The organism is Sulfitobacter sp. PS-8MA (genome assembly GCF_040933935.1).
GTDB lineage: Bacteria > Pseudomonadota > Alphaproteobacteria > Rhodobacterales > Rhodobacteraceae > Sulfitobacter.
Genome location: NZ_JBFQYJ010000006.1, coordinates 55,774 through 113,444, shown reverse-complemented (window position 1 = coordinate 113,444; position 57,671 = coordinate 55,774). Strand labels below are relative to the sequence as shown.

Annotated in this window: 47 protein-coding genes, 2 tRNA genes and 1 pseudogene (2 of these 50 only partly in view); 12 read left to right on the top strand and 38 right to left on the bottom strand. The window is 56.8% G+C overall.

Annotated elements, in window-relative coordinates:
• From AB4M76_RS04475 to AB4M76_RS04445, 7 genes are all read right to left on the bottom strand, one after another.
• A protein-coding gene (locus AB4M76_RS04475; RefSeq protein ID WP_368442380.1) for a UPF0262 family protein crosses the window boundary here: on the bottom strand, window positions 1-51 show its beginning. It extends 453 nt beyond the left edge of the window; 51 of the gene's 504 nt are visible here — the first part of the coding sequence; it begins with the start codon at window positions 49-51; the stop codon falls past the left edge of the window.
• Between the two features lie 66 nt (window positions 52-117).
• A complete protein-coding gene (locus tag AB4M76_RS04470) occupies window positions 118-1,014 on the bottom strand; it encodes a DUF2189 domain-containing protein (RefSeq protein WP_368440608.1) in 897 nt (298 codons plus the stop codon).
• A 188-nt stretch (window positions 1,015-1,202) separates the two neighbouring features.
• A complete protein-coding gene (gene hisD / locus AB4M76_RS04465) occupies window positions 1,203-2,504 on the bottom strand; it encodes a histidinol dehydrogenase (RefSeq protein ID WP_368440607.1) in 1,302 nt (433 codons plus the stop codon).
• Between the two features lie 21 nt (window positions 2,505-2,525).
• Window positions 2,526-2,855: a hypothetical protein gene (locus tag AB4M76_RS04460; protein ID WP_368440606.1), complete on the bottom strand. Its 330-nt coding sequence runs from the start codon at window positions 2,853-2,855 to the stop codon at window positions 2,526-2,528.
• A 30-nt stretch (window positions 2,856-2,885) separates the two neighbouring features.
• On the bottom strand, window positions 2,886-3,356 hold the full coding sequence (locus AB4M76_RS04455; protein WP_368440605.1) for a DUF2948 family protein: 471 nt from the start codon (window positions 3,354-3,356) through the stop codon (window positions 2,886-2,888).
• A complete protein-coding gene (gene murA, locus AB4M76_RS04450) occupies window positions 3,356-4,624 on the bottom strand; it encodes a UDP-N-acetylglucosamine 1-carboxyvinyltransferase (protein ID WP_368440604.1) in 1,269 nt (422 codons plus the stop codon). The genes AB4M76_RS04455 and murA overlap by 1 nt, the downstream gene beginning before the upstream one ends.
• Before the next feature lie 3 nt (window positions 4,625-4,627).
• Window positions 4,628-4,804, bottom strand: coding sequence for a hypothetical protein (locus AB4M76_RS04445; RefSeq protein WP_368440603.1), 177 nt, complete (start codon window positions 4,802-4,804; stop codon window positions 4,628-4,630).
• 85 nt (window positions 4,805-4,889) lie between these two features.
• On the opposite strand from AB4M76_RS04445, the gene AB4M76_RS04440 reads away from it, so the two are divergent.
• Both AB4M76_RS04440 and AB4M76_RS04435 read left to right on the top strand, forming a co-directional pair.
• Window positions 4,890-4,964, top strand: a tRNA-Thr gene (locus AB4M76_RS04440).
• 377 nt (window positions 4,965-5,341) lie between these two features.
• Entirely contained in the window at window positions 5,342-6,559 is a 1,218-nt protein-coding gene (locus AB4M76_RS04435; RefSeq protein WP_368440602.1) for a cation:proton antiporter, read from the top strand.
• Between the two features lie 59 nt (window positions 6,560-6,618).
• On the opposite strand, the gene AB4M76_RS04430 is transcribed toward AB4M76_RS04435, so the two are convergent.
• On the bottom strand, window positions 6,619-7,134 hold the full coding sequence (locus AB4M76_RS04430) for a superoxide dismutase family protein (RefSeq protein WP_368440601.1): 516 nt from the start codon (window positions 7,132-7,134) through the stop codon (window positions 6,619-6,621).
• Window positions 7,135-7,324: 190 nt separating this feature from the next.
• Here AB4M76_RS04430 and AB4M76_RS04425 point away from each other — a divergent pair.
• Window positions 7,325-7,402 (top strand) — tRNA-Arg (locus AB4M76_RS04425).
• A 436-nt stretch (window positions 7,403-7,838) separates the two neighbouring features.
• Here the strand turns inward: AB4M76_RS04425 and AB4M76_RS04420 are convergent.
• The 11 genes and pseudogenes from AB4M76_RS04420 to AB4M76_RS04370 form a co-directional block, all read right to left on the bottom strand.
• Entirely contained in the window at window positions 7,839-10,829 is a 2,991-nt protein-coding gene (locus tag AB4M76_RS04420) for a DEAD/DEAH box helicase (RefSeq protein ID WP_348409301.1), read from the bottom strand.
• Window positions 10,830-10,944: 115 nt separating this feature from the next.
• A complete protein-coding gene (locus AB4M76_RS04415) occupies window positions 10,945-11,736 on the bottom strand; it encodes a virulence associated protein (RefSeq protein WP_348409302.1) in 792 nt (263 codons plus the stop codon).
• Between the two features lie 773 nt (window positions 11,737-12,509).
• A complete protein-coding gene (locus AB4M76_RS04410; RefSeq protein WP_368440600.1) occupies window positions 12,510-13,550 on the bottom strand; it encodes a hypothetical protein in 1,041 nt (346 codons plus the stop codon).
• Window positions 13,551-13,937: 387 nt separating this feature from the next.
• Window positions 13,938-14,363 carry a response regulator gene (locus AB4M76_RS04405; protein ID WP_368440599.1) on the bottom strand — a complete coding sequence of 142 codons (426 nt, stop codon included), beginning with the start codon at window positions 14,361-14,363 and terminating at the stop codon, window positions 13,938-13,940.
• Window positions 14,329-15,759, bottom strand: coding sequence for a sensor histidine kinase (locus tag AB4M76_RS04400; RefSeq protein WP_368440598.1), 1,431 nt, complete (start codon window positions 15,757-15,759; stop codon window positions 14,329-14,331). The genes AB4M76_RS04405 and AB4M76_RS04400 overlap by 35 nt, the downstream gene beginning before the upstream one ends.
• Before the next feature lie 468 nt (window positions 15,760-16,227).
• The gene (locus AB4M76_RS04395) at window positions 16,228-16,461 is read right to left on the bottom strand and encodes a hypothetical protein (protein ID WP_368440597.1); all 234 of its coding nucleotides are present in this window, start codon (window positions 16,459-16,461) and stop codon (window positions 16,228-16,230) included.
• Window positions 16,458-17,657, bottom strand: a pseudogene (locus AB4M76_RS04390) (IS91 family transposase). Before AB4M76_RS04390 ends, AB4M76_RS04395 begins: the two are co-directional and overlap by 4 nt.
• Window positions 17,658-17,669: 12 nt before the next feature.
• Window positions 17,670-18,557 (bottom strand): tyrosine-type recombinase/integrase, encoded by an 888-nt coding sequence (locus AB4M76_RS04385; protein WP_368440596.1) that lies wholly within the window; start codon window positions 18,555-18,557, stop codon window positions 17,670-17,672.
• Between the two features lie 391 nt (window positions 18,558-18,948).
• Entirely contained in the window at window positions 18,949-19,665 is a 717-nt protein-coding gene (locus AB4M76_RS04380; protein ID WP_368440595.1) for a hypothetical protein, read from the bottom strand.
• On the bottom strand, window positions 19,662-20,438 hold the full coding sequence (locus AB4M76_RS04375; protein WP_368440594.1) for an AbiJ-NTD4 domain-containing protein: 777 nt from the start codon (window positions 20,436-20,438) through the stop codon (window positions 19,662-19,664). Before AB4M76_RS04375 ends, AB4M76_RS04380 begins: the two co-directional genes overlap by 4 nt.
• 197 nt (window positions 20,439-20,635) lie before the next feature.
• Window positions 20,636-21,850: a DUF3644 domain-containing protein gene (locus AB4M76_RS04370; protein ID WP_348410384.1), complete on the bottom strand. Its 1,215-nt coding sequence runs from the start codon at window positions 21,848-21,850 to the stop codon at window positions 20,636-20,638.
• Window positions 21,851-22,159: 309 nt separating this feature from the next.
• Between AB4M76_RS04370 and AB4M76_RS04365 the strand changes: the two genes are divergently transcribed.
• Together AB4M76_RS04365 and AB4M76_RS04360 are read left to right on the top strand one after the other, a co-directional pair.
• Window positions 22,160-22,603 carry a hypothetical protein gene (locus AB4M76_RS04365; RefSeq protein WP_368440593.1) on the top strand — a complete coding sequence of 148 codons (444 nt, stop codon included), beginning with the start codon at window positions 22,160-22,162 and terminating at the stop codon, window positions 22,601-22,603.
• Between the two features lie 324 nt (window positions 22,604-22,927).
• Window positions 22,928-23,242: an antitoxin Xre/MbcA/ParS toxin-binding domain-containing protein gene (locus AB4M76_RS04360; protein ID WP_368440592.1), complete on the top strand. Its 315-nt coding sequence runs from the start codon at window positions 22,928-22,930 to the stop codon at window positions 23,240-23,242.
• A 389-nt stretch (window positions 23,243-23,631) separates the two neighbouring features.
• On the opposite strand, the gene AB4M76_RS04355 is transcribed toward AB4M76_RS04360, so the two are convergent.
• The 9 genes from AB4M76_RS04355 to AB4M76_RS04315 form a co-directional block, all read right to left on the bottom strand.
• Window positions 23,632-25,485 (bottom strand): TniQ family protein, encoded by a 1,854-nt coding sequence (locus tag AB4M76_RS04355; protein WP_368440591.1) that lies wholly within the window; start codon window positions 25,483-25,485, stop codon window positions 23,632-23,634.
• A gap of 159 nt (window positions 25,486-25,644) precedes the next feature.
• A complete protein-coding gene (locus tag AB4M76_RS04350; protein ID WP_368440590.1) occupies window positions 25,645-27,828 on the bottom strand; it encodes a hypothetical protein in 2,184 nt (727 codons plus the stop codon).
• A gap of 17 nt (window positions 27,829-27,845) precedes the next feature.
• On the bottom strand, window positions 27,846-28,283 hold the full coding sequence (locus AB4M76_RS04345) for an EcoRII N-terminal effector-binding domain-containing protein (protein ID WP_368440589.1): 438 nt from the start codon (window positions 28,281-28,283) through the stop codon (window positions 27,846-27,848).
• Window positions 28,280-30,097, bottom strand: a complete 1,818-nt coding sequence (locus AB4M76_RS04340; RefSeq protein ID WP_368440588.1) for a DEAD/DEAH box helicase — start codon at window positions 30,095-30,097, stop codon at window positions 28,280-28,282. The genes AB4M76_RS04345 and AB4M76_RS04340 overlap by 4 nt, the downstream gene beginning before the upstream one ends.
• Window positions 30,090-30,917: an HNH endonuclease gene (locus AB4M76_RS04335; RefSeq protein WP_348410781.1), complete on the bottom strand. Its 828-nt coding sequence runs from the start codon at window positions 30,915-30,917 to the stop codon at window positions 30,090-30,092. Before AB4M76_RS04335 ends, AB4M76_RS04340 begins: the two co-directional genes overlap by 8 nt.
• A gap of 1 nt (window position 30,918) precedes the next feature.
• Window positions 30,919-32,571 (bottom strand): ATP-binding protein, encoded by a 1,653-nt coding sequence (locus AB4M76_RS04330; RefSeq protein ID WP_368440587.1) that lies wholly within the window; start codon window positions 32,569-32,571, stop codon window positions 30,919-30,921.
• 65 nt (window positions 32,572-32,636) lie between these two features.
• Entirely contained in the window at window positions 32,637-33,710 is a 1,074-nt protein-coding gene (gene dcm, locus AB4M76_RS04325; RefSeq protein ID WP_368440586.1) for a DNA (cytosine-5-)-methyltransferase, read from the bottom strand.
• A gap of 222 nt (window positions 33,711-33,932) precedes the next feature.
• Window positions 33,933-34,988 carry an AAA family ATPase gene (locus AB4M76_RS04320; protein WP_368440585.1) on the bottom strand — a complete coding sequence of 352 codons (1,056 nt, stop codon included), beginning with the start codon at window positions 34,986-34,988 and terminating at the stop codon, window positions 33,933-33,935.
• Window positions 34,989-35,527: 539 nt separating this feature from the next.
• The gene (locus AB4M76_RS04315) at window positions 35,528-37,279 is read right to left on the bottom strand and encodes a hypothetical protein (protein ID WP_368440584.1); all 1,752 of its coding nucleotides are present in this window, start codon (window positions 37,277-37,279) and stop codon (window positions 35,528-35,530) included.
• Window positions 37,280-38,230: 951 nt separating this feature from the next.
• Between AB4M76_RS04315 and AB4M76_RS04310 the strand changes: the two genes are divergently transcribed.
• The 3 genes from AB4M76_RS04310 to AB4M76_RS04300 are packed head-to-tail and all read left to right on the top strand — an operon-like array spanning window position 38,231 to window position 42,335.
• Window positions 38,231-39,010 (top strand): hypothetical protein, encoded by a 780-nt coding sequence (locus tag AB4M76_RS04310; protein ID WP_368440583.1) that lies wholly within the window; start codon window positions 38,231-38,233, stop codon window positions 39,008-39,010.
• Window positions 39,007-41,349: a hypothetical protein gene (locus AB4M76_RS04305; protein WP_348410770.1), complete on the top strand. Its 2,343-nt coding sequence runs from the start codon at window positions 39,007-39,009 to the stop codon at window positions 41,347-41,349. Before AB4M76_RS04310 ends, AB4M76_RS04305 begins: the two co-directional genes overlap by 4 nt.
• Window positions 41,349-42,335, top strand: coding sequence for an ATP-binding protein (locus tag AB4M76_RS04300; protein WP_348410768.1), 987 nt, complete (start codon window positions 41,349-41,351; stop codon window positions 42,333-42,335). Before AB4M76_RS04305 ends, AB4M76_RS04300 begins: the two co-directional genes overlap by 1 nt.
• A gap of 214 nt (window positions 42,336-42,549) precedes the next feature.
• Here the strand turns inward: AB4M76_RS04300 and AB4M76_RS04295 are convergent, their stop codons facing one another.
• Entirely contained in the window at window positions 42,550-43,011 is a 462-nt protein-coding gene (locus AB4M76_RS04295; protein WP_368440582.1) for a MarR family winged helix-turn-helix transcriptional regulator, read from the bottom strand.
• 165 nt (window positions 43,012-43,176) lie between these two features.
• On the opposite strand from AB4M76_RS04295, the gene AB4M76_RS04290 reads away from it, so the two are divergent.
• Complete coding sequence (locus AB4M76_RS04290; RefSeq protein ID WP_368440580.1) at window positions 43,177-44,367, top strand: hypothetical protein; 1,191 nt, start codon at window positions 43,177-43,179, stop codon at window positions 44,365-44,367.
• 344 nt (window positions 44,368-44,711) lie between these two features.
• Complete coding sequence (locus AB4M76_RS04285; RefSeq protein WP_368440579.1) at window positions 44,712-46,502, top strand: histidine kinase N-terminal 7TM domain-containing protein; 1,791 nt, start codon at window positions 44,712-44,714, stop codon at window positions 46,500-46,502.
• A 30-nt stretch (window positions 46,503-46,532) separates the two neighbouring features.
• Here the strand turns inward: AB4M76_RS04285 and AB4M76_RS04280 are convergent, their stop codons facing one another.
• From AB4M76_RS04280 to AB4M76_RS04270, 3 genes are all read right to left on the bottom strand, one after another.
• Complete coding sequence (locus AB4M76_RS04280) at window positions 46,533-47,240, bottom strand: SDR family oxidoreductase (RefSeq protein ID WP_368440578.1); 708 nt, start codon at window positions 47,238-47,240, stop codon at window positions 46,533-46,535.
• A gap of 75 nt (window positions 47,241-47,315) precedes the next feature.
• A complete protein-coding gene (locus AB4M76_RS04275) occupies window positions 47,316-49,556 on the bottom strand; it encodes a TRAP transporter permease (protein WP_368440576.1) in 2,241 nt (746 codons plus the stop codon).
• An 83-nt stretch (window positions 49,557-49,639) separates the two neighbouring features.
• On the bottom strand, window positions 49,640-50,620 hold the full coding sequence (locus tag AB4M76_RS04270; RefSeq protein ID WP_368440575.1) for a TAXI family TRAP transporter solute-binding subunit: 981 nt from the start codon (window positions 50,618-50,620) through the stop codon (window positions 49,640-49,642).
• Window positions 50,621-50,913: 293 nt separating this feature from the next.
• On the opposite strand from AB4M76_RS04270, the gene AB4M76_RS04265 reads away from it, so the two are divergent.
• A complete protein-coding gene (locus AB4M76_RS04265; RefSeq protein ID WP_368440574.1) occupies window positions 50,914-51,846 on the top strand; it encodes a LysR family transcriptional regulator in 933 nt (310 codons plus the stop codon).
• 53 nt (window positions 51,847-51,899) lie between these two features.
• Here AB4M76_RS04265 and AB4M76_RS04260 read toward each other — a convergent pair whose 3' ends face one another.
• The 6 genes from AB4M76_RS04260 to AB4M76_RS04235 all read right to left on the bottom strand — a co-directional run bounded on the left by AB4M76_RS04260 (window position 51,900) and on the right by AB4M76_RS04235 (window position 57,342).
• Window positions 51,900-53,144 carry a Zn-dependent hydrolase gene (locus tag AB4M76_RS04260; protein WP_368440573.1) on the bottom strand — a complete coding sequence of 415 codons (1,245 nt, stop codon included), beginning with the start codon at window positions 53,142-53,144 and terminating at the stop codon, window positions 51,900-51,902.
• Between the two features lie 29 nt (window positions 53,145-53,173).
• On the bottom strand, window positions 53,174-54,457 hold the full coding sequence (locus AB4M76_RS04255) for a TRAP transporter large permease (protein WP_368440572.1): 1,284 nt from the start codon (window positions 54,455-54,457) through the stop codon (window positions 53,174-53,176).
• The gene (locus AB4M76_RS04250; protein WP_368440571.1) at window positions 54,457-54,927 is read right to left on the bottom strand and encodes a TRAP transporter small permease; all 471 of its coding nucleotides are present in this window, start codon (window positions 54,925-54,927) and stop codon (window positions 54,457-54,459) included. The genes AB4M76_RS04255 and AB4M76_RS04250 overlap by 1 nt, the downstream gene beginning before the upstream one ends.
• Entirely contained in the window at window positions 54,924-55,298 is a 375-nt protein-coding gene (locus tag AB4M76_RS04245; protein ID WP_368440570.1) for a cupin domain-containing protein, read from the bottom strand. The genes AB4M76_RS04250 and AB4M76_RS04245 overlap by 4 nt, the downstream gene beginning before the upstream one ends.
• Complete coding sequence (locus tag AB4M76_RS04240; RefSeq protein ID WP_368440569.1) at window positions 55,295-56,284, bottom strand: DctP family TRAP transporter solute-binding subunit; 990 nt, start codon at window positions 56,282-56,284, stop codon at window positions 55,295-55,297. Before AB4M76_RS04240 ends, AB4M76_RS04245 begins: the two co-directional genes overlap by 4 nt.
• A gap of 149 nt (window positions 56,285-56,433) precedes the next feature.
• Complete coding sequence (locus AB4M76_RS04235; protein WP_368440567.1) at window positions 56,434-57,342, bottom strand: LysR substrate-binding domain-containing protein; 909 nt, start codon at window positions 57,340-57,342, stop codon at window positions 56,434-56,436.
• Between the two features lie 90 nt (window positions 57,343-57,432).
• Here AB4M76_RS04235 and AB4M76_RS04230 point away from each other — a divergent pair, with 90 nt between their 5' ends.
• Window positions 57,433-57,671, top strand: the 5' portion of a protein-coding gene (locus AB4M76_RS04230) for an NAD(P)/FAD-dependent oxidoreductase (RefSeq protein ID WP_368440566.1). 886 nt of this gene lie beyond the right edge of the window; 239 of the gene's 1,125 nt are visible here — the first part of the coding sequence; it begins with the start codon at window positions 57,433-57,435; its stop codon lies off the right edge, out of view.

Below are 57,671 nucleotides of genomic sequence, written 5' to 3'. Positions count from 1 at the left end.
AAGCGCGATATGGGTGATGCGGGTCATCGGCGCATCCTTTTTGCTGGCGATACCGCTTGTGGATAGCGCAGCGCTGCAAAGGGGGCAATGCGGGATGATGACCCTGGGGGCGCGGCGTTACGGTGTTTGCGGCTCCCCGCGGCGCGGCACCACGGCCTCGCGGTAGAGGTGCCAAGTGGCATGGCCCAGCACCGGCAGCACCACGATCAGCCCGATAAAGAGCGTCAGCACCCCCACGGCGAGCAGCGCCACGACGATCGCCCCCCATGCGATGATGACGAGCGGATTGCGTTTGGTCACTTCGATGGAGGTGGCCACCGCCCGCGGCAGGCCGACATGGCGGTCGAGCAGCATCGGAAAGGAGATCACGGTTGAGGCCAGCACGGCGGCGGCAAAGACGCCGCCGATCAGCACGCCCAGGATCAGCATGGTCAGCCCGGCGCTGGTGGTAAAGACTTCGCGGATAAGCGCCGTGAATGAGGCGGGTGCTTCCGGCCCGAGGGTGACATTGTAAAGGCCAAAGGCCACCAGCATCCATGCGGCGAAGAGCATCAGGAGGTAGCCGCCGAGCACCACGATGGGGGTGAAGGAGGGTGATTTCAGCACGTTCAGCGCATCGCCCCAGCCCGCGGGCAGCCCGGCCTCGCGGCGGCGACTGAGTTCGTAAAGACCGATGGAGGCGACCGGACCGAGCAGGGCGAAGCCCGAGATCAGCGGGAACAGCAGCGGCAGCAGATCCCGGTTGATGGCAAAGACGGCGAGCAGCAGGCCGATCACCGGATAGATCAGCACGATGAACATCACATCGCTGCGCATGGCGGCGAAATCATCCAGACCTTTGCGCAGGGATTGGGTCAGGTCCGAGATGGAGAGATCGTAGAACTCGATCGGGGCGTCGTCATGGGTGCCCAGCTCATACATGCCGTCGCCGATGTAGCGCGAGCCGCTCTGCGCGGTATGGGCCGCGAAGGTCAGCGGGTTGCCGATGGTTTTGCGTGGAGCGGTCTTGGCCATGGTGCACACCTCTTTGGTGAAGCCCGGAAACGGGCGTTTGCCCCGCGATAACAGTCGGTTCCCGCCGCGGGGATGAGAGGCATCATAGCATAGTTCAGACGGTTTTGCGCGCCTATCACGCAAAGGTGCGCGGGCGGGTCTAACGCCCCGCCCGCTGGCATAGCGGGCAGCGGCCCTTGCCCCCTGCCCTAGCCGTTCAGCTTGCGCAGGCGGGCGGTGACCGAGAGGCCATGCGCCTCAAGGCTTTCGGATTGCGCCAGCCGCTCTGCGGCGGGGCCGATGGTGCGCAGGGCTTGGGGCGACATCTGCGCCAGCGTGGTGCGTTTCATAAAGTCGAGCACCGACAGCCCCGAGGAGAACCGCGCCGAACGGGCGGTAGGCAGCACGTGGTTCGGGCCGCCGACATAGTCGCCAATGGCTTCGGGCGTCCATTGACCAAGGAAGATCGCGCCGGCGTGGGTGATCTTGGCCGAGAGCGCTTTGGGGTCGGCGACGCAGAGCTCCAGATGCTCCGGCGCGATGCGGTTGCTGAGGGCCGCGGCGGCGTCGAGGTCGGGCACGGTGATCACCGCGCCATTGTCGCGCCAGCTTGCCCCCGCGATGGCGCGGCGCTCCAGGGTCAGCAGGCGTTTCTCGACCGCCTCTTCGACCGCGCGGGCAAAACCGGGGTCGGTGGTGATCAGAATGCTCTGGGCGCTTTCGTCATGTTCGGCCTGGCTCAGCAGGTCGAGGGCAATGAAATCGGGGTCGTTGTCGCCATCCGCGATGACGAGGATTTCCGAGGGGCCCGCGATCATGTCGATGCCGACCTTGCCAAAGACGCGGCGTTTGGCGGCGGCGACGAAAGCGTTGCCGGGGCCGGTGATCTTGTCCACCGGCGGGATCGTCTCGGTGCCATAGGCCAATGCCGCCACCGCCTGCGCGCCGCCAATGCGGTAGATCTCATCCACCCCGGCGATGCGCGCGGCCAAGAGGACCAGCGGGTTCAGCACGCCGTCGGGGGTGGGCACCACCATGGCCAGCCGTTCGACCCCCGCCACTTTGGCCGGGACCGCGTTCATCAGCACCGAGGAGGGGTAGCTCGCCAGCCCGCCCGGCACATAGAGACCCGCGGCAGAGACCGGCGTCCAGCGCCAGCCGAGGGTGGCGCCGTCGGGGTCGGTCCATTCGGCATCATCGGGCAATTGGCGGGCGTGATAGGCGCGGATGCGGTCGGCGGCAAGTTCCAGCGCCTTGCGGTCTTCGGGGGAGACTTCGGCGACGGCGGCGTCGACATCCTCGGCGCTGATGCGCAGGGTCTCGGGGGTGAGGGTCACACGGTCGAATTTCTGCGAGAGGTCGATCACGGCGGCGTCGCCCCGGGCGCGCACGTCGGCGATGATCTCGGCCACCACGGCATCGACATCGGGGCTGTCCTCGCGTTTGGCGTTCAGAAGCTTGTCGAAAGCGGTTTCGAAATCGGCGGCGGTGGCATCGAGCGTGACGGGCATGGGGGTCTTTCGGGAGAAGGGTTAAGAGCCGGGGCGGCGCAGGCTGGGTTCGGCCCGCAGCCCGGAGTTGGTCGGGCCGGCGGCGGCGGGCGGTTTGCGCTGCGCCAGCCGCATGGCGCGGGTGTCCTGGGCGTTGTCGAACACCGCGCGGGCGACATGGGCGGCGAGAATCGCAAAAAGCCCGCCCGCGATGGCAGCGGCGGGGGCCAGCAGCCCCGGCAGGGTGACGGTGCCGAGCAGATGCCGCACCGCCAGCGCCACGCCAAGCAGCAAGAGCGCCCAGCCGGTGGCCTCGGTCAGCAGGGCGGCGACGCGGCCCCGGGTGAAACGGTTTTGTTTAAGTTCAGGCATCGGATCGATCCTTGCGCCCGTAACGGAGGGTCATTCGGGGTGAACGGGCCGTTTCTTGGAAGGCGCGACATAGGGGCGGGTCACGTCCTTGAGGGTGACTTCCAGCGCTTCGACCTCAAGCCGGATCGCGCCATCGCCTGCAAGGGTCAGCGTGACATGGCCCGAGGGGGCGTCGGTCTGCTCAAAGCTGATGTCGAGCAGCGCCAGAATGGTATCGGCATCGCCTTTCGGCACCCCTTGGCTGGCGACGCGTTGCACGTTGTTGAACATCAGCACCGATTGCACACGTTCCGGCGCATGGCGGTCCGCGCCGGTATCCTCATGCCGCAGCCGGTTCAGCAGCAGCGCGAAACGCGCGCCGGTGCGGTGCCAGCGCATTTCAGAGGCGGGAAAGACCGCGTCCTGAGTGAGCGAGGCGATTACCGTGAGATCCTCGCTGTCGAGTGCGCCGAGGTTCAGCGGGGCTTCGCGGCCATCTTCGAAACGTGCATCTTCGGTCATTAGGTGCTGATCCTTTCGATCTCGGCGCCGACACCGCGCAGTTTGGCGACCACATGCTCATAGCCGCGATCAAGGTGATAGACCCGGCTCACCATGGTTTCGCCCTTCGCCGCCAGCCCCGCGAGGATCAGCGAGATCGAGGCCCGCAGATCGGTCGCCATCACCGGCGCGCCTTTAAGCTTTTCGACGCCCTGCACCGTCGCGGTGCCGCCCTGAACGTCGATCCGTGCGCCCATGCGGATGAGCTCCGGGGCATGCATGAAGCGGTTTTCAAAGATTTTCTCTTCCAGCACCGAAGTACCTTCCGCGGTGCAGAGCAGCGCCATCATCTGGGCCTGCAGATCGGTCGGGAAACCGGGGAACGGCTCGGTCGTGACATCGACCGCCGAGATGCGCCCGTTGCGGCGTGCGACCTTGAGCCCCTTGTCGGTCTCAGAGACCGCAATGCCCGCCGCGTCCAGCTTTTCGCAGAAGGCTTCGAGCAGATCGATGCGCCCGCCGAGCAATTCGACTTCGCCATCGCAAAAGGCGGGGGCCAGCATATAGGTGCCAAGCTCGATTCGGTCGGTAACAATCTTATGGGTGGCGCCATGCAGACGGTCGACGCCCTGAATGGTGATGCACGCGCTGCCGTCGCCTTCGATCTGGGCGCCCATGGCGCGCAGGCAATTGGCAAGATCGACGATCTCCGGCTCGCGGGCGGCGTTGTTGATGACGGTGGTGCCTTTCGCCAATGTCGCGGCCATCAGAATGTTTTCCGTGGCCCCGACGGAGGCAAAGGGAAAGTCGATCACCGCGCCCTTGAGCTTGCCGCCCTGCGCCTTGGCATAAAGGTAGCCGTCGCGCAGGTCGATCTCGGCGCCCATTTTGGCCAGCCCGTCGGTGTGAATGTCCATCGGCCGCGCGCCAATGGCACAGCCACCGGGGAGCGAGACTTCGGCATGGCCTTCGCGGGCCAGCAGCGGGCCCAGCACGAGGTTCGAGGCGCGCATCTTGCGCACGATGTCATATTCGGCGCGGGTGTTGATCTCGCCATGGCTCGCCATCGCGATGACCTTGCCATCTTGCAGTGAGGTCACTTCGGCCCCGAGCGAGCGCAGCAGTTCCGTCATGGTGCGGATGTCGCTCAGACGCGGGGCGTTGGTAAGGGTCAGCGGCTCTTCGCTCAGCAGGGTCGCCGGCATCAGCGCGAGACAGGCGTTCTTGGCCCCCGCGATGGGGATTTGCCCGTTAAGCGCGCCGCCGCCTTTTACCAGAATCGAATCCATCGTTCAGCTGTCCTTTTCCGACCCCTGGGGGTCATTGCCTGTATCCTGCGCCACATCCTCGGCCCGCGCCCGCGCCTGCGCCTTGCGCCGCGCCATATTGGCCTTGAGCGCGGCTTTGAGCCGCGCATCACGGGCAGAGGGTGTTTTCGCGGTCTGTTTGGGGCCATTTTGCTTTGTCATGCCGCCTATCTAGCGCAGGGTACCCCAAGCGTCCAGATCAGGGGTTGCGCCCCCTTTCGATTGCGGCTAATCACCCGCCCACGGCGCTGCTGTAGCTCAGAGGTAGAGCACTCCCTTGGTAAGGGAGAGGTCGAGAGTTCAATTCTCTCCAGCAGCACCATTTACCTTCCTCATTGCCGAATAGGTCGCGCCTAGCAGGGATGGTGGTCTCTCGACTTGCGCCCGTCGCTGCGCGTCAGTCTGAGTGCGAGAGTTCAATTCTCTCCAGCAGCACCATTTACCTTTCTCATTGCCGAATATGTTGCGCCTAGCAGGGGTGGCGGTCTCTCGACTTGCGCCCGTCGCTGCGCGTCAGTCTGAGTGCGAGAGTTCAATTCTCTCCAGCAGCACCATTTATCCTCTTACTTCGCTAGATAGGTTGCCCCTAGCATGGGTGGCACTCTCTCGACCTACGCCCGCCGCAGCGCGCCCCCTCCATAACCCCCCGCAGTTGCATCCTCCCGCCCCCCGACTAGCTTTGCCGGTAAGGAGACCCATATGCAGCAGCTTTATCTCACGATTGCTTTGGCCGCGCTGACGGTGATCGGCTTGGGGCTGACCTCGGGCATTCTGGAGCGGCTGCCGCTCTCCGCCCCTCTCTTGGCGCTTGGGGTCGGGGTGGCGGTGGGGCCTATGGGCATGGGCTGGCTGCGGCCAGAGGCTTGGGGCAGCCCCTATGCGATCCTGCAAGAGGCCGCGCGGGTGACCCTGGCCATTTCCGTCATGGGGGTGGCGCTGCGGATTCCGACAGAGCGGCTGCCGGCGCTGGCGCGACCGATTCTGCTGTTGCTGGGGCCGGGGCTGCTCTTGATGTGGGCGATTTCGGCGGGGCTGGCCTGGCTCGCGCTTGGGCTGGCGCCGCTGATGGCGCTGCTTTTGGGCGCCACGCTGGCACCGACCGATCCGGTGGTGGCCGCTTCGATTGTCACCGGGGCTTTGGCGGAAGACAGGTTGCCGCATGACAGCCGAATCATCCTGTCGACAGAATCAGGTGCGAATGATGGGCTGGCCTATCTTTTGGTGATGCTGCCCTTGCTGCTGCTCACCGAGGGACAGGCGGGGCTTGGCCGGCTCTTGACCCATACGGTGCCGATTGGCGTGGGGCTGGCGGTGGCCTTGGGCGCGGCATTGGGGGCGGCAACGGCCTTGGCGCTGCACTATAGCGAACATCTGGGCTGGGTCACACAAAGTTCGATCCTTGGGGTGACGGTGGCGCTGTCGCTGCTGGCACTCGGGGCCGCCCATGCGGTGCAATCCGACGGTATCCTGGCCGCTTTCGCAGCCGGTCTGGCCTTTAACGCGCTGGTCGACCGCCGGGCCGAGATCGAGGACGAGAATGTCCAGGAGGCGATTGCGAAACTGTTCACCCTGCCCGTGCTCGTGCTGACCGGCAGCCTGTTGCCCTGGCAGGATTGGGCCGCCGAGGGCTGGGGGCTGCTGGTCTTTGCGCTGGCCGTGCTGATCTTGCGCAGGCCGCTGACGCTGCTGCTGCTCGCCCCCATGATGCGGCTGGCGCGGCGCGACGCGCTGTTTTTTGGATGGTTCGGCCCGATGGGGGTCGCGGCGATCTACTATGCGCTACACGCGCGGGACGCGCTGCAAGAGCCGCGGATTTGGGTCTTGGCGAGCGCCGTGGTGGCGCTGTCGGTTCTACTGCATGGGATGACCGGCAGCCCGGGTGTTTACCTCTATGGCCGCAGCAGGAAAACGAACTAGACGGCGCGTTGAAGGTAGTCTGTCAGGCTCCCCCAAAGGGCTGAGGGAGCCTGCGGGTCTCAGGAGGGGGTCAGGACGCCACAGGCAATCCGGTCACCTGCATTGCCCGCGGGTTGGGATTTGTAATCATCCGCGCCCGCATGGATGATGAAGGCGGCCCCGTCGTCATCCTTAATCATCTGATCCACGTCGAGCTCATCGAGGAAGACTTCGGCCCGCAGGATGCCATCCTCCCCGACCACCATATTCGGCAGGTCGCCCGGATGAGGCCCGCCCTCGACCATAACGCCATGCTGCTGGCCGCCCGCGATATGGCCGCCGGCGGACTTGTAGTCTTCGGCGCTGCAATCGCCGGTTTCATGCAGATGGACGCCATGGGTGCCCGCCGGCACGCCGGTCACGTCGATCAGCACCAGAATGCGGTCCGATGGGGTGATGTTCAATGTCACCCGCCCGGAAATACCGTCCTTGCCCTGCACCTCGGCGGTAGCCGCCGAGGGCATATGGCTTTCGGCGAGAGCAATGGAGCCGCTGGTAGCCAAGGCCGCCCCCAGTAGGATTGTGCGCAATGTCATGGTGATCCTCCTGTGAATGTTTTTCGCGTAGTGGATCAACCCGTCATGCAACTCAGGGTTCCGCGCATCCCGGGGGCCGGGAAGGATCCCGCCGATCCGCCCGGGCCCACCCCTTCGGGCGCGGCACACCTGCGGCGCAACAACCGGATTGACATCCCAGAGGGTTACGTAAGATATGAGCCCCAAGTGCGGGCCGTTAGCTCAGCTGGATTAGAGCAGGGAACTTCTAATTCTCAGGTCGGGGGTTCGAGTCCTCCACGGCTCGCCATGGAATTCCTGCTGTAGATGTGGCATAAGCATGCACGAAACAGCGTTTTTCCATGCACACCCTGTCAAGTCTTATTTTCTGAATGCGCTCAGATGCGCCATAACTAACTGATAAATATGAACTCAACGATAAGGAGGCGCTTGGTCCGGAATTTCCTTGATTTCCTGTGCCTGAAAGCCGGGGTCGATGCCTCCGATATACTCAGGGCAGATCGACCGCCAAAAGCCCGCAGTGGGCAGTCAATATCCGTTAGGCGTTACAAGCGCGGCTCGCATCTAGTTTGAATCGGTTACGTTCTTTGCGTTTGCGAAAATTACGCCATATGCACCTTCGTCCAAGTAACTATAATCGGTCCCGGCAATGGTAAGTCCGCGATTCCGAAAGATAAGCCCCATTGGTCAGCCTCCATTCCGTCAAAGCTTTGGCGGTCGCACAATCAATGTCTCAGTTCTTCGGCCACACCTTGGAAGTATGCAGGATAGGCATCAAGAACGACGTTCAAGTCTGCCCTCCGCATGCTGCAGACGCGTCGGACTTCCGTGCGATCGGTTACGTCTCCAAAGGCCGCTGCGAGAGCTTGAGCGACGACACGGTCCCTAAATCCGGCTTCGTAGAAAGCAAGCGCTGCGGTGCTGCTAAGGCCATTCTTGATCTCACGCTGGAGTATCAGTAATTTTTCATACAGGCCTTCATCCAAGGGTTCTACAAGATCGACCAGCGACGCCACAATCATTGCAAGTTCGAATCCAAATCCCTCCTCGCAAATGGCGACGGCATAATTTGCGGTAATATGACGATTGCTGGTCCGAACACCGGCTGCTCGGAGACTCTGAGCAATGGCGTCGAATGAGTGACCTGCCAACCACTCCTTCAAAGTTGGTAGAATTTGACTTTGGTCGGTTAACTTGGACAATGCCTTCGAGGCCAAATACTGACGAGCCTCGGCATAGACCGCATCGACGAGTTTCCCTCGCTCTGCAGCATCTACAAGCGTTTGAATGTTGACCTTTGTCCAATCGTTAAGTGCGAACACGTCCGCAGGCGGAAGAGGTGATTTTCTGATTAGAGCGCGCAGTTCATCATCGCCTGCCTCTTTGATCGCCTTCGCAGTCATCCGAAACACTTCGAGAAGGTTTTCACGCGTTGCGTCGTCGGCCAAGTGCCAAGCTAAAGTGTTTCGTGTGAGTTCATCGATTTGCTCACCGGCTTGGTCGCTATTGAAGTCCACGTATGCCGCGAGATAGGCGGCGACTCTCTGTATTGCGCGCGCGCGATCGGTCACAAAAGCCTTAAACTTATCGACTTCGACCCAACCAAAACGCTCTTTGATAGAAGCCGCTGCCTTGTCGATTTCAGAATGCGTGGCGAAGGCAAGGTTAAGCCAACCAATTGGCATAGTTAGTTTGTGCTTGGGTGTCTGCTCGTATTCGTCGAACAGATCGAGAATGGTGCTACGCGATGGTTCGGCGCGGGCTGGATCGAGAAGGTTCTTGGTCGCAGTCCAACGCCAGCCCCCTTCTCGGCTACCTCGCTGATCATAGATGGCGGGAGCCGAGAAAATAACACTGCCTTCTGTATGCATGCCGGCGCGTCCAGCCCTGCCCATCAGGTTGTGGAAGTCGCGCACCTTGATCTTCTCTTTGCCCTGCTGAGTTGCTGTGACAATAAGGTATCGGATCGGAAAATTGACGCCTTGCGCCAGGGTCGACGTGCAGATGACAAATTTTGCGTGGCCTTCTTTCATCGCATGTTCGACGGAAAGACGCAGCCCTTGGGGGGTATTGCCGTGATGAGCGAGAATTCCCAATTCCGAGGCTTTGGTTATGTCTTGGTCCGCTCCGAGGTTTAGCCTCGCCAAGTGCGTTAGGCGGGCAATCTCGGCATCGTTCGAAACTTCAAACGGACGCGGAAGCGAGAGCCCGCGATCAAAGATTTCTGCTACCCGGCCACATAGCGAAATGACACCTTCCTTGGTTCCACGAAACAACGCGACGCTGCCGCGCTCCACCAGTTGAAGTCCGAGATACAGTCCGACTTCCGCGCTCTCGCGGGTGCCACCCCGCTCCGGAAAGATGCGTGCTGCGCGTTCGCCTGGCTTCAGGGCAAGGTTCGTTTTCGTGATTATGCGAGGAACAAAATACTCTTTCTGCTCCGGATCATCTGGGCTCACATACTGTAATAGCCCACGCTCGAATTGCCAGCTGGCAAAGGAGATACTCTTGGTGGTGGGCAGCAATCCTTCCCCGCCAATTACCGCATTCCCGTCTCCGAGCAGCCATTCCGCGATGACCGACGCATTGCCGATAACTGCGGAGATCAGGATGACTTGCGCTTCATGTGCCAAGGTCATACGCAAGGATGAAAGGAGTAGCTCATAGGTTGGGCCCCGCGCGAAGCCTTCGAACTGGTGACCTTCATCGTAGATGACCAGCCCGATCTGCTTCGCGAGTTCGGGCGCGCGCCTTAACATGTAGAGCATCTTCTCTGGGGTCACGATAAGGACCGAGCGCTGCGCCAACACACCTGCTATATCGACGTCCAGCAGGAAGGAGTCCGAAACTTCGTCAAACTCGACATCTTCATCAGCAAAAGCTCCAACCAAGTCGGAACGGATATCGTGACATAGTGAGCGAAATGGCGCCACGATCACGGCAAGATTTGATCGTCCCGAGAGGAAAAGTGACCTAATGATCAACTCAGTAGCGCGTGTCTTTCCCGCGCTCGTCGGCATCTGGACAACACCGGATCGACCCCGCAATAGTCCTGCGGAAGCTATCCTTCTTTGCGCTGGCCACAACTCAGTTGGAAAGCGAGGTTTACGCAAAGCTTCAGCCCAAAAGTTCGGCGATAGATCCGATGATAGCGGCAGGATCGTCCGCGCTGCGTTCCCCAACTTACGAGCGCAAAGCGCGGTTACAATATCGGCATAAACAACCTCGCGAGCCGATCCGTTCTCGTAAATGTCAGCTCGCAACTCTGCGCATATGGCACGAATTTCCTGTTCAGCATTCGCCTGAAGGCTGAAGTGTCGTGTCAGAGCATTCAGAAGCTGATTTCCGAACCGCGTATGCCGCGATGCGCCTTCGATGGGGCCCGCATCGCCCAGGAGGATGTGCCAAGCCACACGTGCCAGCCCATGGCCCAATTCCAGCTGTGGAGCTTCCGACCTGCGGGCGACAACCACTGCACTTCCGACGCTGTCGCACAAGTAGTAGGACACAGCACAAAGCAAAGAGAACTCCATGGTGAGTTCGACCCTGAGTTGCGCCTCAAGAAAAGCATCGAAAAACGATGCGGAGAACCTTACCATCTGCTCAATCGAGCCGTCATCTTCTTCCCAAGCGGCCGGAACGTCAGGACCTTCTTCCCCGTTTACGAAGCGATCTGAAATGGCACCTGCCGCGTCATGCAAAATCCCAACAGCCAATGGAAAGAGAGTCTCAGGCGCTCGCCTGAACGGGACGTAGTCTCCTTCAGCTGCACGATACTCGTGCATCTTTGCACGTGCTTGAACGGCAGCAAGGATGGTTCGTGATTCCCGCTCAGGCCTCATTCGCAGCCCTCGAATAAAGTGCGTGAACCAAATCCATCATAGATGTCCCTGAAATGATAATGAGCCTGAGGTTATCACCGTTTGGGTGCTCTGATGCATCGGCCTCAATAAGCGCCATGTCTTTAAATATATCGGCATCCAGTATCGCGACGGCGGCATTAGTGCGTTTAAATGGTCGGTCTCCCGCATTTTGGAATCGCCCGACTTTTAGCGCCTCGTCTCGGTTTATTTTGAGAAGTCGCTGTTTTATCGTGCTTAATGACATAGCTTCACGGACCAGATCCTTCCCAGAGTCGTCAATCGCCTGCTGTAGCCGATTTTCTTTCGTCGGCCGGAACCCAGCCTTGGCCTCGATCACCAGCAGTTCGTCGTCAAGACTTGGTTCTTCATCCGCAAACATGAACCCGATTACATCAGTGCCATTCGACGGAACATTACGGTTTTCACGATCCTCATACCTGCCATGCCGCGGGCACCAATATCCCAAGACATATTCGATGAAATCTGCTACGAGTATTTCGCCGAAATCACCTGCTCTTGTGCTGGGCCCCGGAGCTTTCGCTGCGTCAGGGAACTTGATTTGCGTCAGGAAATCAGAATTGGATAATCCCGTATCCATGACCAGATCCAGCAGGTCTTCATCACGGCAGTAATGCTGCCGGAAATGGGTCGCCCAAGCTGAGAGGATTGCCGGATTGTCCCAGTGCTTCAAGATCCAGATTTCGGCCTCGCGGCCATCTGCCGTTTCAATGACCTCGCCAGTGCTCTCAAGCCACGCCACGTGAGCCGGTGCTATCAAAACTATAAAGTCCTTCTAAGTAACAGTTTCTACAACGAAAGCTTACAAACTTTTGCGTCCAAAATCAGATCAACATTCTGAATTTATCTCGCTCGATGCAAGCCCTGTCCGGATGCTTTCGCCAATCGACGGATCGTGGTGATGATTTTTCTGCAGTGCAACGTTGTGCTGACCGGTTCGCATTTGCACCGGTAGGCGCATTCAGAGCCGCCAGAGCTTAAATTTGGCTGCCTTGACCGTCTCTAAGCTGACGTTGACCTGAATTTCCTCAAAAGGCCGCTATGGACCGTTCGCGGTGGCCTCGCCCGTGCTGCGAGTGCAAACCTACGCAAGCCGGACGCGGTCAGTTTGGGCTGAAACCCGCTGTTCCCCGCGACGCGATGCAAGGACAACGATGCGGACAAAGCGGACCTCAACAGCAACTCTACAGCCAATTCAATCGCACCTTGCTGGAACCAAGCCGGACAACATCCCTGTTTAGGTTCCAAGGCCGAGCACGGGATAGAGCGCTGCCACAAGCAAAGCCGCCATTGTGATGTTAAAGACCCTGAGTCGGGTGGTGTTCGACAGCCATTGTCGGACCACAGTCCCAAGCCATGCCCAGACCGAGATCGCCGGAGAGCCGACCTTCGCTGCGTATCACCCCAATGTCTGCGATGCGGGACGAAGCAGACCTTTGTTGTATTTGCATCAATGTCTGCTCAACACGCGTTCACCTAAAAAACGAAGCTACGTCGTCGGCACACTTGGATCGATCAATTTTGGATTACGCTTGCCCAGATTATACTCGCATATTCCAACATGGTTGTTGCCTGCGATTTCATTTCAGAAGGTTCAAACCTATCAAGATAGACAGCGGCAATCACATCAGCAGCAACGCTAAACTTGAGACGGCAATAGCGACTAAGGTGAGGGTTGCTCAGTATGCTTTCATCGCGGCGGGCATTGCATTCAATTGCAATAGGATCGCCAACATAATCTGTCCCGAGGCTATCTGTATCAGCACCTAACCAGTTTTCCTCCTGGAATTGCCGCAAATTGCCTTCAGCCACAGGCGAGAATACCACCCTATGCCTTGGCCTCCCTAGGCACCAGATGCTCTCAGAAAGCGCCACCCTTGTGTCACACCACCTCTGAAGTTCGGACTGTTTCAAACATGCGTTCAGTGGCGCGGTGGGACCGTCACATGTGCTATGCACGGGGATCAGCTCAATTTCAGTAAAACTGATTTCGCCCGCCCCATATGAAACCATGTCTTGCAGTGTGTCTCCACTGCGCCAAAATTTCGTGTAGCAGTGCTGACCTCCCCTACACGAATGAATGGTTTCGAGCTGTGGACTCGCGGGAAAACGAATCTCTTCGTCACCGATTTGCCCAGCAAGCTCGCCAGCCTGGAAAGCAGCCAAGTCATCCCGGCGCTGCTGTTCATCTATGTGTTGGTTCCACCATAAAAACAGAATTGCCAAAGAAGGGCCGACCAGCGAGATTACCCGGACGGCATGGGCAGAAATCGTCAGGTCTCGGTTTGCAAGGTCATTTACAACTGCTGAAGTGACAAGGCCAATTCCAAGCGCGAGTATGGGAAAAAGAAGGAAAAGTGGTATGGCACCAAAAATAAGGCCACCCATTTTTATGCCGCTTATCAAAACAAAAAAGGCAACCGTAGTAAGCAGAGAGATAACGGTTAGCCAAACACCAATTCTCTTGGTTTTCGCGGCATCATTGCTTCGTCGTGTTACCCCGAAAATCCAAGCCAAAAGGTAGAAAAAATAGTAAACGTAAATCAAAGGAGTCAATCCATCCTTCGGTCAGATCTTGCTAAGTTTCTGTTCAAAATTATGCTTAGCATGGCACTTATTCGAGTGAGCCTCAACAAAAGTGCAGAGCTCAACAGATTTCACCGAAGCAGACCTTTTTGCACTGCGCAGCATCGGTCACTCTGGGCTCGTTCCCGACTTTCGCCGCGCTCTCCACGAACGTCTGCTGTTGGACAAAAATCTATGGTCAAAACGGGTGGGACAAATACGGTCGATTCCGCCTGTGACACAAACGGTTGAGTTCTGACCGACGAGCGCCCGACAGCGGACCTTCAAACACGGGCTGGTCACCGTCCGCTGAGCGGGACTTTGCTGCCGTTCGAGTTTTGGCTGTTAAGGTCCGCTTTATGCGGTTTGCGACAGCCGTCATTCGTCCTTGGGGCTATCCGAGATTTTCACGGTTCCGATTGCGCGACCAAGTTCACCCGAAAGCAGCGGCTTCGAAAGCATTGCGTCCGGACGAATCGCTGCTTTCTCTTCGTCGGTCACTTGGTGCAGGCTCCCGCTCACGATGATGGACGGAATTTCCATCTCACGACGAAGCACCAACGCTACATCCTGCCCGCGGCTCCCATCGGCAAGCTGAAGATCGACGATTGCAAGATCAGGAACGGAATCTCGGGCCATCTGGATCGCCTTTGACGCAGTCGCGGCGATGCCGACGACGTCATGTCCCAGTTCACCAAGCTGCCCTTCCAAATCAAGCGCGATGAAGATGTTGTCTTCAACCACGAGAACTTTCAGAGTGGCGGCTCCCTCATTCGGGAAAAAGGATTTTTGTCCGCCAGCCATTCTTACTCTCTATCTCGATTGTTCCACCCAGTTGCGATGCCATTCCCTCAATCAAACGCTGACCGAGACCTGACGATGGTGGCCTAATGTCCGAACGATCGGTAGCCCGGTTTGTTCCGTCGTCTGCAACCTCGAGAGTGATTGAGTCGTCGCCGTTACGCCGCAGACTGATGGTCACGGTGCCTTCTTCATCTGGTTCAAAGGCGTGCTTGAACGAGTTGGTGACCAGCTCGTTCACCGCCAGAGACAGCGTGACGGCCTTGTCGGTTGGAAGCCGGATTGGGTCCACGTCGAGTGTGATCCGGACACCCCCGCCTTCACCTGAAAGCGAAGCGTGAAGGTGCTCTTTCAACCGTTCCAGGTATCTGTCGATCTGGACCGAACGCACGTCTTCGTCCTCGTAGAGCGAGGCATGGATCGCCGCGACGGCGTTCACGCGCGCCGTAGCGGCCTTGAGCGATGCGCGCGCGGCCGCGTCCGTGGTCGCAGATGCCTCCAGGCTAAGAATGCTCGCAACCATCTGGAGCGAGTTCTTCACCCTGTGGTTAACCTCTGCGATCAGCACGTCATGCGCTTGGACCGCCTCGCGCAGGCTCTCTTCGCGTTCGCGGATCGATGTCACGTCAAGGACGATGCCGACGATCCTGACCTCATGCGTGTCCGGATTTCGGACAGATTCGCCGTGCCCAATGGCCCATCGCACGGTTCCGTCGGGGCGCATTATCCGGTAGTCGAGATGCAGGTCCGACCCAATGGTGCGACCGACGCGCTCAATCTCGGCTATGGTCGCCCCATGGTCATCGGGATGGATGCGGTCAAAGAACTCCTGTGCCGTTGTGACAGTCTCTCCTGGTTCAAAGCCGAACAGGGCATCCAATTGCGGCGAGCGGGTCAGCCTCCCGGAAGCCGGGTCGAACTCGAAGTAGCTGAGCTCCGCACCGCGCATTGCAGCCCTTCGCTTCGCAGCGTCAGCGCGCTCCCCCAGAATGCTCCGCGTAACGTCTTCTGCTGTATGGATCACGTGGGTCACCCGTTCCGGCTCGGATGCGTCGGCGAAGACGGGTGAGTTCAGGATGCGCCAATATCTTGTGCCGTAGCGACCGTCGGCTTCCTGGACATCGTGCTGTCGCAACGGCATTTCCTGTGCCTCTCCAGTCGCGACAACTGCGTCTGTCGAGGCCTGCAATTCCGCCTCGGCGTCCGAGTTCGGATCATCTGGATTAGCTGGGAAGGCCTCGAAAACCCGGTTCCCGATTAGTTCTTCGGGCTGGCGGCCCAGCATGGCGCAATAACGTTGGTTCGCCGCGACGATCCGGAGGTCCGGCGTGAACACCATCTGCGCCGTCGGCGCTGCGTCGAAAAAAATGCCCAGATCGATACCGCTGACTTCATCCATTCTAGTGCCCTCCAGCAGCACGATTTAGCGAGAGCTCAGCACAAATATGCAAGCTTCAGCGTGATGTTGGAAAAACGGATACCAAACAGACTCTTGAGTGAGCAAGACGCATTCTTAGGGCTGCTATATAGCTTTTCGGTTGTCAGTAGCCCTCAAAGATGAGCACTGGTCTTGCTGCGACAAGTTCCAAAGGCCGGTTCAAGGGGTGTCAGCTGAGGTGGCTAATTGGCAGCTGAGGCATGCTCGCGGCTCGGTTGATGTCGGCTTTCAGCGCTTCCAACCCGTTTGTGCTTCGCGCAGCAATTGGGAGGTATGGGCTCGTAGCCGCCATTCGCTACAAACTTCACCAAGGTCGGCTTTGGTGAAGGTTTTCTGATGCGGGTCGCGGCGTGAGGTTCGCGTCTTGGCGGGCGGACGACCCGCGTTGGAAAACCTCCCAAGGTCGAAGCCGCGAGGGTCTTGGTGATGCTATGGGTAAAGTTCGCTGACGATCGAGACGACGGCTGTTTCAGCGGGCCGTTTGGCCTTGCGCACGAGGCTGCAGATGCGGGCTTCCCAGCCCAGTCGCCAAGCGCTGCCCGCCGGGCTGGGTGGATTTGTGGTTTGGGAACTTGCTGATACCTGATCGGCGCAGGTGGCTCGGTCCGGTTCTGCACGGAGCAGCCAGCGTGGGTTGATGATCTGTGACAGGCGGTCGGTCATGCGGCCTGCTCCCGTGGTGGCGCGCGTGACATCGGTTTCTGCCCGCAACGAAAGATCTCGATGATGCGCATGGGTCCCCCGCAGCATGGGCATGGTTCACGCAGCGTGAGCGGGGTGACGTCTGGCTCAGCGTCTTGGACATCTGCCTGATCTGGTGGTTGGACGCAGAGCAGTTTGCGGATTTTTGTGAGATTAGCTTTGCGAGCGCTGCTGGCCAGCAGGCCGTAGTGGCGGATCCGGTGGAACCCGTCAGGAAGGACGTGGATCAAAAAGCGTCGGATGAACTCAGGCGTGGCTAAGCGCATGATCTTCTGGCGGTCCCCATTTTTGAGGCGGCAGTCTTTCCAACGGAAGGCGACGGTGTCGGCATCAGCGCTGACCAAGCGGTGGTTTGAGATGGCGACGCGGTGAGTATAGCGGCTCAGGTAGGCAAGCACGGCCTCTGGGCCGCCAAAGGGCGGCTTGGAATAGACCACCCATTCGGATTTGCGGAAAGGGGTGAGCCAGGTGGTGAAGGCGTCCGTCAGCGCCAGCCGCTCCAAGTCCCCATAGAAAGCCAGGTCTCCGGCTTGGTGCAGCGCCACGAGCCCGTCCAGAAAGAGGCGGCGGAACAGGCGCGACAGCACGCGCACATGCAAGAAGAACCCAGGCTTGCTGGCGACCCATTTGGTGCTGTCCGGCGACAGGCCGCCGCCGGGGACGATCATATGGATATGCGGATGATGGGTCAGTGCCGATCCCCATGTGTGCAGCACGCTGGTCATGCCCACTCGCACGCCCATGCGCTTGCGGTCGGCCGCGATGGTCATGACGGTCTTGGCCGACGCCTTGAACAGCAAGCCATAGATCGCCTTCTTGTTCCAATAGGCGATCTGCGCGATCTCAGCTGGCAGGGTGAAGACGACGTGGAAATATTCCACGGGCAGCAGATCTTCGGCCCGTGCCTCCATCCAGTCGCGCGCGGCCGGTCTCTAGCACTTCGGGCAGTGCCGGTTCTTGCAGGAGCTATAAGCGATGTGATGGTGGCCGCATGTGGCACAGCCAGCCACATGCCCGCCAAGAGCCTCAGACCGGCAGGCCTCGATAGCCGACATCACTTTTAACTGGGAGAGGCTGACATGCCCCGCATTGGCCAGCCGCCACGCAGGACCATGGGCGCGGAAGATATCAGCAATCTCCAGTTCGGTCCGGGGCACCTCGGCGTCCGGTCACTCCAGACTTCGCTTCACCGTCTGATCCTGCAATTTGGCCAGCATCTCGTAGGGGCTGACAGTGTCGCGGATCGTCTTGGTGGCCACATGAGTGTATCGCGCAGTGGTCGTCAGCTTGGCGTGACCGAGCAGCACCTGAATAACCCGCACGTCGGTGTTTGCCTCCAAAAGGTGGGTGGCAAAACTGTGTCGCAACGTGTGCAATGTCGCCGGCTTCTTGACCCCTGCCATATGCTTGGCTGAGGTGAAAGCGCGGCTTAACTGACGCGGCGAAATCGGGTTGATCTTCGGCTTGCCGGGAAACAGCCAGCCTTCGGGACGTGCCTCGCGCCACCAGGCCCTTAGCAACTCCAGCAAGCCGGGTGACAGCATCACCTTCCGGTCCTTCTGACCTTTTCCCAACTCAACATGGATCAGCATCCGGTCGCTGTCGATATCGCTGATCTTTAGGTTGCAGACCTCGGACGCCCGAAGTCCTGCGCCGTAAGAGATGCTGAGCGCGGCCCGATACTTCAGCCCCGGTCCGGGCGCTGCCATCAGGATGTCGGACACCTCCTCGACGCTGAAAACCACGGACAGCTTGCGCGGTTCGGTGCGGAATTGCATGTAGCGCTTCATCTCCTCGCGCCCGCAGGTCATGCTGAAGAAGAACCGCAGCGCGACGATCCGCACGTTGAACGTCGACAGGGTCACCCCGCTGTCTGTCATATGCAGCTGATACGCGCGGAGATCTTCCGGTGTCGCCGTGTCGGGTGGCCGCCCAAGAAAGGCCGCGAAGTCCTTGATCGCCCGGATGTGGGACTTCTGCGCCTTCTCGCCCATCCCACGGATGCGCATGTCTTCGATCATCCGCTGGCGCAGCGGGGTTACTCTCTCCTCTGTCATGGGAACCTCCTGTCGGTTGATTGAGAAGGCCCCAATCGTCAGACAAGTCAGTCAGATCGCAAAATGTGGGCCGTTCGCTTCGGCCGACACCAAGGGCGGATTCCGGAAGTTCACCACGCGTGCTAACCCACCCCAGACGATCCGAAAAAACGGACATTCAGCCGTGTTGTCCCGTTCGACGCCGGGCTCATCGTGAAGAAGAGCGGTAGTTCACCGCACACGAGATCGCAACGCACACCACTTGCAGAAGCGGATATATACCAGCCGGGGAGTAGATTTTTATGCCGCTCTGGATATTGAAAACCTTGCCGCGTTGCCGCCCTGAAACTAGCCTCCAGATAGTTGGCGCGGTTCAGAAGAAACGGGCCGTGCTGGCCGCATGCTGTTCGCCTCACCGGTCCCAGACAACCTCTGTGGCAAGATACTCGCGGATCACTGTTCGCACGACGAACTGACTATTGACCACGACAGCGAACCTATACACATTCGGTTGGACGATCACCCATCCGTCAGCACCCATGTCTGCGCCGCTAACCAATCGCGACATCAGCCGACTTCCAACCTCAGGCCATCCCGGGCCATAGTCGATCATTTCGAATGACCTGACCGCCTCAGGCGTCAGGATTTGCAGTGGTTCTATGGCGATGTGGGCCGGTTCGCCTCGAGCCGGCTGACCGTGCTCGAACAATACGTGCCCGCGAGCGTTCTTAATGACTACATTGCGGATGCGGTCGATGTCAGGCACGAATGTCACTTGGTCATTCCCATCGACATCTTCTTCGACCCGAAGCTGAGCCTCAATCTCGTCTTGCAAGCGAAAGTTCTTGCTCAACGTCTTCTCGGCCCTTTCGACGACCTGGTGATCAGGGTCAGCGGTCCCTACAAGAACAGATCCGAGGAACGCTGTGAAATACTCCTCGTCATTGGAGAAAGAGGTGTTGCATGATCGGCAGATGCGGATCGTCGGCAAATTTTCTGGGAAGGGTCGATCAAGAATGCTCTTCGATGGAATATGATCGAGGTTGGTTTCGACATTTGCCAAGACTGCGCCGCAGTGGATGCACCATGCTTTGTGGCGCTCATCTGCGAAATCAAGAAGCCCCTTCACTGTCGTTCCGCCACGAGGTAACGGCAAATCGCGCTTGAAAGGTGGACAACGAGTGTCGCATCATTAAGCGATGGCACATTCGTGGGGCTGACATGGCGTCCGAAATTTGAAGAGTAGCCCCAAAGCTTCGACAGTGCGCTGTCGAGCGGCTTTGGAACGCCAACCAAGGACACCACTTCGTTGAAGGGCTTCTCGCTGCCGCTGAGATACCTTGCTGTGGATTCGAGTGCGCCAAGGGCGTGATGAATGGCTCCCGTGAGGTCCGGTTCAGGCCTGCGAGATATGTCATGAAGGGCCTCGCGAATTTCACTCTCGGCGACGCCGTAATTCGCTTGGCTCAGTGAGATCTGCGCACGCTCTACCGCTTCTTCAAACTCGGCATCGCCTCGGATGACTACCCCCTCACCGGGTTTTAGCTGCCAGCCAGCGCCAGTGTCGACAAACAGGCCGTTGATCTGCTCCGCAAATTGCACCGCGGTGTCATAGCCCCGTGTGCCTTCAATAAACTCGACCAGTCCTTCGATCACATCGTAGACCTGATACCACTCGGCATCCTCAATAAGGCGCAATACTTCGTCGCGGATATTTGGAATCTCGCTCCAATTTCCTCGGTCGGGCGACGCACGCAAAACCCGGCAGATACATGTCCGTATTAGATCGTATCGGAGGTGATCGTATGCGGCCTGAATTACCCCAAACCTAAGACCTTCCGGCGCATCATGCCGGAATAAAATTGGTGGAGCGCTCGAAAATCCATGTCGTTTGGAAAACATTCAAACTCCTGCCCGTGCTAAAGAAAGCGCATGTTGCGATAGAATAGCTTGAGTGCCAATGCAGAAAATCTCCCGTCAAAGCGGTAGCCCGTAAGCCTCGGATGGGTCAGTCAGAAGATCCGGAGCCAGGCCTTAACACCTCTTCGCTCGCCAGCCTGATCACGATCTTGGCTCAGATCACAGCAAACGTTTGTCAATCACCGATAGCGATCACCTTCCTGCTTGCAATGTTCGATGACGCGCTCGATCCAGCGGTCATACCAGACCCAAGTGCCCTTGTAGTCTCCCTCGCAACCATATCCCTTTGCGGGGTTCTTAGCTTCGAGCTTCTGCATGAGTGCCGTGTGGTCCCCCGAGCCAAACTTCGGGTAGCCGGCCTTCGTCACTGAAGTCAGGACATCCTTTCTGATGTATCGAGCGCGATTGACCTCTTTGAAGATCACGTCCCCAACCTTTTCCGCCTCCTCACTACCGGGCTTGACCGTAACAACCGCGACATCGGCGCCGGCTGCTTTCTTCGCAGCGACCGGCACGAAGGCGACTTTTAACCGGAATGCGGGGTCTTTCACTTGCTCGTCAGTGAGACCATGCTCGAACGCTTTGATGAAAGATGAGACGTGAGTAGGCAGCGACGACGCTTTCTTCATCGCACTCCGCTGCTCCGGTCCAAACGACACGAATTGTAGCGCGATCGGCAACCTCTTTTCGAGGCCGAACTGTTTGCCGAACAAGTCCTTGAGCGCATCGTTGAAGTTGATCGCACAGGACTGGAGCTCAGCACCGATCGCGTCGTCGATTCGGCTCGTCGACTGATGCTCAATCTCATGCCGGAGGTCGATTAAGAACTTCAGATTAGTCTTGGCGCCTTCAGAGATCGGGCACTTTCCAGTGCTTATGCATCTGGTGAGGTCCCAATATCTATCGGCGCCGTGAGCGGTCTTATTGTCCTTGTAGACGTAGGGGATACCCTCTCGCTTGTAGTAAGCGTGCAGCAAATAGGTCCATGCGATGACCGCGGTCGTGATGAACAGCTCAGCGCGGAACATGAGCCCAGCCGAGTTGAAGATGTGGACCGCTGCGATCATCGCCTCCCTGCTCTTGATCAAGAGTTCGTCGCCACGTGCGCTTAGGCCGGTTTCGAGGTCCACGTCCGGCCACGTCGCGAGAAACGCGTCGAGCTCCTCGGGATCGGCCGCTTTCGTCGCCTTGTGCTTCTTGCCTATATGGATTTCGTGGATCGTCCGACCATTCAGCGACCGCGTCGGGCGGGTGAAATAGGCCAAGATGTCCTGATCGCTGTAATGGCCGCGCTCGATCATCGCCTTCACGAGGGCGACCTCCCAACGTTCAAGGGTATTCCCCCGGCGTCGCTTGATCTTCTTCGGCTTCTCGTATTCGTCGTTATCGGCCATCCTGCACCTCCGCATGAAGAGGTCTAACAGCGCTGAAAAGATCAGCAAAGAATTGCCCGTAGGTTAAGCTGGCACCGTAGAACTTCCTCAGCAGGCCTATTTTCGGTCTCGGGCCGAAGGCGACGCTCGCTTGAGGCGGCATGCAAAACCTGTGCCGCACGGCCGCAGGTCGAATTCAGAGCCCATTACTGCTTTCAACGTAACCGTCCGGAGTATTTTCATTAGTAAGACTATGATCGACTGCGCGATCAGCTTATCTTTTATGCGAGCGGAGCCAAGTCAGAGCATTACAAGAAAGTATCCAAAAATATGAATGAGTTACATACAATTATTTTTAGCGCACTTGTTTCGGTCATCGTTGCATACGCCACAGCGAAGGCGTCTGGTTACTCGAAAGATGTAGTGGAGGAGCGCAAAGAGTGGCGTGACCGGATACGACAGCTTACGCTTGAGGCGGTAAAGATGATGTTGAGCAAAGAAACTCAATCACCTTCTTTTCTCTTAATTATTGGAGAGTTCCGAATTCGCCTCAACCCCAATGACAAGAATGACAACGATATCCTCGAAACTCTCCACAGGGCCGTAGAGGCACCTGATGACTTGTTGAGAAGAAAGTTCTTGGCCCAAACTGCCCGGCTTCTTAAGCACGACTGGGAGCGAGCTAAAGCTGAAAGTCGTCTGCTGGGTTTTTTCGATAAGCCAAATGGGCCAGACACAAGAAGGCTTAGGTCATCTGACTATATGGCTTCATAATTTAATAATAATGTCCGAAGGGCAAATTAAGTAACTTTTTCGTGCTATAAATTTCCCAACTATGGTCTCGTAGTAAGGTCATGACACCGTGAGGCCATATTTAGGAAAGATCGAAGGAGGTTCGAAGTGCGAAGCACAGAATTCCATAGAAATGCCGGTTCGCTACCGTCTAATGTTCGCACGATATCGCGGGATGACTGCACAAGAACAAGCGGCCCGGGCCTCCGAGCTTTTCAGAAAATCGCAGATCGACTTGGCTTAAGTGTGGCGGAACGTATCATCATATTAGGCAACCCGAGCAGGTCCACCTATTATAGATGGTTGATGAAAGCGAACCACTACCGGCCCATCGCGCTTTCACCTGATACCCTTTTACGCATATCAGCGACAATCGGAATCTACAGAGCTCTTACCTTCTTGTTTGAGGACGAGGCGCAAAGAATGCTTTGGTTAAAAGGCATCCACAAAGGTCCTCATTTTGACGGGAACTCACCTCTGAGAAGCATGCTGGAGGGCGGGCTCAACGGCCTCATGTCTGTGCGCCGCTATCTTGATGCATGGTGCAGCGGCAATTTGGATTCCAGCACGCACGGCGAAAGTTTCGAACCTGTCGCTGAACATGATCTCATTTTCGTTTGAGACGCCTCCGCACCTTTGTCAGCAAAGTGGACACGAAAGGCTTCGCAAAGCTATCGGCCATCACCGAGCAACACGCCAAGACCATGCGAGGGCATCAAGACCATGCGAGTTCATTACGGGGAGTGCTCTGTCTTGCTTCACAAGATTTCGGATGCCATGAACCCGGTCGCGCCGACGCCTGAGCGAGTCGAGACGGAACTCATCGGTCTTGAAAGCTGGCTCAACGATGTTGAGGGTCGGCAAAAAAAGATCTAAATTTCTTGATCGATCAAGGCCACGTCGCGTTCAATAGCTATTATCGAAGACAATTCTTCCACCGTTAACAATTGATTGGCGCGGCCATAGCAGTTGTGAGGTCCTAAATATGGAGAACTAAGAAGTAGTTATTTCTAAATTAGCCTTGTAACGTCCGCCCTTAGATACACAGCCCCATAATCCTGACCATCGGGGGAGAAAGGCGTGACTCTTCCTGCCGCAAGAATACCTTTCAACGTGTTCCGATGCTGTCCAGTTTCGGTTACGAGAGTTGTGAGAGTGACGAAACGTCGATGAAATTCCGTGATATCCTTTAGTGTCATCCTATGTTGTAACTGCCCCGTCCGTGGATTTTTGACGAGCCTCGTATTCACATACCCAGTCTCAACCAAGTTCATAAAGACACCATTATTTCTCAACCCAACCAATCGGCCGAATTCGGCAGCGGACATTTCTCCGAACTCTTGGTCAAGAACCTCAACATGCGCTTTGGGACGAGGGCCTGCGAAAGAGTTTACCTCGGATATCTGCACCACAACTCCGTGGAAGCCCTTGACCCCCGCTCGTTGACCAGCTTTGAGTGTCTGGTCTCGTATTCCGTTGATCAGATCTACAAGACTTACTTCCCTTCTCCTGCGAGCGAAAAGCAACGTTTCCCAGCCTTTATCGCCCTCATCCACCGGGATGGAGGAACAGGCAGTTAGTTCGGCAACAAAAGCAATTCCGTCAGAAATGCACCATGGGTTTTTGACTTTCGCAACTCTCGTTCGAGGGATCAGCAATTCCTCCTCTTCTAAGGCCTCGAGTTCTTGGCGTGTGGCACCCATTGCAGTGCGCATGGCGATCGGTCCGACGAGAGTCGGGATTTCTGTCAGAAGCGGGTCATATTTTTTTGCGTCGAATAGCTTACGACCTTGAGGACGTTTATCGTCTTCCCGGAAAGCTCCAGCCTCGATCAAAAAGTGTTCCAGCGCCGCGGGTCCAATTCCTGTCTTCCTTGATGCTGTTAAAAGTGAGTGCAGGCGCCGCTCTGGTATAGTCTGACCCAGCACCACTTCTCCTGCGGCCCGCGGCCAATGATCGAGGACGCATTCCCTAAGAATCTCGCGAAACAGACCAAAGTCTGGATCATTCAGATAGTCGCGGTTCAACAAGTTGTAGAGCGGCCCAAAAATCTTTCCGGGCTCATCGGATGACTTGGTCGCGGTCGCCGCGATCTGATCAAGAGCAGCACGGGTTGCCGTATTTCCTTGGACCGCAATATTAAAACCCACTGTATGCACTGAGTTGGAAGTATTGTCGCTTTCGGAGGTTTTCACATTCAAAACTGCTTGGCCTAAAAGCCGACAAAGCGGGGCAATGGCATGAACAGATTGATCTCGAAGACACGTTTGATCGGATCCGCTCTGGAGTCGCTGGTCAAGCCAGAGATCATAACTCGAAGGCTCCTGTCTTGGCCTATCCAAAGCACCCGAAAGGATGCTTTCATCTATTTCCAAAAGCCGGGCTGCGATATCAAATCGGTCCTGTAGTGCCTCGGATTTCCATAGTTGAATAAGGGGATGACCATGGCCTACACAGAGATTGACCTCTCGATACTGCCAGTCCCCCCGCATTACCATGGACGAGACAGCTTGACCGTCTACCGCGGACGCATCTTCACGCAAGCACACCGGGCACCCTCGCATCACCGGATTTCGGATAGCTCTGGAAACGAACAACTCGCCCCGGAATTCCATTCGGACATCGCCAGCTCTCACCCCAGTCCAAGATAAAAGTTCATCCATTACATCTGGGGCCAGGTCGGCCCAATCCGCCAATGCTTCAAAAGCATCCGGATCTTGGTTCAACAGCTTCTTAAAAGGCGCGCCGATGTCAAATGCTAGTTCACGGACATCGGTCTTCCAAACGGCCGCAAGCCGGGCAAGGTATGAATACAATGTTTCCCGGAGAGCTGGGGTTGGGCTGACAATAGGTAAGTTTGGCATAGGTGGTTTAGAGCCTTTCCGCCAAGTTTAACTTCCTCACTGATATACTAGCACAATCTAAATCATTAAAAGTCGAAAAACCCAGTTGAATACATTGGTATATTCTCTAACGGAAAGCCGAAACTAATTAAATAAACAGACTCAGTTCTTACATGACACTCAGTGTGCCCGTCTGAACCCGCGCAGGACCAAGGTTTTGTGCTCCATAATTTCCGTGGCAATCTTAGGAAGTGGTTCGACTGCCGGTTCTGCGGCTTTCCGGCGCCCAACGTATCGGCCCAAACGCCCGTATGGATACCCCGTTAATACAGCCATCAAGGTTGGTAGCCCGGCGTTGACATCTGCTTGAAAAACGTTCCATCGTAACGAAAGGCGCCGACAGAATTCACCTGCTTCACCATCACTTTGATCAAATATCTCCGAAGCAAATTGCCAAAATGCGAGGAATTCCGAGTCGAGATCCATTTGGGCGACAGCAAAGTTCTTTTGAATAATAACATCATTCAGAAATTCGAGGGTAACAGTTTCTTCTCTTTTGATACTTGATCCGTGCGTCCCAAGCTTCTCGCCCAAGGCTTCAGTCGTAATCCTTGACTCTACAAAATGAAGCACTCTCTGCTCAAATATCTCTTTTGACCGCATCGAGGGTGGCGATATAGTCAAAATTTTGGAAATAACGTCATTCAGGGAAACCAAAAAATCTTTTGGCCCCAGAGGACTATGCGCCGGGACCGTCTCGATATTCATACTTTGATTATATGCGTCCCAGTTTACTTGGCCGTTTGGATCAAAAGCGTCTGCGACTGCTTGCAGATGGTCAATCGCCAACCTGAAGTGGGCTCCAGACTGTCTAGATACCTGACCGGCTGACACCGCATCAACTAGATGACCAATTGTTTCGATACCGTGCTGCGATAAGGTTCGGGCTGCGCGACCCACTTGAAGTCGGCTAAATGGTATTTCAGACACGGTGCTGTTCAAAGTGAAAAGTCGTTGATCGAACTGAGCAGTATCGCCGAAAGAGATACCGGTTGGAACCTCGCCGGTTAGTATAGTTGCTATAAGTGGGAGGTGTTCAAGCAATAGGGTCCGATCAACTTCCCAAACATCTGATAATCCGTCAACCAAAGCGGTAAATGTCACGGCCTCGGTATCTGCATCAAATCGCAGGGCTGCAATTTTCCAAAAATCAGCGAAATCTGGCCTGAAGTGGACATTCAGGTTGGAATAATCATCATACACAAGCGCTTCCGCCAGTGCGGCGAGAAGCTTTGCTTCCTTTTGGCGTATTCTCTCTCGAGTAACGGGCGTTGCCATCGATTGGCCAATTTCATCTAAGGTTGCCCTATCTTGCGGTAGCTTTGAGAGTCGCAGGGCTATAATCTTTTGATAAACTGGATCCTCTAAGGTTGCCCCAATCATTCCAAGCGTTTCTCCGATCATCTTGACGAACGATGTTCCGTCGGTCGACTGCATCTCTGCAGGCAAGAGCGGGATACAAAGACCTGCACAGTATCTTTCCCAGTCAACATCACCAGCTTCGGTCTGAGAGACGTTCAGTTGATTAAACGCGTTGTCCAATCGTTCGATGGTGCTTCGGCCCATGCCAGAAATTTCGAGCAAGCCGTCCGGCATCAGCGATGCGACATCTCCGACTGTGACAAGACCAGCAGCTTCCAGCATTCTGGCCTTCGGTCCCGCATGCAGGATCCCAAGACCCAACGCTTTCACTGGCTCTGAAAGATTATATGGATCTGCACCGCGATGGGCGGGATTCGATTTGGAGGCAATATCAGAAGCTATCGCTATTTCAGGTTCACGCTTTAGCTGCTCAAATGCGACTTTTCCCGAGCGGAGCTTTTTAACCAGTTTCATCAACCCTGCATAGAATTCGTCATACTTTTTTGGCCCCATACCGGATATGTCGGGAAGTCCATCACGTAAGGCCTCTGCAAGCATGCCCAAAGTATCGAATCCCGCCCGTGCGAGCATTGGACCTGCATTGCCGAATAAGTCTTTATCCACCGGGCATATAGGATCATTGCGGTCCAACGCCTCTAATTCTGGGCAGGTCAAGCGCGCATAGTTGAAGTGGAAATCTCTACTTTTCCAAAACATATACCAATCGGTCTTTTGGGGTCCGGTTACCTTGGCAAGTGCAGTTAATGCATTCAAGGCAGAAACACACTCCGAGGTCGGGTATCGTTCAGAGCCCACCATGCCGATTACATCGCCAATATTCGTTGCTCCCCGACGATAGAGAGAGTTAGTGGCAGAGGGCTCGAGTTGGAGGTGCTCGATCGGAAGTTCTGCGCAGTTGTAAATTAAGAATGGGAAGCCCATTTATTTCGGTTCCCTAATCAATGTATTCTCCGCCATCCGCGAAGCTTTATTCTGGCCGGCTCGGATATATGTTCGAGAATAGTTTCTTCTACAGAGCAGATGACGCGGATACGGTAAAAACTGTCTTTCTGAGATTTACTTATTTCGAACACATCGCCTTCGTTGGCATGCTGTGAGCGAAACCATGAAGTCATCCATGTTATCCGGTATTCGTTTCTTGTTCCGGACTGGTCATGAAGTTTATTGTTGTAGTAAACAAAGCGGAATTCGTGGACCGCTCCCAGATCGTCAATACAATTTATCCATGCGTCGGGGTTTTTGACGTCGGGATTGAGTGTTGGAAGCATAGCCAGAAGGTCGTGCTCACTTTTGGGGATCAACACGCCACCTTGGTGGCCCCCTGTGGCTCCAACGTCGTTAGCACTTAGGGTTTTCTGAAAAACTGTTCGAGTCATATAGCCTCCGGCTGGATGCTAAGGGCACGTGCAAGATCGCTTCGGTCCCGGGTTGAAAGGGGAAGAATCTCGTTGCCAAGGTCTTGTTTCCATGCGGATCTATCGAGCATCACCCGCTCTACGGTGTTCTCATAGTAGAGCCGGTAGACAGTCACTGGCATAGTCTGGCCACGTCTGTGAGCACGCGCGCTAGCTTGCGCTTCCAGAGCTGGGTTCCAAACCGGGGTGTAATGAATGACGATGGTGGCCGCAGTGATATTGAGGCCGGCCCCTGCAGCCTTAGGATTAAGAATCAAGCAGCCGGGTCCTTGGTAATCACTGAATTCATCGATAATCGTCTGGCGGTCTGATTGATCTGTCGAACCATTGATAGCGCCCCAGTATGCGTCAGGCAGATTAGAGCCTGCTTCACGGATAAGGTCTCCGATCCGATTGAAAAGCGCGAATATTATGACTTTATGGCCATTTGCGAAGGCCTCTCGAAGTAATTCAAGCGTCCGTTCCATTTTGGGTGTGACTAACGGGATGTGATCACTTCGGGCAATCTCAGAAAACTCCCCATCATCATCGTTCCCAGCTTGCCGGAGCCAAGGGTGAGCGCAAACAAGTTGAAGTTGGAGTGTGGCAACAAGAGCACCCGCCACCGGATATTTCTCCAAGGTCTGCTCGCGAACTTGTCGGTAGTGGTCAACAAGCTGATCATCTAGGTCCAATGGTAGGTCTATGTCGATGCGCTCGGGCAGATCACCTGCCACCTCAGATACTCTTCTTTTTAAAATGATAGGATCAGTTACAGACGCTAAAGCTTTGGCTGCTTCTAGGGTATCTGGGTATCGCTTTTCGAAATCATCACGCCCATCCAGAATTCCCGGAATTGCGACATCCATTAGGGACCAGAGATCCAACAGAGTATTTTCCACGGGCGTCCCTGTCATCGGTATCGCACACTGACGTGGGATCGTTGCGATTGCTTGCCGACGGTTTGAGTCTGGGTTCTTGATTGCTTGGGCTTCGTCGCAGATTAGCCAGCTCCATTCGAATGCGGAAATGATAGCGATATCATTTGCCATCGTATCGTAGGTCATTATGACAATGTTACTGTTCTGAAGCCCTCGAAATGTTCCGGTGCGGCGCGGTCCCCGGTGGACTTCAATTGTGAGAGAGGGGGCGAAACGTTCGATCTCTCGAACCCAGTTTGCGATAAGGCTGGTTGGGCAGATTACCAGCGCGGGAGAGATAAATGGCGGTGGATCCATCAATAGTAGCGCAATGATCTGCAGGGTTTTGCCAAGCCCCATTTCGTCGGCAAGAATAAGTCCGCCGGTGCGCGCAATAGTAGCATGCATCCATCTTACACCTTTTGCTTGATACGGAAAGAGATCAGCATTCAGGCCCGGTATTTCCACCGTATCTGGGAGACGATCGGCGTCGATGCGACCTTCAGTGTGAAATGATGTCGTCGCATTCACCGTCAAGGGGGTATCATTAATCCGAAGTAGCTGGATTGCTTCACTAAAACTCAGATTTGTTGGATCTAGGCCTTGGAGAGTAGAATTGAATGTCTTGGGGGAGTCTGAGGGTAAAGGGCGCAGCGTTCTGCCATCTATCACCCATGCGTGGTTCGACGATGGGCCGGACAATACGTGCCGAACGCCACGAATAGTTCGAACTCCTACAAGGGTAGCTGTAATTCGTTCGCCTTCCCGATCAATTAATATCTCAGGATCCAGCACTCTATCGGAGACTGTAAATTTCTCGGGTCTTTGGGCAATGATTGCGCCGAACGTTTCCGGCAAATGGGCATATTTACGCATGTTGAGACACCCTAACAGACGAAAGCTCGTCCAGAGTGAGTGGCCAAGGGCGCCGAGAATGAACAGCCCGGTGACAGTTCGGGCAGAGTGGCACGAGGTCAGTTTCAGGATCGTAAGGTCGTGGTTTTTCAAGCATCGAAACAGGCTCGAGGTGATGAACTTCGATGATGTTGCCAGCAATACCGTAAACTTCTTCTGGCACCATGCCGCAAGCTTTACAGATGTGTCCATGTATACGAAGACACAGCAGCCGACTCCGCGGATTACGTTCCCGCCGTGTGACAGTTGCCCGACTCATGCCACCTTCAACTTCCGGCACATCTGAATCGAGAGGATTCTCTACGATATCGTATCCTATCAACTCTGCCATCGCGGCCATGAGGGGAACGATGGCTTGCCGGCAAGTAGTCGTTACAGCTTCATCACTATCTGGATGCAAATCCTTATGGCGATAGATTGAAAGCGCCTCGAATTTTCCAACGTCAACGGTCCAGTTCTCTAGGGATTGGTTGGTGATAGAAAAATCGGTTACAGCGGCCACAGACCGCATCAACGATCGTGCCAAAGTCAGCTCCTCGATATCAGCTTGAGCCATTTGAGCAACAATAGGCGCCGAAAAAAGGCCAAATGAAATCCGAACCTCATGTGATTTGATCCCATGTGGCTTGAGCTCCGCAACCGGGCCGTTCTTTTCACCAAGGTCGTCGAACCAAAGTTTCAAACCCTTTCGCTTTCCAACATCGAACGGACGAACAGCGATCGTAGCTCCGGTGCCTTCGGCGAGTTCATTCGCGATGATGTCACGACGTGGGACGAGCATTCTAGTCTTCCTCGAATTCCGAATCGACCTCACTCAGGTCTGCTTCGCCGGGCATAGGGACAGTGCGCAGCAGTTTTCTGAGGTTTGAAGAAACGATTTCGCGGATGTCAGTGAAGATAGGGGCCATTTCATCATTGGAGTATTCAATTTCGGCCACTGCAAATGCCCAGAGGAGTAAATCCATTCCTTGAACCGCGTAGCCGCCTGACCCAGCGCGAAGGTAAACTTTCTGGTAGAAGTCGTGATGCCTATTGATCTCGACGCCCGGAACATGACCGTCCGTTCCGGCGCTTCGGAACCCAGGCACCCAGAGCTCTCCAGTGGTGATGTTGTCGACCGCTGCGACTGAGATGCTTTCAGGATCGACATTGTTCTGGACAGGTTTTCGAATTTGAATTCTCTGGCCCATCGCGTTACTAACAATCGCGGTTTGCGTTTCGACGTCGGCTTCCTCAACCTTCGGCTTTTTTGTCCCGGGTGTTTCTGCAATGCTTACGTTTGATGAAGTATGGCTTAGAACAGCCTTTATCGCCGCCTCTTTTTCCTTACGGCGGTAACGGTTTTCCGCTTCTCGACGGGAATTCCGGAGCAGACTGTTTAGGTATTCTTCGATTGCAGGATCGAACAGAATACGGGATTTTTTCACGTCGACATAGAATGCTTCGTCAAGCTCGTGACCGAAGTCAAATTCGATCCGAAGCAGAGACATGTGCGGCTCAAACGTTCCGTGAGAACCGAATACACCAAGCCAACCACCTGCATTTATTAGGCGACCTTCACGGTAGATATAGAAACCCTGTCCTCTGTTTGTAATTCGAGCCTTGGCTTTCTCCTCATCACTCAAAGTATTGGAATTCGGCAGGATCCAAGCCTTAATGGTAGCTGCGCCTGCGGATTCTCCATCGTCAGATGCAACCTCAATTACCTGCTGAGCGCTCGCCAATACCTGTTCAGATTTTTCCGTGAAGAATGGGTTCCATGGCAAAACAGCTTCATCGTCAACCGTAATGATTACGTTCCTCACCCGAGCGTCGCTTGTATCGAGAAAGCGATGATAAATGGTTCCTAGGTGATCCTTGAGACCGGTTCGTAAACGTTTGATCGCCCCCTGTTCCTTCGTTCCCCCTGGCTCGTCGTAGTTTTTTGAAAGAAGGCGATCACACTTCGACCAGACAACGAGCGTGCCTGTCTCTCCGCACAGCTCATCCCAAGCCTCTTTTTCGTGTGGTTCGACAGGTTCCCGCAGCATTTCCCACTCACCGGTCTCTTCAACATGATCCAAGTCCCACGCGAGCTTCGCAAGCGGCTCCGTTGCATCTTTTCGTGAGATGACCGTAAAACGTCGACATACCGAGCTCGAAGCGGTCTTGAGACCGAGGCCGAATTTACCGAGGCTCGCGAGACTTTCGCGGACTGGCGCCCCGTAACGCAAGGCATCGTGGACATCCGCCTCATTCATACCATCGCCATCGTCACCAAAGTAAACAAACTTCCGTCCATCCGCGGCCATTGAAACCCGGACATGAATCTCATCTGCATTCGCAGCGATGGAGTTATCGATGATATCTGCAGATGCAGTTCTGAAATTGTAGCCGGTATCACGCAAACCAAAGATCAATCGGGAAGCATCGGGCTCATTAATCAAGTCGTTCATTTAGTTTCCCATTTCAAATTGGAGTTTTCTAAAGTCGGTCGCAGCCCAGCTTCATGAGATCATGCTCAGGCGAGCATTCCTCGTCGTGATGTAAGGGCAACCGTATTGACGATCCAAGGAGCCATGGCTTCGGCGATTGCGATTGCTACAGGTGCCGCAACAGCGTTTCCGAACTGCCGGTATGCTTGGGTATCGGATACTACGATTTTCCACGGGCGATTCGAGCCCGGCTGATCAAAGCCCATCAATCTCGCGCATTCACGGGGTGTCAGACGCCTAGGGATGCCGCCACTTTGATCAATTAGTATCTCGCTGCCATCTTTGTAATAACGAGCACTCAGCGTTCGCGCTACACTCTCTGGGCCACAGAGGCCAAAGCCAAAACCGTTTCCAGCAGCCTTGTGTTTGGCCGCATACGCTTGAAGATACTTCCAAAGGTTCGGCGTTAGCGTGTATTTAGGCGCGACCGACGCCAATGGACCAACCGTAAACGGCTCTTCTGAGATTTCGGTCCCGTCTCCGGGGTGGAGGATGCTGGACAAAACCGGGTTCGGCCCTGAAGGAACAACAACGTCATCGAGTGAAAACCGCGTTGGAGAATCTCGACGAAATCCGGTGATGAAAATGCGCTCGCGATGCTGCGGAACCCAACTCCGCGCGTCGATTACCTTGTGATCGACCTCATACCCTAACTCATCCAAGGCATGAAGAATTACCCTGAAGGTATTCCCCTTATCATGGGAGAGCAAGTTTTTGACATTTTCTAGTAGAAAAGCCTTTGGACGGTGGTGACGCAATATCCTGACGACATCGAAAAACAGCGTCCCTTGAGTTTCATCGGCGAAACCATGCGCTCGACCAAGGGAATTCTTCTTGCTGACCCCCGCAATGGAAAAGGGCTGACAAGGGAAACCCGCCAAGAGGACATCATGAGCGGGAATGTCAGCCTCATCAACCGCGGTAATGTCGCCATCGATGGGATGATCATCTTCGAAGTTCGCGCGATACGTTTCTTGCGAGAATTTATTCCATTCGCTGGTGAAAACACATTGCCCGCCAACGCGTTCGAAACCAATTCTCAACCCTCCGATTCCGGCAAACAGGTCAACAAAACGGAAAGCGGGGCTACCTGCAGTCATAGAGCTCTCTCTTTCAGCGCAAGCAGCGCGTAGTTCATAGTGTTGTGCCTCCGAACGCCGAGAGCACCATAGGTGGATTTTGGGCGCTCTGGTTGAAAATGTCCAGGCACAAAGCTAGGGCCTTGCAGGTAAAACAACTGTTTTCTGTGGATTAGCAGGGAGTATTGGTGGTGACTGCATCCCGAAGGCTGTGTCGATCCCCGCTGGAGGACCGACACAAACTTACTGGTAAAGCGGTGCGTCCGGCACGTTTAACGCGTCCGCCAGTTGACTGATCTGGCGCAAGCTGATGCCTTCCGATCGTTCTGACATTTGGTCAATGAACATACGGCAACGATCCCGCGACTTCTCATCATCGCTTTCCACGGTTAAACGGTCAAAATACGCTACCGCGTCTGCGGTCGATAGTTTCGGCAGATTGAACACCCGCGACCGGTCGCGCAGCGGAGCGGGAATGCGGTCGGTGTCGTTTGCCGTCATAATCCAGATCACCCTGCTCATGTCGAAAGGGACCCGGTGATACGGGCATTCAAAATAACGCGCTGCGCTCGGTTCCAGCATCTGCAACAGGCTCGTCGTGAGGCTGCTGGAGGACCCACGCGTGCTATATGTTGTGCCCGCCTTGTCGACCTCATCCACGATCATTAGTGGATTTGCGATCTTGTTCGCCAAGATGGTCTCAACAGGAACACCTGGTTGTTCCGTGCCCCAGCCTTTCTCTGTGCCCGAAATACGGAAACCTGCGGATCCGCCCCCGACATCGATCATCCGGAACGGCAACCTCGCGAGCTGCGCCAACGTTCGCGCATAATGAGATTTACCGATGCCAGGTGGGCCTGCGAGAATAACAGGTGGCAATGCGAAACCGTGCTCGCCCGCCGCGATATGGCGAAGCAACTGCTGCATGATCCAAGTCGAAACGTCCCGCATCCAGCCGCTGTCTGCATGTAGTGCGGCCACAAGTGCATGGACGTCATCAGATGTCTCTGGGCCGCAAAGCCGACCGCCGTCTCGCGCCAAGGCAAGAATTGCGGGCCGCGCCTCCGCCTTGACTGGAGCCAATCCAGCTTCGAGGAGGCGCCTTTTGTGGGCATCCGCTGCGAGGTTTTTGGCTTTGCGCTCCATGCTGAAGTCGAGTTTTGACTTGCGTGCGTGTTCGTGGATGTTGCGCCGCATGGACGTCCAGAAACGGAGGAAATGGGCCTCCATCTCTTCCAGCCGCGGCACCTCATGCATCGTCGGCAACACAGCCAGACGATCTTTGGAAAAGCTAGTCATGACGATAATGCTCCCGAACAAAGGGCGACAATTGACACGCAATACGGAAGCTTGAAATGGTTCGGGCGATAGGTGTGTTGTTGGACATGGTCGTCTCCTCTGGTCGAAAACCGGAAGGGCCGCGGGCAAAAGCCCGGCCATGTTGGCGTCAGTGCTGCTGGAAAAGTGACAGAAGTGACCGGCCCCCAGTGATGGGGTTCAAATGGCGCGTATAGCGCGCTGAATATGCCGGATAATGAGTGTCATGGTGCGGGCTTTGTAACTAAGAATCGCACAACCTGTCAATTGAAATGGGCGCCTTTCAATCAGATAGTATATTGATATCGTTTATTTTTATGCGAGTTTAGATTTTCGTTTAGGCGATGCTGTCTCGTGCTATAGAGATTTTTCAGCTGTTTAGCATGACAGATGGGTTTGACTTATTGAGTGGATACAGAAACTTCGACTTACACGTCATCTCTGTTCGACAGACAGCCAACTGGGGGGCACTTGAGTGAATACCTTCTTCTGTGGTCAACAATTTGTCACTCTAACGAGCATTATTTCTCGCTGTCTGTATGTTTTGTCCAGGCCGTCTCCCAGACCCGCACCAAACCATCATTCATGCTCGCTTGAATGTCTTGCAGCCTTATCAGCTGTTCCTGCCTGCTTTGATATTCGGCAAGTATTTGGTCCGTGTAACTTTCTGGCGATGCTGGCTCAGCCTGGCCCCCAACCTTCTTGGGCTTTTTGGAAAGTATGAGGTTTTCGGGAAGATGGAAGCTTTCGATTTGCCCTATCGGAATTGAGGGACTTCGATCACCCGTAGCGAGTTTACGCCAGACTTCCCGAACAGCAGGCGTTAATAAATACATGAGCAACACTTTTGGGTCGCAATACATCGCATTGCGGTCTCTCGAGCTTCTTCTTCGTGGTCGAAAAATAAGAAGCGTTTGACTGGCCCAGATATTGGTGTCTTCGACATCCGTGGAGGTCACATATGTGACATGGCCGATTGGCCCCCGATGCGCGAACAAGATGTCACCTGGTTTGATGACCTGTTCTTCTAGTCCAATCGCCAAGGTCGAACGAACGACAATTTTCCGAAGCTCCCCGGTGATTTCGCCGTTTGCTGATATATTGCCAGCACGGACTTCCTGAATGGCGAACGTTCCGACCGGATCATGCTTTGTTGCTTTCGGCCGAATAATTTCGAATAGATCGGCCAGCCTATATTTTGCCGGGCGGAAAACGTTGTTAAAATGCTCCGCGAGATTTTGCCCACCGGCTGGACCTGTCACCAAATAGCGCGAAGGCTTTAATGTGTCGCCTGCCGAGCGAATATCGGAAACAGGAATAAATGCAGATTTTCTGCGATTTAATTTTCGCCCCTCCCCGGTTCTGCTAGGACGGCCGGATGTTGCAGCTACAGCCATTTGAATTTCTTCGTTCACTTGGCCCATTGGGTCGATTTCAATAAGAAAACGATGAGGCTGACCCGTTGTTAGTTCTGTTACCTTTCGCAATCGGAAGTGATCCAGAAGGTGCTGCCGAGCCAGAAGTCGCGACTGCTTTGTCGATGAAAGGAAATTTTCAGAGGTGAAAATCAAGGCTGAACCTTCGGTTTCACAAAGGTATTCAAGCATTACGCTTTCAAGATCGTATTTCCCGCGATCAACCGCCCGGGGAAGCCCTGATGCTCGAACGCTTTCTTCAAGGTGGGGCGCGTCAATTAATTTGAATTCTGCGGGAGGAAATGAGATTTCGAGATCGGGATGCTCTGTGTTCGGCTCGCCATCGTCAAAAAGCATGTCTGGCTTCCAAGGAGGGTTGGATTCCGTATAGACGGCTAAATTTAGAAAAAGTGATGCAAACGCAGCGAGTTCTTTGTCTGGACCAACACCTGCATATCTGACTTCACATCCCGAATGGGCAGGTTGGGTCATATGTGCATGCTGGAGGCAAATCAGAAGGCTTGGTGCGAAAGAAAACCGCAGTATTCTTTCATTTTGGCTAATCTGAAGGAGGTCAGTGACCAGCTCATCCTCCACTGCTTCTTTTTCGCCTATAGCATCCGAAATTAACACACAAACGGCGTCAAATCGTTGGATATGCTCCAAGCCGTCGAGGTGTCGGGAGAAATCTTCTAGGGCACCTCGGAACTGCGGATCATAAGGGGCGAGGCCAAATCGTTTTTCAAGACGTTCGAGTGCGGCTTTGTCTGCATCGCTTTTTCGCATCCCGATGGCAAATCGAAGCAGTCGGGTCAGACCTTCGCAGCTGCTTGTGTCAATCTCCGACGGAATTTGCATTTGTGGCGTCCCCTCTCGAAAGAACTTCTCACTGACCTTGTATGAAAATTCTGGGGTATGAAAGAACCAACCGAAAATTGCGCTTAACAGACATCTATCAGATGCTGATAGATGTCAATCAGCGTCGCAATTCGATCTCGCCGACTTGTGCGATTTTCGCTACCTTTTGAAGGTGAACTTCCCGTGCTGAGGTGTCCGGGAGACCAAAAGATGAATTTGTATGATCGTGATCGGTTGAGGCTTTCGAGCCAGATCTAGCAGCCCAGCTCTGGCTTCGCAGATAAAGAGAGGAGCAGAAAAGCAAGCATGCGCCAAAGTCGGAGCGGGATGAGAATCATATCAATGTTTCAGATAGGCCATGGACGAAAAGCGGAGATACGGATGGAAATCTCGGGACGGTAGCTGAAAGAGATTTTTAACCAACCAATTTTTTCGGAAGTGAATTCCGGCAGAGAGAAGGAAATCGGGCACGAAATCTAGTGCTACACACAGAGGAGGAAACTACGGCTTGCTACCCTGCCTTGTGGAAAAATAAACGAGTATAATTTTTATGTAAGCTAGTGAAAATATTAGTGAATATTCCATTCTGGCGTGGGAGGTGGTAATTTACAGACCAATGACAAAATCGAGCATTCGGGAGGTTAGAAAAATAAGGAGCGCTATGATGACGAACTACTAACACAAAAAAGCAGCTGACCCGCGTCAACGGATCAACTGCTTTCGGACAGCACTGAAACCATCCACTTTCTCATCGCAGACTTAAGCATATTTGGGTCCTGTGTTCAAGGTTTCTCTGTTCAGCCACCGCTTTCTATAACTCGCCACGTGCGGGAACGGAGAAGGCATGCGCGAATACCGACTGCCACTTCCTGTGGAGGGCAGGTTCTGCGCAATGCGATGACAACGACCGAATTTCCGGTCGGGGTATTACTCATTTCATAGGTTAACCCAATGCCCGCAAAGAAACGAAACTACGTCGATCATATCGATGCCGTTAAAGATAACGACACTTGGTTGTATGCGCCGCAGAAATTGCCGCGTATGAGCCCCATTGCACTGGATGAAATTCACGGGATGCTTGGATTTGACGGTGTCCGCAACCCGAGTTCACGCAGCAACACAAGTCATAAGTTCTTCATCCCATACCGGACAGCGGCGAATGACTGGGTCCCAAAGATTGGCATTACCGAGAGCGCGGCAGAGGCCGCCGTTGCACTGCAGCTACTAATGTCACGCAACGTCTACGACTTGCAGTTCCAACCACTTACTGTGGAATTCGAAGACGTAGATGGAGTTAAGCGCACATATACGCATGACTTGATGGCAACTTACACTTGCGGCCACCGTCGCTTCTTCTTCGTCAGAAACGAGGACAGCCTTATTAAGCCCATGACAACACTGCAAATTGAGGCCGTTCGCGCTGCGACTCCGGACACAGCGGCTGACGATATGATGGTTATCAACGCAAACGATTACACTCGGCAGCGGCGGGAGAATTTGTTCCGGATGTATTCATTTATGGCCAACCCTGATTGTGAGGCAGACGATGCCGTATGGCAGACGGCCCGCAGTTTGAGATCGCTGTATTATATGAAGGACCTGTTTCCGCATGCAGGCGTCTCGCAACGGCGTGCCTTTGGAGCCTGCTACCGGCTGGTGGCACAAGGTTTGCTTCACGCAAATATCGATCAGGTTCTTTGGGAGCACTCACATGTCGGAGTAGCAGCATGACTATTGTTCCGCGTTATAGTTTCTTGCCTGGCACAGAGATTACTTTGTTGAATCGGCCGATGGCGGTCACCGGGATCGCGGACAATGGATATTCCATGGTTGGTCTAGACGATGGAGTTGCCACCGTTGTTTCTTTTGATCGATTGGTTGAACACCTGAAGCTACCAGGAGCGAAAATCAATTCCGCGCAAGCCGCATCTGGGGGGCGTCCGGCGCAGCGCCTTGGCGGTTTTTTCTCGGCTAAGTCACTGGAAAACGAAAAGCAGAAGACCTTTGGACGGCTCCACCTCGCGATGTGCCAAGCCGTGGATATCTATGTTGCGAAGTGCAGGGAGAATGATCCGGCGTTTAATCCCTCTGGCCGCAAACTGGACACACCCGCTGCCCGCAAATTTATCGCTGCGCAAACCACACTTTTGTTGGGGGAACGGGTTTTTACCAAACCCCCAAGGGGAGGCGAACAGGTCAAGGGGCACCTCCTCTATCGGGGGCGCACAATCAATGCTTACTATCAGATCTACATCGATCTGGATCCCCATGACCGTTGTGCTGAAGCACTCGTTACTCTTCAGCACCTGCGAGGCAACAGAACCTCCCGTCTCCCAGTGATCCTTCGTAAATTGATGACCGAGGCATGGGAAACGATTGGCTTTGACAAAAAAGGTCCTTCGATCGCGAATGTTCACAATTACCTTGAGACCTCAGTCAAGGCATTGAATAGGAGCCGGAAACTTAATGATTTGCCGGAGCTTGTTGTCCCCTCGGAAAGAACTTTGCGGAAACATCGGGATTCCATCCTGACGCCGACTGAATATGCAATCTCTGTCGAAGGTCTCCGTGAGACTAAAAGAAAGAAAGGGCGGGGCAGCACAGATATTCGCGCCCTGATGATCGGTGAACTCTGCGGAATGGACGAGCAAAAGATGTCCATGGTGACCTCAGCGAAAGAGGAAGGTTTTTGGCATACGCTCACTGACGATGAACAATTTGCATACGAGGCCGCGGACAAATATATCCGCAAACGGCTCCACATGATCGTCATGTTTGATGTGGCCAGCCGCATGCCTCTTGCGTGGATCATTACAGAAAATCCCAATGCCGATGCGACCTTGGCGCTGCTTCGGATGGCGACCCGTGACAAGACCCGCGAACAAATCCGCTATGGTTGCATCAATGAAGCTGCCAAGGGATGCGGCCTGCTGCACTTGCGCAATGACAACGGGGCAGGTCTGCGCAACCGTGCCACTATTTCCGCGCTGATGGGGCTTGGAACGTTCAACGGCATTACAAGAACCTATTCTCCGACAGATCGCGCGCATGACGAGCGGTTCATTGGAACAATCGAGTCCAATTTCTTCAAGCTGATGCCTGGATACACTGGCCGTCGTCCAGGCGATGTGCCGGGCTATGATGCCATCCGAAACGGTGTGGTCGATGTGGAGATGCTGTATGGCATGCTGACCCGCTATCTCGTGGATGAATATCCATTTCAAAAGAACTACGGCGTAGGTATTTTCGGACGCCGCCCTTGGGACGTATATCAGGAGATCAACGAAACCCGTGGCCAGATAGAGGCCGTGGATCCTCATACGCGGCGTATCCATCTGGGCTGGGAGGTCAGCGCCACGCCATCCGATGAAGGTGTTCGTGTCTTCGAAGGCATCTGGTTCAACTCTGACGAATTGCAGGTTGCACGTGAGGAGCAATTTTTCAAAGGCAAGGTCAGCGTTTTCGTCGATCCGGATAATTTGAATATCGCGACGGTCCTTATGCCGGGCTTTCGTGATCCGATCGAAGTTACAATCCAGACGACCGCATTTGCAGACATGACTTTGGGCGAACTATTGCAACTCGTAGCTGAGTATCGCCGCGAGGATCCAGCGGTCACCGAGCTCTACGATGACCGCCTCTTGGAGGCACGCAGTCGGCGTTACAAGGATATCGCAACAATCGGTGTCGAACATAATCTGCCCCGCAGCTACTCCACGATTGAGGAGTGTAAGGCGCTGGCGAAAGCCGCCTTCGCTGGTGCTCGGACCATTCGGACACAGAGGCTTGCCGGAACGGCTCCCCTCGATTCTATCACAGAAATTGAACCGAATGAGGGGACCTTCTCACTGGGTGGGGAGCCATCGGTAATCGACGGGGTCGTCGATGATGCCTCCGAAATCACAAGCGACGACAGCAGTGAACAAAGTGGCCCGAAAACTCCTGTCGCTGAAGCTCCACAAGCACCTGCATTGGAAGATCTCGCACCCCCAAAGCGCTCCAAGCCCGGCTTGCCGAAAGGACAGTCTATGAAGTTCGCGCGCCCCTCCAATCTGAAGGAATTGAAATAATGTCATTTGTTAACATGGAAGCGGTTAGTATCAGGAAGCCTTTGAAGGAAGCTCGCTTTCCGTTTAACCGCGCGCAGTCACTTGAAGACGCCGTGAGCCGAGTTGCCACTGGTTACTTCACCGACGCATCTATCGGCGGCCGGTTCGAGACCCGGGGCGTTCTTGTAATTGGTGAATCTCGGCAAGGGAAATCGACTGAGATCGACGAGATGTTGAAGAAGTTTAACGACGGGACGACCATCATGCCCGATGGGCGCCCTGCCAAAATCGTTTCATGTCTCTTGTCCGGAAAGGTAACTTGGATGAGCCTCGGAACCGAGATTTTGGATGTCTTGGGTTATCCACTCAGGGGACGTCGTAACCAAGATTACATCTGGTCAAAGGTCCGGAAATATGCAGAAGAACAAGGCGTTATTGGAATTCATTTTGATGAGTGCCAACATGTTTTCACTGAGGGGGATAGCAAAACTAACCATAAATTTCTCGATAGTTTCAAATCACTGCTCAAAGATCATCGGTGGCCTCTGATGTTGATTTTCTCGGGTGTCCCAAGCCTTGCGCTTCAGATCCGCAAAGAGGAACAACTTTTCACGCTTCTGGAGCCTGTGCGCTTTGAAGGGATTAACTTGTCATCAAAGACGGATGAAGAGGAATTGGTTCATCTCGTATTTAGCTATTGTGACAAAGCCCAGTTGGAATTTGACGACTTCGAAATGGCGGATTTTCTCGCGAGACTGGTCTTTGCTGGCTGTCAACGTTGGGGCCTTGTAATCGAACTGCTGATCGAGGCATTAAGTTTGGCTTTGTTGAAGGGCGATAAAGTCTGCAAGATCGCCCACTTTGCTCAAGCGTTTTCCCAAATCTCTGGCTCGCCGTTAGGGTATTCTCCCTTTACCATGCCGAACTATCAGGACAATTTCGATCAGGAAAAGCTGTTCGTGATGTATGAAAAGACGCGCACCAAAAAGACGCCCAAGAAGAAGTAACTTACCTACAGCCGTGTAAATCGAAGGCTCGCACTAAGCGGGTCTTTTTTTGTGCCTTTTATTCGTTGTGCAAGGTTATGGTTCGGGCGTGCATGGTTATGCCACACCTCTCTTTCTGAATTCAAATTTTTTACGCTATTTCAACATCTTAAAGATTATTCGAATTGACGCGAATCATCCAAGTGTGCAGGCTTATGCCGTATCCACACCTGCGCTACGTCAATGTCTCCGACCGCTGCAGCCGCGGATCGCCCGCGATCTTGCGGCAGAGGCTCAGGAAGACCTCCCGCTCCGCGTCGGTCAGGCTGCCGAACATTTCAGTCTGCCGCGCCAGTGACTTGGCCTCGATTTCGCGCAGCAGCGCCGCCCCCTTTGCCGTCGCATAGAGCAGTTTCGCCCGCGCATCAGCCGCGCATATTTCCTCGCGCACCAGAGCGCGATCGATCAGCAGCCGCACCACCCGGCTGATCGAATTCTGCGGGCGCGGGAACAGATGCTGGATGTCCTTGCTCCGCAGCCCCGGGAAGGAGGTGATCGCATAGAGCGCCGACCAGGCATGCACCGGCATGTCATATTCCCGCTCGATATAGCGGCTGGTGACCTGATTGTTGCTCAGCACGATATAGCTCACCGCCATCAGGTAGCGCAGGTCTCCCTGAAACGTCTGATCAAGCATCCTCTGGCCCGGATCACAGCTCTCGTTCACTTTTATTACCCCGCCCTGCACACAAACAGAATTTAACCTTGCAGAATACATCCATATGGAACAATCGTTGCGCGCGGTCGGCCCTGCGGCAGGCGCAGAACCGCCAAACGTAGTTGCCACCTAAGGATTTTCTTTATGCCACAGTTAGTTGCCTTCTCCATACTTGCGGCCATTCTATACATAGGCGACGTGCTGTCGACACGAACGAAATCCTGGCTTCCCTCGGTCTTCGTCTGCGCGGTCCTGTTCCTGCTGGGCTATTGGACCTTCTTTCCCAAAGACATCGTGGCCATTGCCGGGTTTCAGACGCCGATTGTCTATCTGGCGATTTTTCTGCTGATCACCAATATGGGCACGCTTCTGTCGGTGCGTGAGCTGATGGCGCAATGGAAGACCGTGGTGGTCGCGCTGGCGGGGATCGCGGGGATCATCGCCCTGCTCTTTACCCTGGGTCTTTTGGTGCTGGACTGGGAGACGGTCGTGGTCGGGGCGCCGCCGCTGGTGGGCGGGGTCGTCTCGTCATTGATCATGTCACAGGCCGCGGCCGAGGCCGGGCTGACCAGCCTCTCGGTGCTGGCGATCCTGATCTATGTCATGCAGGGCTTCGTCGGCTATCCGCTCACGGCGCTCATGCTCAAGCGCGAGGGCAATCAGGTGCTGCGCCGCCACCGGGCGGGCGATTGGGCCGGCGGAAGCGATCTGGCCCCCGCCGCCACCCCCAACGCGCCGGCGCCCGCGCGGCTCTTCGCGAGACTGCCGGAGGCCTATAACACCTTTTACTTCAAGTTTCTGCGCCTGGGTCTGGTCGCCCTGCTGGCCTGGGGCACGTCCCAACTGGTGGAGCCGCTGTTCACCATCAGCCCCTTTGTCCTCTGTCTGATCTTCGGCGTGATCGCCACCTCGCTTGGCTTTCTGGAGCGTGAACCGCTGCGGTCGGCCAATGCCTTTGGCTTTACGATCCTTGTGCTGATGGTCTTTATCTTTGACGGTCTGAAACGGGCGACGCCGGATATGCTGGCCGAACTGGCCCTGCCCATGATCGCGCTGATCGCCATCGGGATCTTCGGGATGTATGTCTTTTCCTTCATCGCGGGCAAGCTCCTGGGGATCAGTGCGGCGATGGCTTTCGCCTGTTCTCTGACCGCGCTCTACGGCTTCCCGGCGGACTATGTGATCACCAAAGAGGTCGTGAATGCCCTGACCGAAGATCAAGTCGAACGGGAGGTGCTGACGGCCCATATGCTGCCGCCGATGCTGGTCGCGGGTTTTGTGACCGTGACGATGGTCTCGGTGGTCATGGCGGGTATTTTCGCAGGGCTTCTCTGATCCCGTAGTCTGGCCGCTCTTTCGGGCGATGGGACACACAGGGCAACGCCGGGTGGGGCAACTCACCCGGCGTTTTGCCTTTATCGGCGGGGCGCCGCCAATTCCCTTTTGCTTTCGTCACGCTTCCAGCCCGCCGCGCCGGGCAATTACGGGTGAAATGGCGCGCCAAACAGCGCGCCCGCGAAAGGGGCCCCAATGCGCCTTCAGACGGCATCAGCAGAAAATCGTTAACCTTTTCAGCGGGTTTTCCGAGAATTTCCGCAATAAACGACCATGCAAAGGTCAAACTTCTGCCCAAATGCCATGCTGATCTACCGTCATTAAATTAAAGTCGAAGGTTTTTTATGTTCACCTGTTTTGAAGGGCTCCTCGACGCCCCCGTATATTTATACGCCCTCGTCTTCAGCATCCTGGCCACCGCCGTGATGTTCTGGACCCTGCGACTCCAACGGTTTCCCGGCAAACATTATTGCATGTTGACCTATATCGGCGTGATCTGGACCCTGATGATGGTCGGCTCCGACGGGGCGACCCCCGTGCCTGCCTGCAAGCAGTTCTACTCGGCGCTGACCTGGCTTGGCTATGCGATGGCGCCCGTGGCATGGTGCTTTTTCACCTTTGCCTATGTGCATAGCGCAGACGGGCTTCGGCGGCGCGAGAAAACCCTGGCGCTGATCCTGCTGCCACTCACGATCTTTACCTTTGTGGCGACCAACAGCTGGCACCAGCTGGTCTATATCGACGTGGCAAACGCCCCCCCGGGCGCGGCGCAATACCGGCATGGCCCCGGCTATTACCTTATTGTCGCGGTGATCTACCCCTTTGTCATGGCGACGCTTTATTGTCTCTTGCGCGCCTATGGCAGAGCCTCACCGGCGGCCTGGCCGCTGCTGACCATGTTGATCGCGATCACGGTCACACCGCTGGTGACCAATTCCGCCTATGTGCTCTTCGGCTTCACCGTCTATGGGCTCGACCCCACCGCCCTGACCTTCGCGCTCGGCATTCTTGCGTTTTCCTGGCTGGCGCTTGCGAACAAGACGATGGACATGCCCACCGTCGGGCAATCCACGCTGTTTGACCGGATGAGCGAGCCCGTGGTCCTGCTCGACCGGCAGCGCCGGGTGGTGCGGTCCAATGCGGCGGCGCGGGACAGTGGCCTGCTGACCCATAGCCAGCTTGGCCCCGATCTGCTCACCGGGATCGACCGGCTCGCGCAGCAGGGCACCGCACAGATCACCTGTGGCGCGCGGATCTACGAGCCGCGTGTTCAGCCCATTGACGATCCCCTGAACCCCGAGGGCGCGGGCATCGGCTGGAGCGTGACTTTCGTCGATGAAACCGACCGTATCGCCGCGACCCATGCGCTTGAAAAAGCGCTGCAAAACGCGGATGACGCCAATCGGGCAAAGGATGAATTCATTTCTGTCGTCAGCCACGAGCTGCGCACCCCGCTCACGTCGCTCAAGGGCGGTCTGGCCCTGGCGCTGAGCGGCAAGCTGGGCGCGATGGACGCCCAGGTTCGCGGCTCGCTCAACATTGCGCACCGCAACGGGCTGCGCCTGTCGCGGCTGGTGGACAATATCCTGCTGGCGCAAAAGCTCGATGTGCAGGCGCTGAACCTCGAATGGCAGCCGGTGGACCTGCACCGGCTGCTGACGGAGAGCCTTGAGGAAAACCAGATGTTCGCCGAAGAACGCGGCGTGCGGCTTGTCACCGGGCAGATCGACGCGCCCGCCGTTGTCTTGGGCGACGCATTTGCCATTCGGCAAGTGGTCGACAATCTGATCTCCAACGCGATCAAATTCTCTGAAAAGGGCGGTGTCGTCGAAGGTGTGTTGCGCGCCAATGACGGTCAGGTGCGCCTGTCGATCAGCGATCAGGGCCGCGGCATCCCCGCGGGCAGCGAGGAGGAGGTATTTGGCCGGTTCGGACAGGTCGCGGATGGGGTGCAGAAGTCGACCCAGGGCTCAGGGCTGGGGCTGCATATCTCGCGCCAATTGGCGCGGCAGATGGCGGGCGATCTGTTTTATGAAAGCACCCTTGGCGCCGGCTCCGTGTTTCACGTGGAATTTGGCGTGCAGTCCAATCAGGACGGTGCGCCGCGTTCCGGCCGGATGCAAAAGGCGGTCTGACCGCGCGGCCCTCAGCGCGGCCAGTTGTGGTTACAATTCGATGCGGATGTCGTGAATCCACAGTTTCGGGGGCCGCGACAGGACAAAGACCACCACATCGGCGAGATCATCCGGCTCGGTGAAAATATGGTTCGGCACCTCTTCGCCCGCCTTGGCGAACATCTCGGTATTGGTGCCGGACTGGTAGAGGCCGCCGACGCGCACGCCGGTCTCGGCCTCATCCGCTTTCAGCACTTCGGTAAAGCCGCGCACGCCGTATTTCGTGGCGGTATAGACCGACTGCCCCGCCTGCGCCACGACGCCGGATTTCGACACGACATTGAGGATGATCGCCGCGTCATTCTCGCGCAGGTCGGGCAAGAGGGCCTGTGTCATCTGCATCAGCCCGGTGAGGTTGGTCTGCACCGTGGCCTGCAACATCTCGGGCGCGATCGTGTCGAGCGGCCCGGCCTTGTGCCAGATGCCCGCGTTGTTGATGAGGATATCGAGCCCGCCGAAGCTATCGCGCATCTGTGCCGCCACATCCGCAATTGCAGCCGGGTCTTGCAGGTCGCAGGTCAGCGGCAGCGCCTCGGGCGCGCCGGCCTTTTTGCAGGCTTCCGCCACCGCCGCCAGCCGTTCGGCATTGCGGCCCAGAATGGCCAGCCGCGCGCCGGTGGCGGCGAGTTTGAGGCAGATGTGCTTGCCGATGCCATCGCTGCCACCGGTCACCAGAATTCGTTTGTCGCGCAGTTCCATTGGGGGTCTCCTATGTTGACGCGGCCCTAGCGTGAAGCGCCGCGTCCTTCAATGAGCAACCCCGTTCCTACGCGGTCAGTCGCTGCCGCGCACCGCGATCTGCGCATCCGGCGCCGGGCGGAACTTCCACTGGATGGCATAGAGCGCGGCGGCGATGGCAATGCCGATGATGTCGGTCAGCAGCCCGCCCGCGATCATGCAAAGTGCGCCGATGATCAGCCCCATCCGGATGAACCACGCAGCCCCGCTGCCCGCGAACCAGCCCTGCATGCCCGAAGACAGCAGATAGACGCCAAAGATCGCGGTGACGCCGGCGCGGATCACCTCGAACCACGTCCCGTCCATCAGGATCGCGCCGTTGTAGAAGAACATGAAGGGCACGATGAAGGCCGAGATGCCGATCTTGAAGGACGCCACCGAGGTTTCCATCGGGTTGGCCCCCGAAATCCCCGCCGCCGCATAACTCGCCAGCGCCACCGGGGGCGTGATGGCCGAGACCACGGCGAAGTAGAAGACAAAGAAATGCGCGGTCAGCAGCGGAATGCCCAGTTGCACCAGACCGGGGGCCACGACCGAGGCCGCCACCGCATAGGCCGCCGTGGTGGGCATGCCCATGCCGAGCAGGATCGCGATACACATGGCAAAGAACAGCGCGAGGAATTGGCTCGCTTCGGCCAACCCGAGCAGCACCGAGGAGAAGCGCGCGCCGACGCCGGTGAGGCTGATGACGCCCACGATGATCCCCGCACAGGCGCAGACCGCGATGATCTGGATCGACATGATGCCCGCCAGTTCAAACGCCTTGACGATGCTGCGCAGCCCCATGCGGTAGGGTGTGAGCCAGGACACCACGGCCGCCGCAGCCGTCGCCAGCGTGCCCGCCCGGATCACCGAATAGCCCATGAAAAGCGCGTAGATCAGGATGATGATCGGGATGAACAGAAACACCCGGCGCATCATGTCCTTGAGCTTGGGCAGCTCGTCCGAGCGCATGCCGCGCATGCCAAGCTTGGCGGCTTCGAAATCAACCATGAAATAGATCGACACGAAGTAGAGCACCGCCGGGATGATCGCGGCCACGGCAATGTCAGTATAGGGAATGCCGGTGATCTCGGCCATGATAAAGGCCCCTGCCCCCATGATCGGCGGCATGATCTGCCCACCTGTAGAGGCCCCGGCCTCCACCGCGCCGGCGGTGCGGGCCGGGTAGCCGACCTTTTTCATCAGCGGAATGGTCAGTGAGCCCGTCGCCACCACATTGCCCGCCGAGGTGCCGTTGATCATCCCCATCAGGCCCGAGGCAAAGATCGCCACCTTGGCCGGCCCCCCGCGCGAGCGGCCCGCAGCGGCAAAGGCGAAGTTCACGAAATAATCGCCCACTTTCGACGCCTGCAGGAAGGCCGCGAAGATGATGAAGAGGATGATATAGGTCGAAGACACCGCCGTGGTTGGCCCCAGAATGCCCGCATCGGTGTAGACCTGGCTGAAGAAACGTGTCCACTGGATGTTGGGCGCGTTCAGAAAGCCGGGCAGCATGTCCCCGGTGAAGACATAGATCAGGAAGATGCCCGCGATCACGATCAGCGCCAGCCCCGCAACGCGGCGCGTGAGCTCCATAATCAGCGCGACACCGGCGACAGCGGCCAGCGAAATGCCGATGGGCGCGAAGGGCGTGCCGGTCGAATTGCGCATCAAGGTGCCGTAGATGGTGATCAGATAGACCGCCACCGCCACCCCGCAGAGCGAGAGCAGAATATCGGCAGGCGTCACCTGCCCGCGTTCGCGGGTGCGCAGCCAGCCCACCACGATACCAATGGCGGTGGCGGCAAGCAGCGGCAGCCCGTAGTGGTAAATCTCAAGGGTCTTGAACTCGGGGCTCATCCCGTTCCACTGCGCCCCCCCCGCGATCTGGGCGGCGATGCCCCAAGCGGTCCAGAGCGCGTAGAGCGCAGGCAGCAGTGCGGCCAGGGCCAGCAGGTCCAACGGATGCCAGCCCTGCGCGCTGCCCTCTTCGGGAAAACGCCGCGCGGAATAGAGTGTGAAGCCAAGGATCAGCGCGCCCGCGATATGCACGATGCGGAAATTCCAGGTCTCCATCGGGAAGGTCGGCAGAAGCGGGATGCGCAGCCCGGTCCATTCGTAGATCGACAGGCCATTCAGCGCGGCAACGTGGAAAAAGGCATAGATGGCCGAAATGGTGGCCATGACCATATAGCCGCGCCCGGTGAACAGGCGGCGGTTGCTTTCGACAGGTTCGTCATCCACCCCTTCGGCTACGATCGGGCTTTGCGCGTCGGCGCTGTGCTGGTCTGTCATGGAAGCTCCTTTTCCCGATTGTCGCGCGGGGCCGCGAAACATGCCGCCCCTTTAGGGGCGACATGCGATCTGCGCAAGACGGCTTAGTTGCCGTGGATCATATCATCCGCGATGTCGGCATCTGCGTTTTCCTTGAACCAGGCCGCCGCGCCGGGGTGCCATTTCAGAACGGTGTTCTTGTCCCAGTTCTCAGGCAATGTGGTCGCCGCCGCCTTGTGAATGCCGACCATACGCTCATTGTCGGACATCACGACATCGACGACCTCCTTCACGAAAGACTCCGGCAGGTCACAATTGGCGATGGCAAAGTTCCACATGGAAACCGACCGCGCGCCCTCTTCCAGCGTGCTATAGGTGCTGGCGTCGATGGTGAATTCGGAGACCGGGAATTCTTCCAAGAGCTTGGCCTGCTCTTCCTCGGTGAACTCGATGATGTTCACATCTGTCTGCACCTCAAGCTGGCTGACCGCTGGCACCGGCACGCCGGCGGCAAAGGCGATCACGTCCAGCAGACCGTCTTGCAACTGACCACCCAGATCGGTCCAACCGCCGTTGCGGCGCTCATAGTCCACGCCAAGCGTGTCCATCATGCGCGGAAAGTAGGTGTCCGAGGTGGAGCCCGCCGGGCCAAAGCCGATCTTGGCACCCGCCGGAATGTCGGAGACGCTTTCAATGCCCGAAGAGGCCAGCGCAGTCACCGAGAAGGGCGTCTGATACATCGGGAACATGGCACAGGCGTTGGTCATCTCCAGCCCCGGTGCGATCGGGTTCGTCCCTGCCAGCGATTCTGCTGCGGGGCCCATTGTGGTCATGCCGAAAGCCGCCTCGCCCGTGTGGACCAATGCCATGTTCTGCATTGGGCCGCCGGTGACTTCGCCGCCGCCAGTGAGGCCCAGCTCTTTGGCCACAAGGTTCGCCCAGCCGGAACCGTAAGCAAAATAGGTGCCGCCCTGGCTCGCCGTGCCAACGGTAAAGCTGCTGGGCCAGTCGGACTTATCAACGTCCTGCGCAAAGGCGGCGCCAGCGAGCATCGTGCTGGCGGCGAGGATTGCAGTGAGTTTCATAGGTATCTCCCTTGTTTAATCGACGACGCATAGGACCGGCCTCTGCATCAGACCTTTCGGACTTACACATTCATTTAGCGCCACTGCAACGGCTGATGACAAGGAAAAACATGGCGCTGGCTGGTTGGCCGCGGGAATGAGAAGACGCAATGACGAGGCGCGCGCCGGCGGGCATCCTTAGGCAAGCTCTGGTCTAAGGCGCGCAAGGCTGGCAATACTAACTGCGGGCAAGGCGGCGTCTCACGCTGCTTCGGACAGGCCCAGCACCACGGCGAAACGGGGGATAATACAGGGTGATCACGCAGACGCGCTCCGATCTGAACTGGAACCTTTTGCGCATGTTTTACATGATCGCCAAGGAACAGGGCATCACCAAAGCCGCCAAACGTCTGGGGCTAAGCCAACCTTCGGTCAGCAATGCCCTGCGCCGGCTTGAGACGCAGTTGGACTGTCAGCTCGTCTACCGCGACAGCCGCCATTTTGAACTGACCCCACGTGGCGACCGAATTTTTCAGGAATGTCGCGAGATTTTCCACAGTGCAGAGCGCATCAACCTGCTGATCCGCGACGCAAAGGAAGAAGAGCGCGGTCAGGTGCGCTATCAGATTATCAGCAACCTCGTCTCGCCCATGCTGGACGAATTGCTGCGGCTTTACCACCAGCGCTACCCTTCGGTGGCCTTTCAAAGCGAAGTGCAAAACAGTCAGGCGATTGTGCGGGCGATCCAACAAGGGCGCAGCACCATCGGCTTTTGCCTGCTGGCCAAACCGTTGGTAAACCTGCCATCGATCCGCCTGTTCCGCGAGGAGTTTCGTGTGTTCTGCGGGGCCGAGCACCCGCTGTTCGGCCAGGAAACCGTCGCGCTGCGCGATCTTCAGCGCGAGCCCTTTATCAGCTTTGCCTGCGCGACCGAAGGCATGGGGCTTGAGCCGATGTCGGTGCTGCGCGAAGGCACGCGGTTGGGGGATCGGATCAACGGGCTTAGCACCAATATCGAAGAGGTGCGCCGGATGATCGTCGCAGGGCTCGGCATCGGTATCCTGCCGCTGAAGACCGCCCAAGACGACATCCGCCGGGGCGATCTTTGGCCGCTACAAATCACCGATGAGCCGATTGGCGCGGATGTCTATTTGGTCCACGCGCCGGTTGAAAAACTCGCGCCCTCTGAGCGGAAATTCGTCGAAATCGCGCAAGAGCTTTTAACGCTCTATCCCGAAATGACCTGAGCCTGCGCCAGTCGCCCCCAAAGGCAACCAGCGCAGAGCCATCCATCGCGGACTTAGCGGTCAGCCCGTTTGACCACCGCATGTAGCAGAATGTTCAATCCGGCGACAAAATCCTGCGGGGTGGCGTTTTCTTCGTTGTTGTGGGTGATGCCGTTTTCACAGGGGGCAAAGATCATCGCGGTCGGGCAATGGGTCGCGAGAAAATAGGCGTCGTGACCGGCCTGACTTTGAATGTCGCGCCAGTTGTAATCCATGCGAATGGCCTCATCGCGGATGCTGTCGACCAGTTCGCGATCAAAGATGTCGCCGCCCCATTCCCATTCATCCTCGACCTGCGCTTCGCATCCGCAACGTGCGGCGGCTTCAAACAGGCTGCGACGCATTTTCTCGGCCATGGCGCGAGTGGTGATCGGATCGGGGTGGCGCACGTCGCAGACCGCCTCGGCGGTGTCCGACAGGATGCCCGGCTTGTTGGGCCATGCGGTCAACCGCGCCGCTGTCGCCTTGCCGTCATGCACCGCGAAATCCCAGCCGATGTCATCCACCGCCGTAAGCCAACGCGCCCCGGCAGCGAGCGCATTCTTGCGCAGGTCCATCGGGGTCGGACCTGTGTGCGCGGTCTGCCCTTTGAACGACGCACGCATCCCGCGCACCGGGTAGCCCCCGGTGACAATGCCGACCTGCCGCTTCTCGGCGTCCAAGATCGGCCCCTGCTCGATATGCAGTTCGAAATAGGCGTCGATCTCTCCGGCTTCGCAGGCCCGTGTGCCCTTATAGCCGATGCGCTCCAACTCATCGCCAAAGCGCGCGCCATCATCCGCGATCAAATCATGCACCCAGTCGATATCATATTTCCCGACAAAGCAGCCCGAGGCGACCATCGGCGGCGAGAAACGCGCGCCTTCCTCATTGGTCCAGTTCACCACCACGATGGGACGTTTGGTGACATGGCCCGCGTCGTTCAGGCTGCGGATCACCTCAAGCCCGGCCAGCACCCCCGCGATCCCGTCAAAGCGGCCGCCGTTGATCTGCGTGTCAAGGTGGCTGCCGATCAGAATGGGCGGCAGGTCATTGTCCTGGCCCGCGCGGCGGCCAAAGATATTGCCCGCGGCATCCACCTCCACATCCAGCCCGGCCTCTTTGCACCATGCGCAAAACAGGTCGCGCATCTCGCGGTCGGCATCGCCCAGCGTCAGGCGCGACAAGCCGCCGGGGCGGCCTTTGCCGATCTCGGCAGAGGCTTCGATGGTGGACCAAAAACGGTCAAGATCAGCGCGGGTTTCATCGGTTATCGGCATGTCAGGAATTCTTTCTATTTGCCCCGGGATCAGAACAGGATCCCGGGAAGATCGGTAATAAGGGCGGGGAACAGCACGAGGAGCAGCAGCACCCCGACCATCACGCCCAGAAACGGCACAAGATACTTGAACGAGGCGCTCAGCGGGATTTCCCCGACCCGGCAGGCGGCCATAAGATCAATCCCCAAAGGCGGCGTATTGGCCCCCACGGCGAGGTTGATCGTCAGCAGAATCCCGAAATAGACCGGATCAATATCGTAATGCCCAAGGATCGGCAGGAAGACCGGCGCGAGGATCAGAATGATCGCGATGCTCTCCATAAAGGTGCCAAGGATCAGCAGCACCAGCATCATCAGCAAAAGCGCCACGGTGCCGCTTTCGGTGGCTTGGGTGATCCCGGCCACGGCCATCTGCGGCACCTGCTCTGCGGCCAAGATCCAGCCAAAGACCGAGGCCGATGCAATGACCAGAAGGATCACGCCGGTCATCTCCGTCGTCTCGCGCAGCAGCCGCAGCAATGTGGCGAGGGACAGCGCCCGGTAAACAAAGACCCCGATGAACAGCGCATAGGCCACGCCGATCCCGGCGGCCTCTGTCGGCGTGAATATCCCCAGACGGATGCCGCCCACGATGATCACCGGCGCCAGCATCGCCAGAATGGAGCCTTTCGCCGCCCGGCCCAACTCGGCCCAAGAAAACGGCTCGCCGCCCTGCCAGCCGTTGCGGCGCGAAATCCACCAGGCGACGAACATCAGCCCCAGCCCGAGCAGGATGCCGGGGATGATCGCGGCCACGAACAACTGGCCGATGGAGCTGTTGGTGGCGGTGCCATAGACGATCAGCACGATCGACGGCGGGATCACGGTGCCCAGAGAGCCCGCGCAGCCCAGGGCCGACGCGCTAAAGCCGGGCGCATAGCCCTGATCGCGCATGGCCGGCAGCATCATGGTGCCAATGGCCACCACATCCGCCACGCCCGAGCCCGACAGCGAGCCGAACATCATACAGGCGATGATCATCACCATGGCGAGCCCGCCGGTCCGCCGCCCGATCAGCGCCGAACACAGGGCGATGATCCGCGGGGCCAGCCCGCCGTGGACCATCAACAGACCCGCCAGCAGGAACAGCGGAATCGCCAGCAGGGTGAAACTGTTGATCCCCGAGACCGCGCGCTGCGCGACCACGATCATCGGCGCGGCATCGGCAATCAGAAGGTAGAACATGGAGGACAGGCCAAGGGCCACGGCGATGGGCGCGTCGAGCAGCACAAGCACCACGAAGACCACCAAGAGCAAAGCAAGCGCGAGGCTCATCAACGGCCCCCTTTCAGGACAAGACCCACCAGCGCCACGCCGCAGCAGACCGGCAGTGAAAGATAGAACAGCCCCACCGGCAGCGACAGCGCCGTGGTCTCATGTGACCATGTCATCTGGGTAAGCTTCCAGCCGGTCCAGAAAAACACCGCCAGAAACACAAAGCTCGCCAGCCAGGCCAGGAAGCCCAGACCGCGCCGCAGGTTTTCGGGCAGAGAGATCAGATCAAGCAACCCCGCGCGAAAATGCGTGCCGCGCACAAAGCCCGAGATCGCGCCCACGAAGGTCAGCCAGACCAGCGCCAGACGGGGCATTTCCTCGGCCCAGCGGGGGGTTGAGGAAAACAGATAGCGCGAGATCACCACATAGACGACCATCGCGGCAAAGCCCGCCACCAGCGCGGCGCCGAACCAGCGCGCGGCGCGGTCAATCCCGCTGGCCCCGCGCAGCCTCCCCGTCTCAAACATCATGTCTGCAAAAATCCTTCTGGTCCGCGGCACAGGCTGCATTCGTCGCAATAGGCCGCCACCACGACCCATTCATCCGAGATCACCTCGACCGTGTGATCCAGACCCGGCGGCAAGCGCACGGCGGTGCCTTCGGTCATGTGGTATTCCTCGCCCCCGGCCCGCAGGATCGCCTCGCCTTTCAAGGTCAGGGTCACCTCATCGCGGGGATGCGAATGGGCCGTGGATTTGGCCCCTTTCTTACCGGTGGTCACCGCCAGTTTGATAAAGCCCTCGCCGCGCACTGCCGGTGAGAACAGCACCTTTTGCGAGAAGTCGAAAAGTTGCACCGGCTCGACCGATGCAACTTGGGTTATCTCCGGCCGCAGGGTCATTTGCGGTAGGTGTTCAGGATGGAGAGCAGCTCTTCGCCATAGACGTCCTGCTGGCTTTCCCAGATCGGCGCGACGGCTTCCATAAAGGCGGCTTTGTCGACCTCGTTAAAGCTCATGCCTTCGGCTTTGAGCTTTTCGATCAGCTCGTCATTGGCATCGGCCACCATGTCGCGCTGCTTAAGCCCCCAGCTTGTCGCCGCCTCGGCCACGATCGCCTGATCCTCGGGCGAGATCTTGTCCCAAACCGATTTCGACATGGTCAGAGTTGCCGCGCCCCAGATATGTTCGGACAGCGAGACATATTTCTGCACCTCGAAAAAGGACGCCGAATAGATGATCGCAAGCGGGTTTTCCTGCGCGTCGAACAGACCCTGTTGCAGGGCGGAATAAAGCTCACCAAAGGACAGCGGCGCAGGCTCGGCGCCCAGCGTTTCAAAGGTGGCCAGACGCACTTTGTCGGGCGTGACGCGGATTTTCAGACCGGAGAGGTCTTCGGGCTTTTCAATCGGGCGCACATTGTTGGTGATGTTGCGGAAGCCATTTTCCCACCAGCCCAGCACCTTGATGCCCTTGCTGTCGAGCATATCGGCCAATGCGCTGCCCAGATCGCCGTCCAGCGCGGCAAAGGCCTGTTCGCGCGAGGCCCAGGCATAGGGCATTTCGATGATGCCCATGCGCGGCTCAACCCCCTGGAACGAGCCCGAGCCGATCAACCCGGCCTGCACGGAGCCGAATTGCAGCCCCTCGATCACTTCCTTCTCGCTGCCCAACTGGCCGGAGGGGAAGACTTCGATCTCCACCCGGCCGTCGGTGCGGGTATTCACTTCGTCGGCAAAGCCCGTGGCCGCCGCATGCCAGCTGTGGCTTTCGGGCAGGACATGCCCAAGGCGGATGGACACATCCGCAGCAAGGGCAGCGACGGGGGCAAGAAGCGCAAGGCTCGCGGCCATCACGCCGCTCTGAATCAGAGTGGTCGGAAATTTCACGGTATCTCTCCTGTTGTGTTGTATTGCGGGGAGAGAATACCGGTTTCCCATTCTGTGCAAATAGCCTCTCGCTATAGCACGCATTCTTTTTTAGAATGCCTTCGGGCCATCCGTCCCGCCCACAAAAGCCTACCGGGCGTCAGCCCCGCTCAGACGGCAAGCAGCGCATCGAACCGGGCTTCGACCAATTTCAGAAACTGCTCCGCGGCGCGCGACGGCTGGCGGGTGGTGGGCAGCAGCAGATCATATCGAAAGGGCTGGGCGGGCGACAAAGGGCGGGCGGCGATCCGACCAAGATTGGCGAAATACATCGCCGTCACCGGCTCGACGATCGCCATCCCCGCCCCCGCCGCGACCATCTCGCAGATAGATGCGGACAACTGCGCTTCCGCCACGATCCGAGGCCGCGCCCCGGCGGCCGAGAGAAAGGCATCCGTTTCCGACCGGGTGCCGATTTCCGCGCCAAGCGCGATAAAGGGGCGTTGATCGAAATCTCCCGGCGTCAGCAGGGTTTTCTCTGTCAACGCGTGGTCCAAGGGGAGCACGCCCATCATTGGTGCGGTGAACAAGGCGCGGCGCGTCACCGCGGGGTGGTCGTTGTCCAATGCCGCAAAGCCAAGGTCGAACTGTTGGGAACTCAGGTGACGCAGCACCGCTTGCGAGCTTCTCGTGCGCAGGGAGACGGAGATGCCGGGATGGTCGGCGATGAACTCGGCGATCACATCGGGCAAGAGTTTCAGCGCCAGCGCCGGCATCCCTGCGATCAGCAGGCTGCCGGTTCGAAAATCTCGAATGTCTTCGATGACGCGGGAAATCTCCATCATCCCGACGAAAGCCCGCTCGACCTCCTCATAGAGCGAACGGGCCTCAGAGGTGGGCACGACCTGCCTGCCCTGCCGCTCGAACATGTTAAAGCCCGCGGCGCGTTCCAATTCCGCGATCAGCTTGCTGACCGAGGGCTGGGTTGTTCCGAGCACCGCGGCGGCAGAGGTGACCTTGCCGGTCTCCATCACGGCGCGGAAGGCTTCGATTTGACGGTGGGTGAGCCGAGGGATCATGGGGATTCATAGCCTGAAGGAATGATTTGCGCAAATATTACAATTATTCTTATGAGCGCAATGCTGCGATTCTACAGGTGGAGGAATCGCATGCATCATCGCACCCCTGAAATCACCATCATCGGCGGCGGGCTTGTCGGCCTGTCTGTGGCGCTCGGCCTGCTTGGGGCCGGACAACGGGTGCAGGTCTTGGACGGGGCGGATAATGATGCCCGCGCCTCCCAGGGGAACTTCGGCCTCATCTGGGGCCAGGGCAAGGGCTGGGATTTCGCGCCTTACGCCAATTGGACGATGGATGCGCTGGCGGCTTGGCCCGGTTTCGCGCGGCA

Coding starts and splice junctions, on each gene's coding strand:
- AB4M76_RS04470 (WP_368440608.1), bottom strand. CDS start 1,014: ATGGCCAAGACCGCTCCACGCAAAACCATCGGCAACCCGCTGACCTTC.
- hisD (WP_368440607.1), bottom strand. CDS start 2,504: ATGCCCGTCACGCTCGATGCCACCGCCGCCGATTTCGAAACCGCTTTC.
- AB4M76_RS04460 (WP_368440606.1), bottom strand. CDS start 2,855: ATGCCTGAACTTAAACAAAACCGTTTCACCCGGGGCCGCGTCGCCGCC.
- AB4M76_RS04455 (WP_368440605.1), bottom strand. CDS start 3,356: ATGACCGAAGATGCACGTTTCGAAGATGGCCGCGAAGCCCCGCTGAAC.
- murA (WP_368440604.1), bottom strand. CDS start 4,624: ATGGATTCGATTCTGGTAAAAGGCGGCGGCGCGCTTAACGGGCAAATC.
- AB4M76_RS04445 (WP_368440603.1), bottom strand. CDS start 4,804: ATGACAAAGCAAAATGGCCCCAAACAGACCGCGAAAACACCCTCTGCC.
- AB4M76_RS04435 (WP_368440602.1), top strand. CDS start 5,342: ATGCAGCAGCTTTATCTCACGATTGCTTTGGCCGCGCTGACGGTGATC.
- AB4M76_RS04430 (WP_368440601.1), bottom strand. CDS start 7,134: ATGACATTGCGCACAATCCTACTGGGGGCGGCCTTGGCTACCAGCGGC.
- AB4M76_RS04405 (WP_368440599.1), bottom strand. CDS start 14,363: ATGGCTGGCGGACAAAAATCCTTTTTCCCGAATGAGGGAGCCGCCACT.
- AB4M76_RS04400 (WP_368440598.1), bottom strand. CDS start 15,759: ATGGATGAAGTCAGCGGTATCGATCTGGGCATTTTTTTCGACGCAGCG.
- AB4M76_RS04395 (WP_368440597.1), bottom strand. CDS start 16,461: ATGACCGACCGCCTGTCACAGATCATCAACCCACGCTGGCTGCTCCGT.
- AB4M76_RS04385 (WP_368440596.1), bottom strand. CDS start 18,557: ATGACAGAGGAGAGAGTAACCCCGCTGCGCCAGCGGATGATCGAAGAC.
- AB4M76_RS04375 (WP_368440594.1), bottom strand. CDS start 20,438: ATGTTTTCCAAACGACATGGATTTTCGAGCGCTCCACCAATTTTATTC.
- AB4M76_RS04370 (WP_348410384.1), bottom strand. CDS start 21,850: ATGGCCGATAACGACGAATACGAGAAGCCGAAGAAGATCAAGCGACGC.
- AB4M76_RS04365 (WP_368440593.1), top strand. CDS start 22,160: ATGAATGAGTTACATACAATTATTTTTAGCGCACTTGTTTCGGTCATC.
- AB4M76_RS04360 (WP_368440592.1), top strand. CDS start 22,928: ATGAAAGCGAACCACTACCGGCCCATCGCGCTTTCACCTGATACCCTT.
- AB4M76_RS04355 (WP_368440591.1), bottom strand. CDS start 25,485: ATGCCAAACTTACCTATTGTCAGCCCAACCCCAGCTCTCCGGGAAACA.
- AB4M76_RS04350 (WP_368440590.1), bottom strand. CDS start 27,828: ATGGGCTTCCCATTCTTAATTTACAACTGCGCAGAACTTCCGATCGAG.
- AB4M76_RS04345 (WP_368440589.1), bottom strand. CDS start 28,283: ATGACTCGAACAGTTTTTCAGAAAACCCTAAGTGCTAACGACGTTGGA.
- AB4M76_RS04340 (WP_368440588.1), bottom strand. CDS start 30,097: ATGCGTAAATATGCCCATTTGCCGGAAACGTTCGGCGCAATCATTGCC.
- AB4M76_RS04335 (WP_348410781.1), bottom strand. CDS start 30,917: ATGCTCGTCCCACGTCGTGACATCATCGCGAATGAACTCGCCGAAGGC.
- AB4M76_RS04330 (WP_368440587.1), bottom strand. CDS start 32,571: ATGAACGACTTGATTAATGAGCCCGATGCTTCCCGATTGATCTTTGGT.
- dcm (WP_368440586.1), bottom strand. CDS start 33,710: ATGACTGCAGGTAGCCCCGCTTTCCGTTTTGTTGACCTGTTTGCCGGA.
- AB4M76_RS04320 (WP_368440585.1), bottom strand. CDS start 34,988: ATGACTAGCTTTTCCAAAGATCGTCTGGCTGTGTTGCCGACGATGCAT.
- AB4M76_RS04315 (WP_368440584.1), bottom strand. CDS start 37,279: ATGCAAATTCCGTCGGAGATTGACACAAGCAGCTGCGAAGGTCTGACC.
- AB4M76_RS04310 (WP_368440583.1), top strand. CDS start 38,231: ATGCCCGCAAAGAAACGAAACTACGTCGATCATATCGATGCCGTTAAA.
- AB4M76_RS04305 (WP_348410770.1), top strand. CDS start 39,007: ATGACTATTGTTCCGCGTTATAGTTTCTTGCCTGGCACAGAGATTACT.
- AB4M76_RS04300 (WP_348410768.1), top strand. CDS start 41,349: ATGTCATTTGTTAACATGGAAGCGGTTAGTATCAGGAAGCCTTTGAAG.
- AB4M76_RS04295 (WP_368440582.1), bottom strand. CDS start 43,011: ATGCTTGATCAGACGTTTCAGGGAGACCTGCGCTACCTGATGGCGGTG.
- AB4M76_RS04290 (WP_368440580.1), top strand. CDS start 43,177: ATGCCACAGTTAGTTGCCTTCTCCATACTTGCGGCCATTCTATACATA.
- AB4M76_RS04285 (WP_368440579.1), top strand. CDS start 44,712: ATGTTCACCTGTTTTGAAGGGCTCCTCGACGCCCCCGTATATTTATAC.
- AB4M76_RS04280 (WP_368440578.1), bottom strand. CDS start 47,240: ATGGAACTGCGCGACAAACGAATTCTGGTGACCGGTGGCAGCGATGGC.
- AB4M76_RS04275 (WP_368440576.1), bottom strand. CDS start 49,556: ATGACAGACCAGCACAGCGCCGACGCGCAAAGCCCGATCGTAGCCGAA.
- AB4M76_RS04270 (WP_368440575.1), bottom strand. CDS start 50,620: ATGAAACTCACTGCAATCCTCGCCGCCAGCACGATGCTCGCTGGCGCC.
- AB4M76_RS04260 (WP_368440573.1), bottom strand. CDS start 53,144: ATGCCGATAACCGATGAAACCCGCGCTGATCTTGACCGTTTTTGGTCC.
- AB4M76_RS04255 (WP_368440572.1), bottom strand. CDS start 54,457: ATGAGCCTCGCGCTTGCTTTGCTCTTGGTGGTCTTCGTGGTGCTTGTG.
- AB4M76_RS04250 (WP_368440571.1), bottom strand. CDS start 54,927: ATGATGTTTGAGACGGGGAGGCTGCGCGGGGCCAGCGGGATTGACCGC.
- AB4M76_RS04245 (WP_368440570.1), bottom strand. CDS start 55,298: ATGACCCTGCGGCCGGAGATAACCCAAGTTGCATCGGTCGAGCCGGTG.
- AB4M76_RS04235 (WP_368440567.1), bottom strand. CDS start 57,342: ATGATCCCTCGGCTCACCCACCGTCAAATCGAAGCCTTCCGCGCCGTG.